General features: G+C 39.8%; 40 protein-coding genes. 18 read left to right on the top strand and 22 right to left on the bottom strand.

Features of this window, described 5'->3' with window-relative positions:
- A partial coding sequence (locus ACTHN6_RS16130; RefSeq protein WP_440436805.1) for an acyltransferase family protein occupies positions 1-893 on the bottom strand: 893 nt, incomplete at its 3' end.
- Between the two features lie 102 nt (positions 894-995).
- On the opposite strand from ACTHN6_RS16130, the gene ACTHN6_RS16125 reads away from it, so the two are divergent.
- Positions 996-2,405 (top strand): sulfatase-like hydrolase/transferase, encoded by a 1,410-nt coding sequence (locus ACTHN6_RS16125; RefSeq protein ID WP_440436804.1) that lies wholly within the window; start codon positions 996-998, stop codon positions 2,403-2,405.
- A gap of 39 nt (positions 2,406-2,444) precedes the next feature.
- Positions 2,445-2,759 carry an MmcQ/YjbR family DNA-binding protein gene (locus tag ACTHN6_RS16120; RefSeq protein ID WP_440436803.1) on the top strand — a complete coding sequence of 105 codons (315 nt, stop codon included), beginning with the start codon at positions 2,445-2,447 and terminating at the stop codon, positions 2,757-2,759.
- A gap of 1 nt (position 2,760) precedes the next feature.
- On the opposite strand, the gene ACTHN6_RS16115 is transcribed toward ACTHN6_RS16120, so the two are convergent.
- From ACTHN6_RS16115 to ACTHN6_RS16085, 7 genes are all read right to left on the bottom strand, one after another.
- A complete protein-coding gene (locus ACTHN6_RS16115; protein WP_440436802.1) occupies positions 2,761-3,681 on the bottom strand; it encodes a DUF72 domain-containing protein in 921 nt (306 codons plus the stop codon).
- A 27-nt stretch (positions 3,682-3,708) separates the two neighbouring features.
- A complete protein-coding gene (locus ACTHN6_RS16110; RefSeq protein WP_440436801.1) occupies positions 3,709-3,936 on the bottom strand; it encodes a hypothetical protein in 228 nt (75 codons plus the stop codon).
- 43 nt (positions 3,937-3,979) lie between these two features.
- Entirely contained in the window at positions 3,980-4,231 is a 252-nt protein-coding gene (locus ACTHN6_RS16105) for a hypothetical protein (protein WP_440436800.1), read from the bottom strand.
- A gap of 25 nt (positions 4,232-4,256) precedes the next feature.
- The gene (locus ACTHN6_RS16100) at positions 4,257-4,910 is read right to left on the bottom strand and encodes a hypothetical protein (RefSeq protein ID WP_440436799.1); all 654 of its coding nucleotides are present in this window, start codon (positions 4,908-4,910) and stop codon (positions 4,257-4,259) included.
- A 106-nt stretch (positions 4,911-5,016) separates the two neighbouring features.
- Positions 5,017-7,377 (bottom strand): TonB-dependent receptor, encoded by a 2,361-nt coding sequence (locus ACTHN6_RS16095; protein WP_440436798.1) that lies wholly within the window; start codon positions 7,375-7,377, stop codon positions 5,017-5,019.
- A 146-nt stretch (positions 7,378-7,523) separates the two neighbouring features.
- On the bottom strand, positions 7,524-8,240 hold the full coding sequence (locus ACTHN6_RS16090) for a LytR/AlgR family response regulator transcription factor (RefSeq protein ID WP_440436797.1): 717 nt from the start codon (positions 8,238-8,240) through the stop codon (positions 7,524-7,526).
- A complete protein-coding gene (locus tag ACTHN6_RS16085; protein ID WP_440436796.1) occupies positions 8,237-9,253 on the bottom strand; it encodes a sensor histidine kinase in 1,017 nt (338 codons plus the stop codon). Before ACTHN6_RS16085 ends, ACTHN6_RS16090 begins: the two co-directional genes overlap by 4 nt.
- A gap of 225 nt (positions 9,254-9,478) precedes the next feature.
- Between ACTHN6_RS16085 and dcd the strand changes: the two genes are divergently transcribed.
- Positions 9,479-10,015, top strand: coding sequence for a dCTP deaminase (dcd, locus tag ACTHN6_RS16080; RefSeq protein WP_440436795.1), 537 nt, complete (start codon positions 9,479-9,481; stop codon positions 10,013-10,015).
- On the opposite strand, the gene ACTHN6_RS16075 is transcribed toward dcd, so the two are convergent.
- Positions 10,012-10,494 (bottom strand): low affinity iron permease family protein, encoded by a 483-nt coding sequence (locus ACTHN6_RS16075; RefSeq protein WP_440436794.1) that lies wholly within the window; start codon positions 10,492-10,494, stop codon positions 10,012-10,014. The two genes, dcd and ACTHN6_RS16075, sit on opposite strands and share 4 nt — an antisense overlap.
- A 155-nt stretch (positions 10,495-10,649) precedes the next feature.
- Between ACTHN6_RS16075 and ACTHN6_RS16070 the strand changes: the two genes are divergently transcribed.
- From ACTHN6_RS16070 to ACTHN6_RS16060, 3 genes are all read left to right on the top strand, one after another.
- The gene (locus tag ACTHN6_RS16070; protein WP_440436793.1) at positions 10,650-11,249 is read left to right on the top strand and encodes a DUF1684 domain-containing protein; all 600 of its coding nucleotides are present in this window, start codon (positions 10,650-10,652) and stop codon (positions 11,247-11,249) included.
- Between the two features lie 90 nt (positions 11,250-11,339).
- On the top strand, positions 11,340-12,830 hold the full coding sequence (glpK, locus tag ACTHN6_RS16065) for a glycerol kinase GlpK (RefSeq protein WP_440436792.1): 1,491 nt from the start codon (positions 11,340-11,342) through the stop codon (positions 12,828-12,830).
- A 240-nt stretch (positions 12,831-13,070) separates the two neighbouring features.
- Entirely contained in the window at positions 13,071-14,294 is a 1,224-nt protein-coding gene (locus tag ACTHN6_RS16060; RefSeq protein ID WP_440436791.1) for a hypothetical protein, read from the top strand.
- Between the two features lie 107 nt (positions 14,295-14,401).
- Here ACTHN6_RS16060 and ACTHN6_RS16055 read toward each other — a convergent pair whose 3' ends face one another.
- On the bottom strand, positions 14,402-16,117 hold the full coding sequence (locus tag ACTHN6_RS16055) for a M3 family oligoendopeptidase (protein WP_440436790.1): 1,716 nt from the start codon (positions 16,115-16,117) through the stop codon (positions 14,402-14,404).
- 191 nt (positions 16,118-16,308) lie between these two features.
- On the bottom strand, positions 16,309-16,914 hold the full coding sequence (locus ACTHN6_RS16050) for a DUF5606 family protein (RefSeq protein WP_440436789.1): 606 nt from the start codon (positions 16,912-16,914) through the stop codon (positions 16,309-16,311).
- Between the two features lie 177 nt (positions 16,915-17,091).
- Between ACTHN6_RS16050 and ACTHN6_RS16045 the strand changes: the two genes are divergently transcribed.
- Positions 17,092-17,811 (top strand): 2-phosphosulfolactate phosphatase, encoded by a 720-nt coding sequence (locus ACTHN6_RS16045; protein WP_440436788.1) that lies wholly within the window; start codon positions 17,092-17,094, stop codon positions 17,809-17,811.
- Positions 17,812-17,823: 12 nt separating this feature from the next.
- On the opposite strand, the gene ACTHN6_RS16040 is transcribed toward ACTHN6_RS16045, so the two are convergent.
- Positions 17,824-21,288 (bottom strand): TraB/GumN family protein, encoded by a 3,465-nt coding sequence (locus tag ACTHN6_RS16040; protein ID WP_440436787.1) that lies wholly within the window; start codon positions 21,286-21,288, stop codon positions 17,824-17,826.
- A 162-nt stretch (positions 21,289-21,450) separates the two neighbouring features.
- Here ACTHN6_RS16040 and ACTHN6_RS16035 point away from each other — a divergent pair, with 162 nt between their 5' ends.
- A complete protein-coding gene (locus ACTHN6_RS16035) occupies positions 21,451-25,215 on the top strand; it encodes a DEAD/DEAH box helicase (protein WP_440436786.1) in 3,765 nt (1,254 codons plus the stop codon).
- Positions 25,216-25,311: 96 nt separating this feature from the next.
- On the opposite strand, the gene ACTHN6_RS16030 is transcribed toward ACTHN6_RS16035, so the two are convergent.
- Positions 25,312-26,067: a TIGR00730 family Rossman fold protein gene (locus tag ACTHN6_RS16030; protein ID WP_440436785.1), complete on the bottom strand. Its 756-nt coding sequence runs from the start codon at positions 26,065-26,067 to the stop codon at positions 25,312-25,314.
- Positions 26,068-26,132: 65 nt separating this feature from the next.
- On the opposite strand from ACTHN6_RS16030, the gene ACTHN6_RS16025 reads away from it, so the two are divergent.
- A complete protein-coding gene (locus ACTHN6_RS16025) occupies positions 26,133-26,741 on the top strand; it encodes an L-threonylcarbamoyladenylate synthase (RefSeq protein WP_440436806.1) in 609 nt (202 codons plus the stop codon).
- 35 nt (positions 26,742-26,776) lie between these two features.
- On the opposite strand, the gene gcvT is transcribed toward ACTHN6_RS16025, so the two are convergent.
- On the bottom strand, positions 26,777-27,889 hold the full coding sequence (gene gcvT, locus ACTHN6_RS16020; protein WP_440436784.1) for a glycine cleavage system aminomethyltransferase GcvT: 1,113 nt from the start codon (positions 27,887-27,889) through the stop codon (positions 26,777-26,779).
- 273 nt (positions 27,890-28,162) lie between these two features.
- On the opposite strand from gcvT, the gene ACTHN6_RS16015 reads away from it, so the two are divergent.
- From ACTHN6_RS16015 to ACTHN6_RS16000, 4 genes are all read left to right on the top strand, one after another.
- Positions 28,163-28,867: an orotidine 5'-phosphate decarboxylase / HUMPS family protein gene (locus ACTHN6_RS16015; protein ID WP_440436783.1), complete on the top strand. Its 705-nt coding sequence runs from the start codon at positions 28,163-28,165 to the stop codon at positions 28,865-28,867.
- A gap of 78 nt (positions 28,868-28,945) precedes the next feature.
- On the top strand, positions 28,946-29,974 hold the full coding sequence (locus ACTHN6_RS16010) for a zinc-binding dehydrogenase (protein WP_440436782.1): 1,029 nt from the start codon (positions 28,946-28,948) through the stop codon (positions 29,972-29,974).
- 9 nt (positions 29,975-29,983) lie between these two features.
- A complete protein-coding gene (locus ACTHN6_RS16005) occupies positions 29,984-30,784 on the top strand; it encodes an SDR family NAD(P)-dependent oxidoreductase (protein WP_440436781.1) in 801 nt (266 codons plus the stop codon).
- Between the two features lie 15 nt (positions 30,785-30,799).
- Complete coding sequence (locus ACTHN6_RS16000; RefSeq protein WP_440436780.1) at positions 30,800-31,681, top strand: sugar phosphate isomerase/epimerase family protein; 882 nt, start codon at positions 30,800-30,802, stop codon at positions 31,679-31,681.
- 151 nt (positions 31,682-31,832) lie between these two features.
- On the opposite strand, the gene ACTHN6_RS15995 is transcribed toward ACTHN6_RS16000, so the two are convergent.
- A complete protein-coding gene (locus tag ACTHN6_RS15995) occupies positions 31,833-32,678 on the bottom strand; it encodes an AraC family transcriptional regulator (RefSeq protein WP_440436779.1) in 846 nt (281 codons plus the stop codon).
- Between the two features lie 154 nt (positions 32,679-32,832).
- On the opposite strand from ACTHN6_RS15995, the gene ACTHN6_RS15990 reads away from it, so the two are divergent.
- Complete coding sequence (locus tag ACTHN6_RS15990) at positions 32,833-33,183, top strand: 5-carboxymethyl-2-hydroxymuconate Delta-isomerase (RefSeq protein ID WP_440436778.1); 351 nt, start codon at positions 32,833-32,835, stop codon at positions 33,181-33,183.
- A 31-nt stretch (positions 33,184-33,214) separates the two neighbouring features.
- Positions 33,215-33,718 carry a lipocalin-like domain-containing protein gene (locus ACTHN6_RS15985; protein WP_440436777.1) on the top strand — a complete coding sequence of 168 codons (504 nt, stop codon included), beginning with the start codon at positions 33,215-33,217 and terminating at the stop codon, positions 33,716-33,718.
- 81 nt (positions 33,719-33,799) lie between these two features.
- On the opposite strand, the gene ACTHN6_RS15980 is transcribed toward ACTHN6_RS15985, so the two are convergent.
- The 6 genes from ACTHN6_RS15980 to recQ all read right to left on the bottom strand — a co-directional run bounded on the left by ACTHN6_RS15980 (position 33,800) and on the right by recQ (position 41,818).
- Positions 33,800-34,582, bottom strand: a complete 783-nt coding sequence (locus ACTHN6_RS15980) for a class I SAM-dependent methyltransferase (RefSeq protein WP_440436776.1) — start codon at positions 34,580-34,582, stop codon at positions 33,800-33,802.
- A gap of 246 nt (positions 34,583-34,828) precedes the next feature.
- Entirely contained in the window at positions 34,829-35,158 is a 330-nt protein-coding gene (locus tag ACTHN6_RS15975) for an antibiotic biosynthesis monooxygenase family protein (RefSeq protein ID WP_440436775.1), read from the bottom strand.
- Between the two features lie 503 nt (positions 35,159-35,661).
- Positions 35,662-35,958: a hypothetical protein gene (locus ACTHN6_RS15970; RefSeq protein ID WP_440436774.1), complete on the bottom strand. Its 297-nt coding sequence runs from the start codon at positions 35,956-35,958 to the stop codon at positions 35,662-35,664.
- Positions 35,939-37,957, bottom strand: a complete 2,019-nt coding sequence (locus ACTHN6_RS15965) for a hypothetical protein (RefSeq protein ID WP_440436773.1) — start codon at positions 37,955-37,957, stop codon at positions 35,939-35,941. Before ACTHN6_RS15965 ends, ACTHN6_RS15970 begins: the two co-directional genes overlap by 20 nt.
- A 222-nt stretch (positions 37,958-38,179) precedes the next feature.
- Positions 38,180-39,079, bottom strand: coding sequence for a hypothetical protein (locus tag ACTHN6_RS15960; protein ID WP_440436772.1), 900 nt, complete (start codon positions 39,077-39,079; stop codon positions 38,180-38,182).
- Between the two features lie 441 nt (positions 39,080-39,520).
- The gene (gene recQ / locus ACTHN6_RS15955) at positions 39,521-41,818 is read right to left on the bottom strand and encodes a DNA helicase RecQ (RefSeq protein WP_440436771.1); all 2,298 of its coding nucleotides are present in this window, start codon (positions 41,816-41,818) and stop codon (positions 39,521-39,523) included.
- Positions 41,819-42,053: 235 nt separating this feature from the next.
- Between recQ and ACTHN6_RS15950 the strand changes: the two genes are divergently transcribed.
- Together ACTHN6_RS15950 and ACTHN6_RS15945 are read left to right on the top strand one after the other, a co-directional pair.
- Positions 42,054-43,019, top strand: coding sequence for a KpsF/GutQ family sugar-phosphate isomerase (locus ACTHN6_RS15950; RefSeq protein WP_440436770.1), 966 nt, complete (start codon positions 42,054-42,056; stop codon positions 43,017-43,019).
- Between the two features lie 15 nt (positions 43,020-43,034).
- Positions 43,035-44,120: a mannose-1-phosphate guanylyltransferase gene (locus ACTHN6_RS15945; protein WP_440436769.1), complete on the top strand. Its 1,086-nt coding sequence runs from the start codon at positions 43,035-43,037 to the stop codon at positions 44,118-44,120.
- A 67-nt stretch (positions 44,121-44,187) separates the two neighbouring features.
- Here ACTHN6_RS15945 and nadA read toward each other — a convergent pair whose 3' ends face one another.
- Complete coding sequence (gene nadA, locus ACTHN6_RS15940) at positions 44,188-45,198, bottom strand: quinolinate synthase NadA (RefSeq protein ID WP_440436768.1); 1,011 nt, start codon at positions 45,196-45,198, stop codon at positions 44,188-44,190.
- 509 nt (positions 45,199-45,707) lie between these two features.
- On the opposite strand from nadA, the gene ACTHN6_RS15935 reads away from it, so the two are divergent.
- Positions 45,708-47,222, top strand: a 1,515-nt coding sequence (locus tag ACTHN6_RS15935) for a peptidylprolyl isomerase (protein WP_440436767.1), incomplete at its 3' end; no start/stop codon positions are given.

Below are 47,222 nucleotides of genomic sequence, written 5' to 3'. Positions count from 1 at the left end.
GCAAGCAAAGCCATAATAATGGCAATACCGGTAAGCTGTTCCCACATTGCATTTAATAATGAGTTGATTGTTCCGTTTCCCTGGAAGCTTTCAAGCGGGCTGTTTGTAACAATTTTTATTACATACAATAAAGGAAATGCTATGATGCAGGTTAAAGCCAGCCTTCGCCAGTGTTTACCGTTTGTTGCATTAATATTATTTAACCAGTTATTGCGGCCTGCATAAATCCCGGCAATAAATAACGCTATGTATTGCGTGAAATGCGCAAACTGAAATCCAAGCGGGTGCAGCACCCAGCCAATAGGAAAAAATATTCTTACGATATAACTCATCAGCCCTAATAACAGGGCGAATAGTATTATTGTGTTATTACCAGGCAGATGACGAACGGTTTTATTGCGCGGCATAAAAATTTTCATGTATAAAACATACAGCAGGGTGAAAATTAATAATGCGGCAACAAACCACATAACACCCGGATCAATCCAGTTGTCGTAGCCTTTAAGATATTGCAGAAGCGTTGCGGATTTTTTATAACCAAACTTGTAAATAAGGAAATTCAGTAAGGGCGAGAATATAAATGAATAAAACAATAAAGGCAGGCCAAGCCGTTTTAAACGGTCTAATGTAAATTTTACGCCGCCCTTTTTTAAATAAGATGGCGTTATAAACAAAGCTGAAAGAAAGAAGAAAAACCCCATGAAAAATGATTGGTTGGTAGCAACGAACCACGTCATAAAAATCTGTGCCATTTCGTTTGTGGTTTTATCATAAAAATACCAGCCCCCGGGTGCGCCATACGTAATACAGGTATGATGGAGGATTACCAATACAGTTAATAAAACACGGAGATTGTTGATGTAATTTATTTTGGTTGACGGGGAACCCTTCATGCGCAGTATTTTGCTTACAACGAAATTCAATAAAATAAGTTACACTATAATGAAGCGAAATATTATACTAACCTGGTAATTAAAAAATTGAAACCATTATATTTGAACTTCAATCGTACCACCATGAAACCTTTTAATCCAAAACTTGCATTAACAATTGCTTTTTTTCTTGCATTATTTACTTCATGTAAAAAAACTTTTAATGATACGCTTCCTGTATCTGCCCAGGCTTCGGATGATCTGAGATTAAGATCCGGCAAACCTAACATTATACTTATTATAGGTGATGATATAGGATACGAAGTTCCGCAATACACAGGTGGTGAATCTTACAACACACCCAACCTGAATTTTATGGCGGCAAACGGCATGCAGTTCACCAACTTTTTTTCACATCCTGATGGGCCTCCTTCCCGGCTGGCATTGGTAACCGGTAAATACAATTTCCGCAACTGGGTAAAGTTTGGATTGTTGCCGGATACATCTAAAACAATTGCCAATATGCTGCAGAATGCCGGTTACAAAACCTGCTATATAGGTAAATGGCAGTTTGATGGCGGCGATGCTTCCATAAAAAACCATGGCTTCGAAAATTACCGCGTATTCCAGCCATTTAATATAGTTGATAATAATGGCATGGATCAATACCATGGCAGATATAAATCTCCATATTTATACGAAAATGCTTCTTACCTGCCCGACAGCATTGTAAAAAATAAATATTCAGAAGACTTGTTTTATGATTATGCCAGTACGTTTATCGATAATAATAAAAGCAAGCCTTTCTTTATTGAATATTCGCTAAACCTTGCACAACATCCATGGTCACCTACTCCTGATGATCCGGATTATGCCAACTGGAATCCGGACATTGATGATAGCCTGCATGAAAACAAAAAATACTTTCCGGGCATGGTTGCATACATGGATAAAATGATTGGCAGGCTTATTCAAAAAATAGATTCGGGCGGGCTTGCTAATAAAACCATTATTTTATTTACATCAGATAATGCCACCAATAAAAATATTACATCCATGTACAAAGGCTCGCCAATTAAAGGCGGGAAGAATTACACGGATAGAAGAGGCATAAGTGTTCCGCTGGTGGTATATGGCCCGGGCATCGTAAAACAGGGAGCAGTTGATACTTCTTTAGTGGATATGACTGATTTTCTCCCAACCTTCGCAGGCATTGCAAATATATCCAGGCCATCAACCTGGGGACCGCTGGATGGCGTAACATTCTTTGATAATTTAAAAGGAACCAAAGGCAATCAAAGAACTTATGTTTACTGTTACTGGGATCGCGATTATATGAAAATTCCAATACCGGTAAGTTATTCTTTTGATTATAACTATAAACTTTATGATCATTGGAATGGCGGAAAGTTTTTTAATATATTTATTGATCCTTTAGAGAAGGATCGCCTATTGGATGCTGAGCTTACAATAAGCCAGAAAATGGAAAAGCAAAAATTAAAAAACATACTGAAGTCTTATGCCGGATATTAAAATATTACCTAGCAACTGCATCCTGTAAACGAAAGTTGTATGATAACACCCGAAGACGCAAAAGCAATGGCTTTATCATTGGAAGGCACGGAGGAAAAGCCGCATTTTCATCGCACTGCGTTTACAGTAAACAAAAAAATATTTGCCACATTACTGGCAGGCGATGCCAATTTGAATTTAATGTTTGATCCGCAAACTCAATTCATATTTTGTCCGCCAGGCAGCGCTATTATTTTTCCTGTTCCCAATAAATGGGGATTAAAAGGCGCAACCACCATCAATCTTAAAAAGGCAAATAAAAAATTAGTGATGAAAGCTTTGAAAGAGGCATATAACCTGCGGAAAGAAAAATAAATTATGTAAAGAGAGCAGATTGCTTACCGGTTTTTTCAACAAATGTTGGTTTAATCAAATTCAAGCCGCATGCAGCATTTAATTTATCAACCAGATAAACGGTAAGCTCAGGCGAGGTTGCTTCATTGTGCATGTGCATAAAAAAATAAATGTCTTCAATGCCTTTGTTTAACCAGTATTGCATGCGTTCAATCCAGGCATCAATCCGAACATAATCTGAAGGATGCAAACTGTTGCCTACATAGCGAATAAATGTTTTTGGAATAGTGAGGTGCATGTGCGCACAATCTCTGCGCCCGGCTGTATCGGTTATAACTGCGCCCATATTCAATTCATGCAATGTTTTGCATAAGGTTTCACTAATTGCTGGTTTGGTAAACCAATCTGTATGGCGCACTTCAACAAAAAAATGCAGGTCTGTTGGCAGCGATTTTAAGAAAGCAAACAATTCATCTTTGCGCTTGGTGGAAAATGCATCGCTTACCTGTATGAAGATCGGGCCAAGGTGTTCACCAAAAGCCAAAACACCTCTCAAAAATTCTGTTACGAGAAAAGGCTTATCTGTAAGCTTACCAAAATGTGTAACGCCTTTATACATTTTCGGGCAGAATAAAAAATCTTTACCAATAGCCTGTTCATTCCATTTGGCAATACCCCGTTCACCATAAATATTATAATGGGTTGCATTTAATTCAATGCAATTGTAATGCTGAACATAATGCTTCAGGAAATCTTTTTCTTTTGTTTTTTCAGGATAGATTTTCCCAACCCATTCCGGCCTGCCCCATTTGGCGCAACCAACATATACTTTGGCATTTTTATTTTTTTTACCAGGAAGAATAGTTTTATTGAAAGCAGGCTCCTTCGGCAAACTAAAATCAATGCTTTCTAATGTTTCTTCAGGAACGCGGCCAAACTCCATAAAAAATTTTTACTAAGATAACATTGATTAAACAGTATTGATTTTAGGTGTTATATGCTTTTTAAATAAACGTTTTATTATATGTCCTTTCCACATCCAGAAGCCAGACAATACAACCACAGGAAATAATATCCAGCGAACAGTTAAGGCCGCATAATGAATACCGGCCACCGGGCCATAAATGAAACCAACAATGGGTATGCTGAGAATAATGTGCAGCCACCGTATAATTTTTCTTTCAACAGATGCTTTCATAAAAAAGATTTATTAGCCCCGGTAATGCCGGGGCTAAGGTTAATTACTTAATTCTTGTTGAATCTGCATGATGCCATGCACAATAGGAACCAGTGTTATTATTATGATTCCAGGCACGAAAGCGAAAAAAGAAAGCATTAGATACAAGGAATAAAACAATAACCAGTATGGCTGCAACTTTGGTAATGGTTTTTAATACCGGCCTTGCCGAGAAATTGCCAAACACATAACCAATAATAAACACCATAGCTGCAATAAATAATACTCTTATTACAATCAAAATTCCAAAAAACATAATCTGCATTTTAATGGTTAAAAAATTATTTAAGTTGTTTTAAAAGTTCCTCTACTTCTTTCATTCCCCAATGCGGTTCAACGGTATTAGCTGATGCTGTGCTTAACTTTTCCTTTGCCTGAATAAGCAATTGCCTGGCTAACTTTTTATCGCCGCCATACATTTTAGGGGTTGCAAATTTTTGCCAGCCTTCCAGGTATAACATTCTTGGATTTTCGGCATTCGCCATCTTTGCTTTTTGTATATAACCAAAGGATGTTGGGCCGTATTTTGGTCCATATGTTTCAGGATTAATAAATACCCTTGCCTGGTTTAACATCATCTGCACACAATAAATTTCCGACAGCTCTTTTTTTTGTTTTGAAGTATCAATGAGTGATTGTGCTTTTGTTATTTCTTCATCAGCCTTATCAGCAAAGTCTTCAATGTTGTCAGGGTCTGCATTTTGTTTTAACCAGCCAATTTTTGCATTGCAGAAAGCCGCATAATAATAAGGCAGCCATTGATTTTTTTGTGCATTAGCAATGGTTAAAAATGCTGATGCAAGCTGCTCATAATCTTTAATCGTTTCTGCGTTATCCAGTTTCGTTACGTTTGTTTGTAATTGTGTATTTGCTGTCTGCGCATACAAACCGGTATACATAAAAATGGCTGTTGAAATAATGACTAACTTTTTCATGATTGATGTGTTTTATTGTTGAATAGAATTGCTGCAGCACAAGGGAGTGACACAACCGTGCTTCATACATGCACTGCAGCCGGTGATATAAAAAATATTTGCGTATTTATAAATTGTCGTTGATGAAATCGTCGCGGCGGTCTATGCCAAACGTCATGAACAACCCGAGATAGAAACTGCGCGTTGCCGGCATGGTTACAGGCGTTTTAAATGCGCCGTTATAACTGTAGTTGTAATTATATGTTTGCTTTGTTCCAAAAACATTGTTGATGCCAAAACCAATTCCTGAAAAATCTTTATGCTTCCAGTTTTTAAACATGGTAAAGAGATAAGCAAAACTCAGGTTCATCTGGCTATACATATTTGTTTTGCCTTCATCTGCAACAATGGTTTTGTTTTCTGAATGTTGAATATTATAATACGGGCGGCCTGTTGCCAGCGAGTAAGAAAGATTTGCATTGAAATTTATATCAGGGAAAAATCTTTTTATAGCAACAGATGCAGTATGCGGTGTGGCAAAATTTGGTTGCAATGCCCGCGGATAATTCAAAAACTTTCGCTTTGTATCAAGATAAGTGTAAGATATCCAGTAATCAAAGTTTTTGAAAGTGCGTTTGTCGCGAAAGAATAATTCAATGCCTTTTGCATAACCATTACCGTTTGTTGCTGTATCGGGGAATGTAGTTAGAAGATTTTTATATTGCTTGTAATAAGCCTCAATTCTTATCAAACGGTTATTGAATTTTCTTTGATAATTGAGTACATAATGTGTTGCTCTTGTATAATTCAGATTGTTGTTTTGCAAAAAGTAGATTACACCAGGTTTTTGAAAAAAAATGCCATAGGCCATATTAAACTGCCCGCCATTATGCAACCTGTAAGCAAGGCTTAACCGGGGTGCAAGGTTTGTTTTATTCAACAAGGTGGAATGCTCTGCCCGCATACCAATTTTTGCAGCTATATTTTTTGCGATATACACATCACCTTCTGCAAAGGCTGCGGTTAAATTATCATTGAACTGACTAAGCGCATTGTTATAATGATAAACATGATTCGTATAAAAATTTTCTGCACCAAAACGTAATGCCTGGTTGCGACGGAATGCCTTTGTAAACACAATTCTTGCCTGTGCAAAGTTTTGCCTGGTATTGATGTTATTATTCTTTGTATTGAATGGATAATAGCCTGCATCTACTGCCTTATCAATTGAATCAATAAGCCGGTTGGTTATTTTTTGATCGCTGAAATTATAGGCAATTGCTGCATCCAGTTTCCATTTGTTTTGCAAGGGCTGGCGATAAGATAAATTAGCATACAGGTTTGAACCTTTATTATTGAATAAAGAATTTAATGCTGCACTGTCAATATCCTGGCTGCGTACGCCGGTATGGTTATATCCATAGTTGGTATAAAATTTCAGCATGCCACCATTGTTAGTTTTGATACGGAGATTGGCATCACCCGAAATGTATTCCGGCGCATGCGTAAAATCGTAATGCTGTTTTACGATGTTGTTGTACAAACTATAGTTACCATAATTGCCATTAACACCCCAGCTGCTTTTTTTATTCTTTGCCAGTTTCTGGAAACCTGCGCCCTGGGCCATAGGAAAGAGATGCAGGCTTGCAGAACTTTCATCGGGCAAATCAACGCTTTCCAAAATCAAAGCGCTGCTTAATGCTTCGCCGTACAAAGCGGAGTAACCACCCGTGTTAAATAAAACGCCTTTGAATAAAAAAGGGTTAATACGGGCAGGCTGAATAATACCCGGTACACTGGCATAATTGGGCACAGGCATTAATGTGCCATCAATAAATTGTTTGGTTTCTTCATTAGTGCCACCGCGTACAAACAGGCCTTCTTTATCACCAATTTGCTGCGCACCCGGCAGTGACCGTAATGAGTTACTGATGTCGCCGCCATTACCCGCAACTGTCATGGCATCCATTGGTGTAAGTGATGCACCTTTTGCTTTATCGCTGGCTTCAAAACTGCCTGCGGAAACGATAACAGGTTTGAGATTTTTTTCTTCAACGCCCAATGAAATGTTTACAATAATAGTGCTGCCATTCACCGTAATTTGCTTTTCCGCCTTTTCAAAACCTATTGATGAAACAGTAATTACCTGGTTGCCTTTTGCATGCGTTATAAATGAAAAAATGCCCGTGCTGTCTGATATTGTAGCTTCAGCTGTATTTTTTATTTTGATGCTTGCATTTTCAACGGGTGCTTTCTTTTTATCTGTTACTGTTCCTTTAACAATAGTTTGCGCAGTAACCGCATTCATTATAAACATTGTTGTTATGGCCAGCACTGTATACTGCAGGTGCTTGAAATATTTTTTATTGCTCCAGGTTTTACAGCATAGGTAGAGCTTTAGTTGCGTTGTGCAGTTTTGCAGTTGATCCGTTGTTGAGCGGATTGTTGCAAGTGATTTTATCTGCTTGCTGTTATTGATGTTTTGCATACGCTTTGCTTTTGTTATCACAAAGCTGCAAAGCATAACGGCTTTAAATTTTGCAGTGTAGATTACATTGGTAATTGTTTCGACAAGATGGAAAGATGTGTATTAGTGAAAAGCATAGGCTGCAACTAGCATGAAGTGAAAATATGTTACCTGTTTGTTATACGGTTAAGATTTTCTTTATAGAAATCGCTTACGGCAATTTCGTGATTACCGATAACAATAAGGTCTCTTTTAATAACAGCAATTTTATCTGCATTTACAATAAAAGATTTGTGGGTGCGGATGAATTTATCGGCAGGTAATTTTTCTTCAACAGCTTTCATGGTCATGCGGGTAAGTACAGGTTTACTTACAGAAACGAGGTAAATTTTGATATAATCTTTCAGGCCTTCTATAAACAAAATATCGCTGAATACAATCTTTACAAGATTATATTCAACATGCACAAAAATATGATCTGGCGTTGCTTCTTTTGTTGAAGACGCAGGCGAAGAAGTTTTCTCATTACGCAGATCATACAATTCTTTTGCTTTGTTACAAGCCCTTAAAAACCTTTCAAACGATACGGGCTTCAGCAGGTAATCCACAATATTCAAATTATAGCCTTCCAGTGCATATTGCTCATAAGCAGTGATAAAAATAATCATAGGCGGTTGCTGCAATGTTTGAATGAACTGCAGGCCGCTAAGCCTCGGCATTTGTATATCAAGGAATATAAGATCAATCTTTTCTTTTTGTAAAACATCAATAGCTTCCATTGCATTTCTGCAGGCTTTAACCAAATTGAGATAGGGTACCTGCTTAATGTTATCAATCACTAAATCAAGCACTAATTTTTCATCATCAACAGCTATGCAATTCATACGCTTAAAGGAAGGTTTAAATGCACATGAAAAATATTGTTTTCCCTGTTAACAGTAAGCTGGTGTTTTTGCGGATACAATAACATTAATCTTGATTGTACATTTTCCAAACCAATCCCGGAGTTATTGTCTTTGCTATTATCATCTTCAATAAATTTATTCTTCACATCAAGTACCAAGCCATTATCATTGAAAAAAAGCTGGATGCTTATAAAAGGGTCATCTGCACCGGTACCGTGTTTAAATGCATTTTCAACAAAAGGGATCAGCAACATCGGTTCTATTTTTTGCTGCAGTATTTCCTGCGATAAATTTATATCAAGATCAATTTTTATATCATCTCCAAAGCGCAATTGCTGAAGGCTGATATAACTTTTTAAATACTCAATTTCATTAGCCAGCGATACTTTTTTTTCATCACTTTCATATAACATGTAGCGCATTAAATCGGATAACATCATTAGTGCTGGCTCTAATTGTTTGGATTGTTTCCGGGCGAGGGAAACAAGATTGGTGAGTACATTAAAAATAAAATGCGGGCTTATTTGTGAACGCAAAAATTTGAGTTTGATGGAAAGCTGTTCTGCCATAATTTCTTTTTGTTTTTTATCATGCGCAATTTTATTTACAATCAGTTTATAAATAATGCTTGCGATAAGAAATGGAATTACCGGGAAAAATAAAATGCGGTAAGCCCATACATCAAGCTGCACATTTGAATAAAAAATCTGTGTAAGCCATAGTTTGAGATAATACGAGATAAATAAAATGGCTGTAACAGCTATAAGATACAACCACCATTTTTTTGTATTGAGCAGTTTTGGCAATAATACAAATGCATTAAGATAAAAAATGCCGGCATTATATAGGTTTGTTATAACGAACCAACTCACCGGAAAGAAACCTGGTTGCGTGTTGCGGCTGTCAAAAAATAAGTGTGGCAGCGTGAACAATATCAGCCAAACTGTAAGGTGTATTACTACAGTTCTGTGCCTGGAAAAAAGAATTGCCATATAACGAAAATACTTATTGATAATAGCATATAAATGTAAATGACTTTGTTAGGGCAATATGTGTATACGAAGGAGCTTATTGTGCCGACAGAAATTACAGGATAGCAGTTTTGGTTAATAGTTTGTTGATAAAGGAAAAGGCGATTTTTGTTTAACTGTTTTCGTATCAGGATTTATAATTTATTTGCAAAGGTTTTATTTAGTTCATTATAAAAGGCAAACGAGATGATTCTTTCTGACACACGCATTTTGGAAGAAATAGAAAAGGGCACCATTAAACTTGAACCATACGACCGTGAATGCCTTGGCAGCAATAGTTACGATGTGCATTTAGGTAAATGGCTGGCCACGTACCGCGAACATATCCTGGATGCAAAAAAACATAACGAGATAGAATATTTTGAAATTCCGGAAGAAGGGTTTGTGTTATACCCGCATATTTTTTATTTGGGTGTTACAGCAGAATATACCGAAACGCATGCGCATGTACCTTTTTTGGAAGGCAAAAGTTCTACCGGCCGTTTGGGTATTGATATTCATGCAACAGCAGGTAAAGGCGATGTAGGTTTTTGTGGCAACTGGACGCTGGAAATTTCGGTGAAACAGCCGGTAAAAGTGTACAGAGGCATGCCGGTTGGCCAGTTGATTTATTTTCCTGTTGATGGCGAAATTGAGGTAAAATATAACCAAAAGAAAAATGCCAAGTACAGCCAGCAGCCTGATAAGCCGGTGGAAAGCATGATGTGGAAGAATAAGTTTTAATGCTTATCAATTGCCTTTAATTTGCTTTTATGTCTTTCTGCAGCTTCTTCAATAGAATGCATTTTTTTAAAGTCTGATTCTTTTTCTGCCAGGCTTGAAAGGTGTATATAAAACTTTTTCAGTATTTCCAGTTCTTCGGGCGTAAGGTCTTCCACGTCAATAAGCCGGTTACTGGCATCTTTACTTGATGCAATGAGTTCATTCAATTTTAATTGCAGCGCCATCGTGTCTTTGTTTTGCGACTGCTGAATTACAAATACCATTAAAAATGTAATAATAGTGGTACCGGTATTTATAACAAGCTGCCAGGTATCGGAATAATGAAAGACCGGGCCAGACACCGCCCACAGGATAATAATTACAAAAGCAATAATAAATGCAATGGGCTTTCCTGTAACCCTTGTTGTAACAGTTGAAAAACGGTCAAACATTTTGGCAACGCCGCCTTTGGCTTTTTTTTTCTGGTTTTTGGTACTCATATTTTTTGATTAAAATTTATTCACATTATCAGTGCAAATAATATGCAGTTAATTTTGCGGCTAATTATGAAACGTCCAGGCCAAATGTTTTTTTCGCACAGGGGTATGTACATCAGGGCGTTTCATGATACCATTGAAAAAACAAATATGTACGAATGAAGCGGTTTTTAATTGTTTGTAACCTTATTTTCTTGTCTGCCTGCTGCTTTGCACAGGCCGACACGGCTGCTGTTAATGAAACAAAACGTTTTCAGGGCGGACTGAGGATGGAATATGATAATCCGAACACTTCGCCCCTGAGTGCTGCAGCCAAAAAAAATTTTAAAGGCATTCACTTTTTCCCCTTTAATAAAAAGTATGTGGTGAATGCCCGCTTTGTAAGAACGCCAAAAGAAAAGCCTTTCCAGATGAGTACATCGGGCGGCATACGCAAAACCTATATAAAGTATGCTTCAGTATTTTTTGTGATTGATAAAAAGGAGTATAAGCTGAATGTGTATCAATCTCAGGATTTAATAAAATCCGCTGAGTATAAAGATTATTTATTCATTCCTTTTACGGATGCAACAAGTGGCGAAGAAACCTACGAAGGTGGCAGGTATATTGATTTGAATATTCCGCAAAGCGACCATATCATAATCAACTTCAACACAGCCTATCACCCTTATTGCGCTTACACGGATGGTTATAACTGCCCCATACCGCCTGCTGAAAACAGATTGCCGGTTAAGATTGAAGCCGGCGTTAAGTTTTAGTGATATGTTTTGATTTTATTCGTGCCCCGGTGGCCAAACAAGATTTATTCGCATTTAGTTTTATCTTGACGCGCAATAAACATTGCTTTAATGCTACAATACATTTTGTCTTTCGACCAGGGTACTACCAGTTCACGTTCAATCATCTTTAATAAAAACGGGAACATTGTTTCTGTTGCGCAAAAAGAATTCCAACAAATATTTCCGCAGCCCGGCTGGGTTGAGCATGATGCCACAGAAATATGGAGCACGCAACTTGGTACAGCAGCAGAAGCCATAAGCAAAGCCGGTTTAACGGTGAATGATATTGCAGCTATCGGCATTACCAATCAGAGAGAAACAACGGTGGTTTGGGACAGGAAAACCGGCAAGCCATTATACAATGCTATTGTGTGGCAGGACAGAAGAACTGCGGATTATTGTGATTCGCTGAAAGAAAAATATACATCATCCATTCAGCAAAAAACCGGTTTGATTATCGATGCTTATTTTTCTGCCACCAAGCTTAAATGGATATTGGATAATGTAAAAGATGCAAGAAGCAAAGCTGATAACAATGAACTATGCTTCGGTACAATTGATAGCTGGCTGTTATGGAACCTCACGCAGGGCAAAGTGCATGTAACCGATGTTACCAATGCTTCAAGAACCATGCTCTTCAATATTCATTCACTGCAATGGGATGAAGCGTTGCTGGCTTTATTCAACATACCAAAATCCATATTGCCGGATGTAAAAAGCAGCAGTGAAATCTATGGTTATACAGAAAATGTTTTATCCGCTAAAAACATCCCCGTTGCAGGCATTGCCGGCGATCAGCAGGCTGCTTTGTTTGGCCAGATGTGCACACAGCCAGGCATGATAAAAAACACGTATGGCACCGGCTGTTTTATGCTGATGAATACCGGCGAAAAACCTGTTATTTCAAACAATAATTTACTTACAACTATTGCCTGGCAGGTTAATGGCAAAACTTTATATGCGCTGGAAGGCAGCGTGTTTATTGCAGGGGCGGTAGTGCAATGGCTACGCGATGGTTTACACCTGATACAAAATTCTGCCGATGTTGAAAAGCTTGCCATGCAAACATCAACAAGCGATGGGGTTTATCTTGTTCCCGCTTTTGCAGGCCTGGGTGCACCTTACTGGAACCAGCACGCCAGGGGCACTATGGTTGGCATTACACGCGGCACAACATCTGCACATATTGCAAGGGCTGCTTTGGAAAGCATCGCTTATCAAACAATGGAAGTGATTAAAGCCATGCAGGCAGATGCCCATATTGAAGTGAAAGAACTGCGTGTTGATGGCGGCGCCACCGCCAATAATTTACTGATGCAGTTTCAGAGCGATATTCTCGGAACAAAAGTTATCAGGCCCGTTATCACGGAAACTACGGCGCTTGGTGCTGCATACCTGGCCGGGCTTGCTGTTGGTTATTGGAAAGATATGAATGAAATAAGCGGTCAATGGCAAATTGAAAAAACATTCGATCCGCAAATGCAGGCTTCGCAAAAAAATGATTTAATAAAAGGATGGGAGCGTGCCATTAAGGCTGTTACAGTTTGGAGTGAAGGGTGAGAATATCACATGCATCTATAGTTTCTAAAGTATCGCATTATCTGATATTAAACTCAGGTTTGCCAATGCGTTAATTACTGATGCAATTTTTATTAAGAAAGCACTACCTGAGAATTAATTTATTTTTAGGTTTTATATTCGTGTCAGATTAAACTGATTAATTAATCCTGGGTTAACCCCAAACCAGATAAACATACCTTTTAAGTTATTGCTGATTATTTGGCAACGAAAATTGTTTTAATGAGAAAAAAAATCATTTCCGCTGTGATATTGTATTTTATTTATTCAACAGCGATGTCACAGTCTTTTGCTGATTCCTTGAGTAATTGTCTTAAAGACGATTCATGCTTTACTTCTTCGCAGATATATAAAGTGGATTATGTTTTTTCCACGGTTAGAAATACTTATTTAGCTGCAAGGGGAAAAGTTGATTTGTATATGACTGTTTATTCAGCAACCCCCTTGCCCAAAAACATTAAGAAGAAAAACATTGTTGCAAATGGCAATTATAAACAGCCGTTTATATTATTAATACATGGAGGCGGTTTCAGGGCTGGCTGCAGAACATTAATTGCAAATGAATGTATGGAATTTGCCAAGAGAGGTTATGTAGTGGCAGCCATAGATTACAGGTTAGGCTGGGCTCCGGGGGATGACAAAAAATACTGCAAGGGCTTTTGTTTTGACGGGGCCTGCAATATCGTTTTAAACAGTCCCTGCCGTATAGGCCTTAGCGACTCGCTGGATTTTGCTGTATATCGTTCCATACAGGATGCTGATGCTGCCATGCGGTACATTGCCCATTATGCAGATAACTTTAATATTGATAAAAGATATTTATATGTGGGAGGCTACAGCGCCGGTGCTATTACTGCAGTAAACCTCTCTTACATGAACCAGAAAGAATTAAATGCAGTTATGCCAAAAGCAAAAGAAAAATTAGGATTGTACAACACGTATGGAAATTCATTTACGGATAAATATAAAATCGCAGGGCTGTTTAATAACTGGGGAGGAATTAAAGACACCACTTATATTAAAGCCACCGGCGATAGAGTGCCCATGATAGCTTTTCACGGCATTGATGATTCTATTGTTCCGCTTGAAAAAAGTTATCCCTTTAATTGCGCCAATGGTGCCTATGGCAGTTTTACAGGAAGTAAACTTATTTATGAACGGCTTATACATAAGTTTCCAGGCATTCCGGTGGAGTTATATGTTACTTATGGCAAACATGGCATATTCGAAGAAAACCCTTCAACAGACCAGAAAGCGCTTTACCGCATACAAAAAGCTATTTGCTTTTTTAACCGGGTGCGTAATGGTGATAAAAGCCAAAAATTTGTAGAAATTGATAAGAACGAAGATGATATAACGTATGATGAACTGATAAAAACATCGCCTGTTGAATGCGATAAGAAAGGTCTGCAGCAAAAACAGTATGTTCCTATTGCTTTAAATTAAGGAAAAGACTTATCAGGTTGAATTATTTTAGGCTTTAGCTTTACTTAGTATCAATAAAAAACCCGGAAGTTATATGCTTCCGGGTTTTTTCTTTAGCTGAAAAAAATTTACAGTTTATCCATTTCTTCTTTCACAAACTCCATCAATGTTTTTATATGCGCGGGTGAAAGATCAAACTTTAAACCAGCGGCTTCATATAATTCCGGAAGTGTTTTTGTACCGCCCAAACTCAATGCTTTAATATAGTTATTTAATGCCTGTTCCGGGTTCTTTTTGTATTGCATCCATAACCCAATAGCGCCTAACTGGGCAATACCGTATTCAATGTAATAAAACGGTACTTCAAATAAATGCAATTGGCGCTGCCAGCTTATTTTCCTGTATTCTTCCAGGCCTGAAAAATCAACAGTACTGGTAGAAAACTCGTTGAGAATATCCATCCATGCTTCTGTTCTTTCTTCAACCGTATGCTGCGGATGTTCATATATCCAGTGCTGGAATTTATCAATTGTTGCAATCCATGGAAAGATGGTTATCACCCTTTCAAGCTGGTGTTCCTTGGCACGTTTCAGTTCTTCTGCATTATCAAAAAATACATCCCATTTATCCATGGTAAAAAGTTCCATTGCCATGCTGGCAACTTCTGCAATTTCCATCGGGTATTCTTTGAACGCACTCAATTCCAAAGGATGCGCAAGAAATGAATGCACAGCATGGCCGCCTTCGTGCACCATGGTTGTTACATCATCCATTTGCCCCGCAGCATTCATAAAAATGAATGGCGCGCCGCTTTCTGCCAGCGGGCAGTTATAACCGCCCGGCGCTTTGCCTTTGCGGCTTTCCAAATCAAGGTGGCCGAGCTGGTCCATCTTCTTCAAACAATCAGCAAAGAAGGGATTCAATGCTGAAAAACATTTTTCAGATTTTTCCAGCAGCTCTTTGCCCGTATTAAAAGGATGTAATGGTTTTATATTTTCTGGTTCGGCTTCCGTGTCCCAGGGCCTTAAAACATCAAGCCCTAATTTTTCCTTTTTATGCTGATTGATAGTTGCTACCAACGGCAGCACGTGCAGCTTCACTGCTTCGTGAAAATTAAAGCAGTCTTCTTTTGTATAATCAAAGCGGCCCAAATCAACAAACTTATAATCGCGGTAATTGGCAAACCCGGCATTCCTGGCCACCTGGTCGCGCTTTTCAACAAGCTTTGTATAAAGATCATTCAAAGTATCTTTATCCTGCTTTCTGCGTTCCTGTATTTTTCGATACACTTCTTCACGCAAATCCCGGTCGTGTTCCAGTAAAAATTTTGACGCTTGTTGTAACGTATATTCCTGGCCTTTTACTTCCACCGTCATAGCGCCGGTAATAACGCCAAACTGTTGCTGCATCACGCTTAACTCAGCCTGCAACGGAATATTTTCTTCGCGAAACAACTCAATGTTTTTGCGCACATTACGCAGGTAAGTAAAATATTTGCCTTTGTCCAGTTCTTGTGTAAACGGCGAATTAATAAGCTTTTTATTCAGTGCATCTGCGTAAGGTTGCAGCTTCGGCTGAATTTCCATGCAGAAATAAGTAAATGCTTCCTCCAGCGATTTATCGGTTGTATCACAGGTCATTTTGATCTGCCGCCAGCATGCATCTTCACTCACAACAGCCTCCAGTTCACTCATATCCTTCAGCCATTGTTCCAGCACTTCTTTCGAATCAATATCCCTGTTCAGCAAATCCTTAAAATAAGGTTCCAGCGCATCCCACGTAGTTACCTTAAAATCTCCAGGAACAAAATGACGTTTGGTTTTTTGTATATCTGCGGTTAACATTCAAATTAAAAATTTAAAAATCAAAAAATCAAAGCGGCGGTGCAATTATGTAAGTACTTATATATTTTTGTTGACCCGGCCGCAATACAGATGCATCACGGTTGTGTCATCTATCCCTGTTTTTAATCACAACCTCTCTGCAACTATAATATTTCAATCAACATTCCTGACGCTGTTGAAGCCTGGCCGGGTTACTTCTTCGCAGCCTTCTTTTTTGCAGCCTTCGGCTTGCTTTCCGCTGCTGCATCTTCAGCCGCAGGTTCTTCTTTTTTGGCCTTAGCTGCTTTTGCTTTTTTGGGCTTTGCTTCCACAGCAGGCGTTGCAACAGGCTCTTCTACCTTTGGCTTCTCTTCCGGCTGTTTATTGGGCTCTGGTTTTTCTTCTGTTTCCTCTTCCTCTCCTTCCGGTGTTTCTTCGCTCACCTTTATTTCAATGTCATTCTTGTTTAGCACATCAAACCATTTCACCATCTTCTTCATATCACTTGCATACACACGCTCAAAATCCATGGTTGGATAAACCTTTTCAAAATATTTTTTTACAGCAGGCGCTTCTTTTTCATTAGGCAGCGCTTCACCGCTATTTTTCATAGCAAGAAAAACATCAGCAAGGTTTACATTATCACCTTCGGTATAAACTTCAATACTTTCCAGGTGCGAAAAATTATGTATGCGTGATGAAACAAATCTGGTGGTTTTGTCATCCAGTGACCGCACAATAGCACCGTCATTTTTGCTGGCAACCAATTCAAACAATCCCGGCAAACCCGTAACAGAAATAAGCTTACTGTATTCCATATAAAATTTTTGAGTGGTGCAAGATAAATTAAAGAAAGTCTATCCCCAACCCCTTTCCCAGAGAAAGGGGTTTTATGGCAAGTTCTTACACTTAACTTAACAATTTTAATTTTTCAGGAAAACAAAAGGCCTTCCCTTCGGGAAGGATTTAGGATGGGCTGCTTTACCTTTGCGCCCATGCAAAAACCCGTATTGCACACATTGCTTTCTCCGCGCCTGCTTGATTTATATGATGTAGACAACAGTATTGTAGTAATTATAGATGTTTTTCGTGCCACATCAACCATTGCAACGGCTTTATATAACGGCGCAGAAAAAGTGGTGCCGGTGGCCGGTGTGGAAGATTGTATTGCAATCGGCAAAAAATTAGAGGCCGTTACTGCCGGCGAGCGGGATGGTAAAATAATTAAAGGCCTGCAGCATGGCAATTCCCCCGCAGAATATTTTCGTGAATTTATTGAAGGCAAAACGCTGGTGCTTACAACTACCAACGGCACCAGGCTGCTGCACATGGCGCTGGACAAAGGTGCATCGGAAGTTGTAACGGGTTCCTTTCCTAATTTATCTGCGGTGAGTGAACATCTTATTGCATCCAAAAAAAATGTAATCCTCGGCTGTTCTGCCTGGAAAGACCGCTTTAACCTGGAAGACACTTTATTTGCAGGCGCTGTTATCAGCAGGATAAAAGAGCATTTCACTATTCATTGCGACAGCAGTTTAATGGCTGAAGACATGTATAACCTTCATGGAAATAATATGTATGCTTTTATAAGAAAACTCACGCACTGGCACCGGCTTTCTGCATTCGGCCTGGAAAAAGACCTTGAATATTGTGTTACCCCAAATGTGGCCAATGTGCTGCCCGTGTATAAGGACGGGGCGCTGGTGGCGGGATAAAAGCTGTGTTAATTACTTTTCATCAGCCTTATACCAGTCTTCCATTTGCGCTATGAGTGCCTCCGCAAGTTCATCTTTTGTATCCTCATCATATTCGTCGTCATAATAAACATCAGCTTCTGCATTCTTAACAGTTACATCTTTTTCATTCACATTAAAAGGTCCCGCACAGGCAAGGTAGTCGGTTGTATCTCCATCTTCCCCAAAGCCAACTTTATAAAAATAAAACCTGGCCTGTTTGCCCTGGAACTTCAAAACCTTGTTAGAAAGATAAACCATTGTATCCGGGTATTCATCGTCGGAAGATGCAACATACACAAGGCTTTCAGCAAAAGCTTTCTGAGAAAGATATTGTGCGGGAAAAAGTTTTTCCTTTTTATAAGATTTTAATGCATCATATAAGTCAGTACGCTGGGATTTATCTGCCGCCAGCGCTTTAACGGCCCTGCTGTCAACGGGCTGGTTATTTTCCAGCAGTTTTTCAAGAGCGCTAAGCTGCAGATAATTATTGTTTAGCAGGCTCCATTGTTGCAGTATTGCATTGCTTTCCACATTATTCATTTTACCAAGCAGGTTTATCAAGGCATAATTTGCTGCGCTGTAACTATCCTCATCGCTTTGAGCAAGCAGGTATTGTTGCGTTGCAAACTTCAAAATATCCTGGCGGTAATTTTCCAGGAAAGACTTATCCGCCAGGCTGCTGTCTAAAAGTTTATTTGCCACTCTCACAATAACCGGCGCCATTGCTGTGTCTTTTATAAGCGGCTGCAAATCCTTAAATAGGGGTGCCGTGAGCTGTAAGGTATCAAGCAGTATATTGGTAAAGGTGTAAGAAGGCGTGATATGCGGCGGATTTTGAAGCAGCAATGTTTTTATCTCATCAAAATGCACTGCCGTTTCAAACGTAACCATTATATCGAGCAATACATTTTTAGTTTCATCGTCTGCTTCGTTGTAATGTGTTTTTGCAAACAGATAAGAAGAAGAATCTTTTAACCTGGTAATAATGCGCCGTATATCCTCCCGCGCTACATCATAATCATCCTCATCATTGTTATCAATATAGGTTTTTAATACAGCCTGGTGCAGCAAAGGCAAATCATTTTTTGTGAATGGCGCTTCCTCTAAATAATTAGCCGCCGATGCTTTTGTGGCCGAATCTTCTGAAACAAGGTCATTCAATAAAACCCTGGCTTTGGAAACAAATAAGCCATCGCTTGGTAAGACCTTATTAAACCGGAATGATTCAAAAAACTTATTGGTGTTGGCATTATTAATTTCTGCCGAATCCTGTATGGTTACCAATGAATATATTTTTCCATCATTCAATAATTTTCTCAGCCTTTTTATATTGTGCGAACCCGGTGACCGGAAAGCAAACTCATATCCGCTTACCTTATCGTTGCTTATTGGTTTTACATACAAAGCGCTATCGCCATCCTGCAAATCTTTATAGTTTTCAATAATGTTTTTCCAGAAAGCAGAATCGCTTTCCTGCCAGTAATAATTATTGAAATGCTGAATATAAATACTGTAGCTGTCCGCTCTCGAAGAGTCATAACTTTCATAACTGAATGTTGTATCGCCATCGTCGGGATTCATAACATACCTGAAGTTTTCCGGCGACCATGTTGAAAATAAACCATCGTCTGAAGCATTGGTTTTCCAGTTACCATTTATATAGTTTATAGGCTGAAAAGAATTCATGAATTTTTGGGCTGCTGCTTTTCCTTTTGCGGAATCGTATATGGCAACCAATACATACCACCTGTTGCCCCTGAATTCATAATGTGCATCAAGCATAAGCTGTGCATCTTTCATCTTGCCGCCAATTTCCAGTGCGCGGTGGCCATTTTTAAAATACATGCTATCAACACTAAGCCTGGTAAAACGGCTTCTTTGGGATGCTCTTATGTTTGCCAGCGTTACACTGTCATTCGTTATGTAAAAGCCGCTGGCGGCTTCATTTGTTCCAAAAAAATAGTACGAACCATTTACAGGGTCTGTTGAAATATTCAGCTCCATGTTTACCGAAGTGTCTTTATCGCTGTCAAGCATTTCGCCACCCGATTTAGGCGAGCCGGGAACATTTAATTTATAAGCCTTCATATTATTTACATAACTAAACTCCTCATTACTGGTGCTGGCTGTAGGTATGGTAAATGAATGCAGGAATTTATTGATGAATGCTACACCCGAAGTATCTTTTTTCATGCTTACGGCAATTGCCATATACATCATTCCATCTTTAAACAAAAAATAACCATGGCTATAATTGTTTTTGGATGAAACAAATTCGCGGCCGGGTATATTATTAATTGTGATGGGCTTTCCGTCAGAATATTCATTGGTATTGAAATAATAGGAAATGATGCCATTGAAAACACTGTCGGCCATTTTTTGTGTGTAGGGCGTTTGCATTGCCGTTGTCATGTATAGGGTGCTTTTAAAAACATCAAAATACATTTTCATGTTCAATATGGCGTACAGGTTCAGGTTACCAGCCTTACCGGGCATTTGCACTGTATAATAACCCGACTCATCCTTTATATCATACCAGGGTTGTTCAACTTCGGCAACCTTATAATCAGCCGCTTTTATTTTGCGGGAGGAAAAAACGGGTTCAACCGTAAATCCTTTTTCTTTTAACAGGGCAATCAACCCTTCTTCACCGGGCAAATGGGCGGCGCCTACGGCAAATACCATGCTGCGCTCTTTACCAAGGCTATCCATGCGCAGCGCCATTTTTTTATTGCGTTTAACAAGCAAGGCGTCTTTAAACGTACTGTCGCCGGCATTGGAAAAACTGTCAATAGCATTCAGGTTATTATCAATATATGTTTTGATTAAAAATGCCGTCATCGATTTTGTTGCCGCTGCGTTCTGCGCATCATCACTCATAGCTACATCCTGTATGTCGGATTTATCCACGAGGTCAAAGAGGTTTTCCTGGTCTTCCAGATCTTCAACACCGCCCGTCCATTTTCCCTGGCGGCGGGCTATATCAAAAAGATAAACGTCGAGAAAGCTTTGCATTCTACCGGTGCTGTAGCTTTCCTGTATCCACTTATTTTTCTCATGCAGTATATCAGCCGTGGTAATTTCATCTGCGTTTTTACCAAGCTTTTTCGCCAGTATTCTACCATATTTTTTATACTCATCCTTTTGCATCATATCCTTCAGGCGAATGGTTTCCATCGCCTTTTTCTTTGCTTCATCAATTACAAAAGGCGTGAATTGTTCGGGGTCAATCTCCATGGCAAAACCATCTGCTTTTTCAATAGCATGATAAACAGAGTCGCCAAGGTTAAAAATACGCTCATCCGTAAGGTGCAGCGTGCCAAACAGGTAAGAAGGTTTCTGAAAACCATTGCCGCTTATTCTCCACAAAAGGGTTGATGGCAGTTTTTGTGCTGACAGCATTTGCAGGCAGGCAAATAACAAAGCCAGCGTGCAACCAAACAATTTTTTACTCATAAACAGTTATATTAAGTTTAAGGCTGGTGCAAAATTACTAAAGGAATGCAATATTCATTATTAACGTTTCAATAGCCTTCATTTACTGCCAATAATGATTTATTTTTGCAGTTGCTTTTTTTTGAAGCATACATCCGAAATCTTAAAATTTATACATCAGCTTTGGCTTTACCACAGTTAATTAAGTACATATACAATAACGGAACAGATGAAGTAATTCGCCGCGGAAAAAAAATTTTTTCCCTCGGTTATGTTGAACTGATTGAAAACGATGAGTTGCTTAACTCAGTTGTTTTCCGCATGCGCGACGATACTTACAATACTTTTTATAAAGTTTACCTGAACCGTTATAATAACATTCAAACCCTTTCGCTGCGCTGCACCTGCCCATATAATCTTGGCGATATTTGCCGTCACGAAGCAGCCGCATTATTCCGCCTGCAGGAAATGATTGATAACAACCAGCTTGGCGAAACAGAAACCGAATATAAACAGCAGCATACCGTTGTAAAACTGAAACAGCTTGAGCTGCGTTCCATAAAACTACTCGCTGCACCGGATATATTAACGGTTGCAGAAGATTTTCTCCGCACCTATAAAGCTAATATTACCGAAGCGGCAAACGATATTGTAAAAGCAGAATTAAATTATGAAGGCGAAACATATAACCTGCAATTCCGCCGTAACGATGAACGCAATCTTGATACAAGCTGCAACTGCAATACAGAAACGCATTACCCGCTGTGTGTGCACAAAGTAATTGTGCTGCTGCAGCTTATGCATAATCACGGGCCGAATTTCTTTGACAGCATCAGCAACCGCGACCGCGAAAAAAATAAGTTACTGGCCTTATATGGTTATACAGTTGATGACAACCTGAAGGGCAAATTTGAATTTACATTCCGCGATGGCAAACCTTTTTTGCGTGTGCTTGACCCTAGCATAAAACGTGTGGCGGCGCCTGCACAACCGGAGCGCAAGCCTTTTCAAATGCCGGTGCAGAAAGAAAAGGAAGTATTGGTTGAAGAAAAGCCGGCAGCCACTATTCAATACCGCAAATTAGGGGTAGTATTAAGGCAGGACGCGCAACAATATCCGTTTATACAGGCGGAAGCCGTTAAAGGCGAAACCGATGAAGAACAAAAATATTTTACAGGAAAGATAGAGAAACTCGACCTTACAAAATTTGTAAATACAGAAGATGTAAGCGAAGATGATAAAATGCTGCTGCAGCATTTACGCAAGCTGCTGCCATCTGAAGTTACACGGTACCTTAACCGCAACTCTCCTTTCAGTGGTATATGGGAAAATATTATTCAGCAGCATAATGATGAACTGCCTGAAGAAACCCGCTATCTCATTACTGAATATCTTTTACCCAAATACAAGAAATTATTTTCCGAAACAAGTGAAGGCAATTTTGCTTTTTCATTACCGCAGCAAAAGCAATTTGTAACTGCGAACATTGAACCTGCAGTTCTTTCCAATCAGTACATACAGCCGCAGTTTATTATTTCGCATAAAGACAATACTTATGAAGTAAAATGTTTTGTAAAGCTGCTGAGCTCTGTTGTGCCGCTTGAAGAAAATACAATGGCTTCGCCCCTGGTTTTCCAGCATGAGAACACCTTTTATTTATGGCAAACCACGGAAGATGTTTTGCTGGCCGAACGTTTTTTAACTGAAGGAAAAATAGTTATTACGGAAGAAAGCTGGAGCAAACAACTTGCTGAATTTATTCTCCCGCTCACCAAGCAATACGATGTTCAGTTTAGCGGCATACAAAAAGAAGAGCTTAAAAATATAAAGCCCGAAATGCGGCTGATGATCAAAGAAAAAAGTGATTATCTTTTGTTTCAGCCTTTCTTTAATTATAATGGTTTTGATGTAAAACCCGAAGATAAAGACCGCATAATTGTTCCGTCTGCAGGCAAACTTGTTATTATTCACCGCAATGAAGAAGTGGAAAAATCGCTGATTAAAAAAATCGAGAACCTGCATTCATCTTTCATTCATACGGATGATAATTCACTTGCACTTAAAGGTGCCGATGTTTTGAAGAATAACTGGTTCTTTTTATTTGCAGATGCGGTGAAGGATATGAATATTCCTGTGTATGGCTTTGATGCGCTGAAGAAATACCGCTTTAATACAGCGAAACCTTCAACAAAAATATTTATCAGCAGCAATACAGACTGGTTTGATGCAAGGATTGATATTCATTTCGGCGAACAAAAAGTTACCGTGGCCGATGTAAAAAAAGCATTGGCCAATAAACAACAATTTGTGCCTTTACAGGATGGCACATTAGGCATTTTACCGGAAGACTGGATTCGCCGTTACTCGATGCTGTTTGCTGTGGGTGAAGGAAAGGCTGCCAATATTAAACTAAGCAAGTATCATTTTGGCGTAATTGAAGAACTGTATGCACAGCGCAACGAAGAAGAGATTTTCTTTAAGCTTGAAGAAAAATATGAACGCTTAAAAGAACATCATTCTGTAAAACAAATTGATCCGCCGGAACATTTATCGCATGTGTTAAGGCCATACCAGGTTTCAGGTTTTCAATGGCTCAATTATTTAAGCGAAGTAAACTGGGGCGGCATTCTTGCAGATGATATGGGTTTGGGTAAAACGGTGCAGGCTTTATCATTTCTGCATCACTATAAAACGGAACATAGCAAATTAAGGGCGCTGGTTGTGTGCCCTACATCGCTTATGTTCAACTGGGAAAATGAAATAAAAAAATTCACGCCGTTGCTTAGCTGGTATATCCATCATGGCAGCACCCGTTCACAGCAATTGGATGCTTTTTATAAATCGGATATTGTAATTACAACGTATGGCACTTTGCGCAGCGATATTCAATTGTTTACAGAAGCAGAGTTTGATTATGTTATTTTAGACGAAAGCCAGGCCATTAAAAATCCGCACAGTAAAGTAACAAAAGCTGCCAGTTTGTTGAATGCAAAGAACCGTTTGTGCATGAGTGGTACGCCTTTGCAGAACAATACATTTGATATGTATGCGCAGATGAATTTCTTAAATCCCGGCATGCTGGGCAGTATGGAATTTTTCCGCCAGGAGTTTGCTATTCCGATTGATAAATTTGGTGAGAAAGAACAAAAAGAACATTTACGCAAACTGTTATACCCATTCATTTTAAGAAGAACAAAAGAACAGGTTGCAAAAGATTTGCCTGAAAAGAGTGAAATGATTTTGTTCTGCGAACTGGGTGATGAACAGCGTAAAATTTATGATGCTTACCGAAATGATTACCGCGATAAAATTTTAGGCACGGTTGAAGATAAAGGTGTTGGTAAATCGCAGCTTACCATATTGCAGGGCTTAATGAAGCTGCGCCAGATTTGCGACAGCCCATCCATTATAAATGATGAAGAAAAATACCCCAATGTTTCCGTTAAGCTGGATGAACTTGGCAGGGAAATTTCTGAAAACATCGGCAATCACAAGGCGCTCGTTTTCTCACAATTCCTCGGTATGCTGGCTTTGATAAAAGATAAAATGAAAGAGCTTGGAATTGAGTATGCTTATTTTGATGGCAGCACTTCAGCAGTAGACCGCGAAAAAGCCATTCAACGTTTTCAGACAGATGAAAACTGCCGCGTATTTCTTATCTCTTTAAAAGCCGGCGGCGTAGGCTTGAACTTAACCGCAGCCGATTATGTTTATATAGTTGACCCCTGGTGGAACCCCGCTGTGGAGCAACAGGCCATAGACAGAACGCACCGTATTGGCCAGACAAAAAATATTTTTGCTTACCGTATGATTTGTAAAGACACGGTTGAAGATAAAATATTAAAGCTGCAGGAACGCAAACGTGCACTGGCTGCTGAATTAATAACGGATGACACAAGCTTTGTGAAGAGCCTTACAAAAGAAGATGTGGAATATTTATTCAGTTAAGTCATAGCAAAAACAAATACCAACCGGAACTTCAATTTCATTTAAAACAATCAGGCTTAGCAAAAGAAGATTTAGAAAAATGAAGCCTGAATTTGTTTAGCTCTTCTCCAGCAGCCACCACATCTTTTTCCGGGGCCTTATTTTATAGTTGCTGGTTATATAAGTGCGTATATGGTCCATGGCTTCATCAACGCTATCGGTAATTAAAACAAGTTCCAGGTCTTCCGGGCTTATCGTTTGTTCTTCCACCATTTGCCCCATAAGCTCTGCAAGGTCTTTATAATATTCTTTTCCAAATAAAATAATAGGAAACTCTGTTACGCTTTTTGTTTGAATTAAAGTAAGCGTTTCAAAAAATTCATCCATCGTGCCAAAACCACCCGGCATACAAATAAATGCATAAGAATATTTCATCAGCAGTTCTTTACGCACAAAAAAGTAATCGATGGTTATGCTTGTATTAAGATAAGGGTTTTCATGCTGCTCAAAAGGCAGCCTGATGTTACAGCCAACAGATACGCCGCCATTTTCAAAAGCGCCACGGTTAGCAGCTTCCATTATACCGGGGCCACCACCTGTCATGGTGGTAAATCCCATTTCAGCAATACGCTTACCAAACGCTCTTGCTTTTTCATAATAATGATGGCCCTCCTTAAACCTGGCAGAGCCAAATACTGTTATGCAGGGGCCCACAAAATGCAGGGTTCGAAAGGCTTTTATAAACTGCCACCATACTTTTAAACTGAAAAGTAATTCGTAACCACGGTTTTTAGGTCCCTCCAGGAAAACTTCTTCTGAGGGCAAAAGTCTTGTGGTTTCCTCTTTTGTTCCGCTTGTTTGTTTCTCAGGCATGCGTAAAAATAAAATGGTTTTAGTCTAACTTGGTCATAATTGTTTACAAATAAAAAGCCTTGAATATGTTGTTGCACGTGCATGCCGATAATCCAAATGAACGCCACATTAAAACCATCAGGGAGTGTTTGCTCGACGGTGGAGTGATTATTTATCCTACTGATACTATTTATGGACTGGGTTGCGATATTTTTCAGCATAAGGCGATAGAAAAAATTTGCCGGATAAAACATATTGACCCGCATAAAGCACAGCTAAGTTTTGTTTGTTATGACCTGAGCGATTTAAGCAAATACACCAAGGGCATTTCAACGCCGCTGTATCGCTTGCTGAAAGAATATTTGCCCGGCCCTTACACTTTTATTTTGCCTGCCAGCAAAGAAGTGCCGAAGATTTTGCAAAGCAAGAAAAGCACGATTGGTTTACGTGTGCCCGATAATAACATTGCAAGAACGATTGTACAGGAACTTGAACATCCTATTCTCTCGGCTTCGCTGCCCGGCGAAATGGTGGAAGAATATACCGATCCGGAATTAATTTATGAGAACTTCAAAAACCTTGTTGATATCGTGGTGGACGGTGGCGCCGGCGGCATGATTCCTTCAACCATCGTTGATTGCACCAAAGATGAATATGAAGTGCTGCGAATGGGCGCCGGACAGTGGAATGAATAAAAACTGGTTCAGTTTTTTAAACTGAACCAGTTTCGTTAACTAAATGGCATCTTCACAATCTTTGCTTTAATAAGCCTGCCGCGTATGTCAATAAAAATTTCATTATCCAAACCGGCATTATCAATGGCAACATAACCCATGCCTATAGCCTTTCCCAGCGATGGTGATTGCGTACCGCTGGTTACTTTACCTATCGTATTACCTCCGGCATCTTTAATTATATAATCATGGCGCGGAATACCGCGGTCTATCATTTCAAAACCGATGAGCTTTCTTTTAATGCCTTCCGCTTTTTGTTTTTCTATAATCTCTTTCGCAGTAAAAGCTGTTGTCTTATTCAGTTTTGTTATCCAGCCCAGGCCTGCTTCAAGCGGCGATGTGGTATCATCAATATCGTTGCCGTATAAACAAAAACCCATTTCCAAACGAAGCGTATCCCTTGCGCCAAGGCCGATAGGTTTTATACCTTCCGCTTTGCCCGCTTCAAAAATGGCGTTCCATATTGTATCAGCGTTGTTGTCTTTATCTTCCCTGTCTGACGACGAGGCAGGAAAATATATTTCTACGCCTCCCGCGCCTGTATATCCTGTTGCACTTATCAAAACATTATCAACGCCGGCAAATTTTCCTTTTACGAATGTGTAATATTTTAAGTTAAGGATATCAATATCGGTTAACGGCTGCAGCATTTTTGTTGCGTTAGGGCCCTGTATGGCAAGCAGGCAGGTTTTATCGCTTATGTTATGGAGTTCAACATTGTTGGAATTGTGTTGTTCAATCCAGCGCCAGTCTTTTGCAATATTGCCGGCATTTACCACCAGCATGTACACATTGTTTTCTTCAATGCAATAGACCAAAAGATCATCCACTATGCCGCCTTCATTATTGGTAAAGCAACTGTATTGCGCCTTGCCATTGGTAAGCTTCGATGCATCGTTGGTGGTTACCCGCTGGATAAGTTCTAAAGCATTTTCGCCTTTCAGAATAATTTCGCCCATGTGGCTCACATCAAACACACCGGCATTATTGCGTACGGCAGCGTGTTCGTCGTTAATGCCCGTGTAACTTATCGGCATATTGTATCCTGCAAATTCAGCCATTTTAGCGCCGAGCGCAATATGCTTTTGTGTGAAAGGTGTGTGCTTCATACCCTAACCCAAAAAGGGATTTTTTAAAATGATTTAATTAATTGCGGCAAAAATAAATGAAGCCGGGGGTGAAGTGAAATAATTGTTGCGGAGGCAGAAAAGCATACTTGCACCGAATAGTGCTGCAAAGGCCGCAATATCCTTTCCTTACTTATGGCTTTGCGAAAGAAACATTGCAGGAAAGGTAGCCACATTGAAGCTTAAGTACTTAACTTTAGTGCTGCAAGCCATTTTCTATTTCTATCACCATATACTTTTAAATAGTAATTATTCATGAAGCCGATAGTTCAGATATCGTTGGACCTTACAAATATTGATGAGGCGCTGGAAACCGCCGCTATGGCTATGCGGGCCGGTGTAGATTGGCTGGAGGCCGGTACGCCTTTAATATTAGCGGAAGGATTGCATGGGGTTAAAAAATTAAGGGCGGCTTTTCCCGGTGTGCCCATTGTTGCCGATTTAAAAACAATGGACGGCGGCTACCTGGAAGCGGAAATGATGGCCAGAGCGGGTGCCACACATGTGGTGGTAATGGCAAGGGCACACGAAGAAACAATAAAATGCGTGGTAAAAGCCGGAAAGGACTTCGGCGTAAAAGTAATGGGTGATAATCTCGGTTGCGATGATATGGTGGCGGCGGCCAAATGGCTTGAAGACCTGGGTTGTGACTATATCGTTCATCATATTGGTTATGATGAACGCCGCGGTATTGCCGCACAGGGGAAAAGAATGCCAAGCCCGCTGGATCAGTTAGGCGCTGTGGTGGAAGCTGTAAATATTCCCGTACAGGCAGTAGGAGGATTATCGCTTCAGCAGGCGATCGAGTGCCCCGCGTATGGCGCACCGTTAGTTGTATTAGGCGCCCCGCTTACAATTGATGCGGATGCTTTCAAAACGGCAGATGGTAACCTGGAAGAATCATTGCGGTTGATTTGTAAAAAGATTCACAGCTATGGTGATGTAACTAAGATGAAGTAAATAATGATTAGAGTTTAATACGGTAAAAGTGTTTAACCATCACGCAATACACAACATAAAAATTATTCTTTTTAAGTTATGATCAAATCAGCAGCAGTAGTAAACTATGCACCCGAAAAAGGTTCGGTGGAAATAAGAGAAATCAATAAGCCTGAAATAGGGGAAGATGATGTTCTGCTTGAAGTGGTGAATGTGGGCGTTTGCGGAAGCGACTTACATCAATGGACAGCCGATCATAGCTGGCCGGTAAATTACCCCGTGGTGCTTGGACATGAATTTGGCGGCCATATTGCAGCAACAGGAAGCCGTGTAAAAAACTGGAAGGAAGGAGACAGGGTTGTAAGTGAAACAGCGGCTATTATTAATCCCGATAGCCCGATGTCAAGAGCCGGCCTCTACAATCTTGATCCAGACCGGAAAGGATTTGGGTATGGCGTGGATGGTGCAATGACAAAATATGTAAGGGTGCCCGCCCGCTGCCTGCATCATGTGCCCGGCCAGCTTTCATTTGAGCAGGCTTGTTTAACAGAACCTTGTTGCGTTGCTTATAATGCAGTGGTTGAAAATTCAAGAATAAAACCCGGTGACCGGGTTATTGTTTTGGGGCCGGGTACCATCGGCATACTTTGCGCTGCTGTGGCAAAACTCTGCGGAGCGAATGTGGCAATTGTTGGTTTGGAAACAGACAGGCACCGCCTGGACATTGCAAGGCAATACGGCGTTGAACCAATAACCGGCGATGCAACGGAATGGGCTAAACGAAAAGATGGGTTAGGCGCTGATTTCATCATTGACGCAGCAGGGGCCAGCATTACTTTAAAAATTGCATTGCAATTGGTGAGGCCAAACGGACATATCACCAAAGTAGGCTGGGGACCGCAGCCACTGGGTTTTTCATTGGACCCACTGGTGCAAAAAAATGTTACACTCCAGGGAAGTTTTAGCCATAACTGGCCGGTATGGGAAAAAGTAATTTCCTTATTAGCTTCCGGAAGCCTGGATGTAAAACCAATTATAGGCGGTGTATGGCCCATTACAGAATGGCATGAAGCCTTCGAAAAAATGCATAAAGGAGAAGTAGTAAAAAGCGTTTTGAAACCAGTTTAATCATCAGCTATGCGATTGCAGCATAAAGTCATAATCGTTACCGGCAGCACTACCGGAATTGGTAAAGCAATTGCCAAACGGTGTGTGGAAGAAGGCGCAAAGGTGGTACTGCATGGATTGGAAGAAGAATGGGGCAAAGCGGTATTACATGAAACAGGCGGCGATAAGGCCGTTTTGCATATTGAAGATATAAGCAGGGAAGGCGCGGCAGAACGATTGGTGCAATTGGCCGTAAAAACATTTGGTAAACTGGATGCAGTTGTAAATAATGCAGCCATTGTTACTTCGTCCAGTATCCATACAACGGACCCAACCTTCCTGCGGAAAATACTGGAAGTAAATACAATTGCCCCTTTTAGTTTAATTAAAGCCGCGCTGCCTTATTTATCTCAGCAAAAAGGTTGTGTATTGAACATCGGTTCTGTTAATGCTTACAGTGGTGAACCTAACCTGTTCGCCTATAGCGTTAGTAAAGGAGCTTTGATGACGATGACAAGAAATCTTGGTGATACTCTATTCCGCGAAAATCATGTGCGGGTAAACCAAATTAACCCGGGATGGGTGCTGACAGAAACAGAAAAGCAACGGAAGAAAGATCATGGCCTTACGGAAGACTGGTATAAAGATTTGCCACCGGTATATGCACCGGCAGGCAGAATATTGTGGCCTTCAGAAATTGCCGCGGCTGCGGTTTACTGGCTGGCGGATGAAAGCGGTCCCATCAGCGGGCAGGTAGTAGATTTAGAACAGCATCCTTTTATCGGGCGCAACCCTCCTAAAGATGCTTCAACAATCAAGATATCCAAATAACTAACGGTAATCAATATGCCAAAATTAGCAGCGTTTCCCAAAGCATTTATGCAGGCTTTGTGTAAAGATGGAACAATGAAAGTAAGCGAATGGATTGATCTTGCTTCAAAGCTCGATATTGATGGCCTGGAATGGTACGCCGGTTTCCTGGAAATGCATGATAAAAGCAACTGGCCTTTATTCCGGCAAATGGTAAGCGATAAAGGCAAAGTAATTCCAATGATGTGCTGCTCGCCCGATTTCACGCATCCCGATAAGAAATTCCGCGATAGGGAAATGGAGAAGCAGAAGGTATGGATTGATATGACGCATACTCTGGGCGGATCTTATTGCCGCGTTTTATCAGGGCAAAGAAGGCCAGGGTTATCCGTTGAGGAAGGCGTGAAACTGGCAGCAGATTGTATTTATGAATGTTTGCCTTATGCGCAGGAAAGAAATATTACATTGATATTGGAGAATCATTATAAAGATGATTTCTGGGAATATCCCGAGTTTGCACAGAAAATGGATGTATTCTGCAAATTGGTTGACGCCGTTCAGCACCCTTTTTTTGGCGTGAATTATGACCCAAGTAACACCTACCTCGCAGGCGAAGATCCGGTTGAGTTATTGAAAAGGGTTTCGCACCGTGTAGTTACGATGCATGCCAGCGACCGTTATTTGAAATATGGAACGATAGAAGACCTTCGGAACGAAGAAGGCGGTGCAACAGGCTATGCAAAAAGGCTAAGCCATGGTGAAATAGGGAAAGGGTTGAATGACTATGATGCTATTTTCTCCGAATTAAAAAGGGTGGGCTTTAATGGCTGGATCAGTATTGAAGATGGTGTTGACGGCATGGACCAACTGGAAAGAAGTGTAACTTTTTTAAGAAAAAAAATAAAACAATACTGGTAATAAATATAATGGCGATTCTTGTTGAGACTAATGGTGCTTTATGTACTTGTGCGGGGTTCGCTTTGTTTTATGTTGCAAGGCACAAGTACACTGCCAGTAGTGCCCGGAACTCCTGGCAACCGGTAAATGTTATATAAATGGTTATCGGTATTTAGTTGACGGTATTTATTTTTCTGAACTCGGATGGATTTATCCCTTTATACTTTTTGAATGCCCGGTTCAGGTGGCTTTCATCGGTAAAATTAAATTCGTAAGCAATTTCATTAATCCGCATATCACTGTGCAATAACCTGGTTTCTACCAGCCGAAGCTTGTAATTGGCAATATAGCTTTGCAGGGTTTCGCCCGTTTGTTTCTTAAAATACCGGCCTAAATAATTGAGCGATATATTAAAATGCCCACTGATTTTTTCTGCCCTTAAATTTCGCGGTTCAAAAATATTTTGCTGAATATACTGCAGCATTTCCAGCACAGGTTCACCGGTGTTTTCCTTTATATTTTTAGGAAGTTTCAGCGCAATATTTCTTGCCACAATAGTAATCATGGTACTAATAATTTGTTCCGTAATACGGTTGTAATACAGTTGCTGATTGGATTGTTCGTGCAATATGCTTTCCACCAGCGAGGCAATTAAAGGCTTGTCGGTTTTATTCTTTAATATACAGCCCGGGCGATGGCTGGCATTTTGTAAAATATATTCCACCTGTTTTACCGCTTCTTTATCCTTTCCCATTTTTTCTTTTACATACATTTCATTAAACCGGATAAAGAAAAAGGTTGTTGGCGTACTAATATCAAATGAATACACATCCTGCGGCGTTAATAAAAACAAATTGCCCCTGCGGTAGTTAAACCGGTTCTTGTTTACCGTTTGTATGCCTGTGCCTTCTATAATATGTATCAGCTCAAAGAAATTATTCCGCTTTGTAACTTTTGGGAAGCGCTGCATTTCTTTCTTCTCAATCTCATACGGTTTGTATAAGGTTTCAACCTGCATAGCTGCAAAATACAAAAGAAGCGTAAAATAGTACAAATGCATAGGCGTATGCCCTGCATAGTTTTGCGTTTATCAACTTATAAAGCAAATGAAAATTTGCTGCCCGGTTAACGGAGAAATCATAAGAATCAGTAACAATTAAAAACAATAAATTATGCCACATTTTATTATTGATTGTTCGGCCGATGTTTTAACACAGGCGTCTGAACCCGACATGCTAAGTGCTGTATTGAATGCTGCTGAAGCCAGCGGCCTTTTTACAAAAGATGATATTAAAGTAAGGGTAAATCCTTATGTGCGCTATGAAGTGGGCGGTAAAAAAACCAGCTTCATTCATGTGTTTGGGTATATTCTTGAAGGAAGAACGGAAGCGCAGAAAGCCGGCTTGTCGCAGCGGATTGTAAAAGCACTGGCGGACCTGTTTCCCGGTATTGAATATATAGCTTCCAGTATAGATGAATTTACAAAAGCCGGTTATTGTAACAGGCATTTGTTGCCGGCTTAAATCAATTCAATTTTTTTAAAAAAACTATAAAATGATGAAATACTTAATGTGTGCTGCCTTTATGTTATTCACCACATTACAGGCACAAAATGTAAAACAGCCGGAAAAAACAAGCAAACAACTTGTGGGCACATGGGCATTGGTAAAGGTGGAAAACACAAATGCCGACGGAAGCAAAACATTGCCTTACGGCGAAAATCCCGTGGGGTTGCTCGTGTTCACCGATGGTGGTGATTATGCCATACAGATTTTAAAAGCCGTTCGGCCAAAAGTTGCAGCAGGCGATAAGAATAAGGCTACACCCGCTGAAAATGCTGCTTTGGTGCAGGGCAATAATTCACATTTTGGCACCTATACCATTAACCCGGATAAACATAGCATTGCTTTCAATGTGCAGCATGCTTTTTATCCTAACTGGGAAGGCCATGTGCAGGTACGCAGCTTCACGCTTGAGAATAATGTATTGAGTTATGTGGTTACCCATACCACCAACGGCGGGGCCGTTACTGCAACCGTGGTGTGGAAGAAGCAATAATGTTTATGCTTTCTTGATACCTGTAAAAGCTTGAATCCCTGCAACCCTTTACATAGGAAACTTTTATGAGGCTGTTCTGCTTTATATTTTTTGGGCAACGGTCAATGACATTGCAAAATGCTTATCTATTTTGCCGTTAAAATTTTCATTAATAAAATCTTCAATTTCCCGATAGAATAAATGCTGAATTTTTTTGTCAGCTTTAAGGTGACTTGAATACGTGTTCAGTAGCTTAACAAAATTCTTTGCCGTGTAGGTTATAATTACAGGAAAGAGCTGATAGTGCATTAATTTAAATAAATGTTCATCAATTTCATCGGGTTTAAGTTCTTTTTTGTTTGGCAGTTTTGGTTTAGGATTATCTAAAAAATTATACCGCTCATAAACAGGTTGTGATTCAATAAAAAAATTATCTCCTGCTTCATCCGATATATGATTTGTATGAATGACTGCCAGATAACCGCTATCCCGAAGCAAGCGATGTGTTTTTGTATATTTTACAGCAGGGTCTATCCAATGAAACGAAGTGGCTGCATATACTAAGTCGAATGTTTTGGGCAAAAAATCTGATTGTTCAAAAGAAGTATTTACTACCTGAACATTTTTATAGTCGTCCAATTCCCGCTTTGCTACTTCTGCTAATGATTGCCCTAATTCAACTGCAGTTATTTGAAACCCTTTTTGAGCTAATGGTTTTGTGGCTTGCCCGGTGCCGGCACCAATTTCAAGAAGTGTTGCATTTGCATCTAAATTAGTAATGTCAATCAACGTTGAAAATAATTCATCCGGATAGCGGGGCCTTACCTCGTTATATAACAGGGCTACTTCATCGAAAGTTTGCCTTAGTATGTTACTGTCGTTCATTAATAATGCCTGGATAATTAGGTTTTGACAGAATAGGCGCTAACATTAAACGGCTTGCGAAGCCAGGATAATAGCATTGCGCCTGCCTGCGCTTATGCCGAAGGTGAATAAAGATATATTATTTGACCTGATGTTTTTGATTGTTGTAATTCATAGAAGCCTGAATTAAGCATTACCGGCTTACAACGCAGGGTCTCATCCTGCACACCAGGCTTTGCAATGAAGACCCTGCTGCGACAGAAAAAATTAATTGACTGTTGGCAAAAAAGTTTCTACAACTTCATACATTCCTGGTTCAAATTTGGCTATTTTAAGAGCTTCTTCTAAATAAGGCGAAGCTGTTGAATTGCTCCTCATGTTTTGATAGTCCTCAATACTTTTCCATTGTGCGTACATTGTAACTTTTGTCCCGTCAATACTGCGGTGCAGACTTGAAGAAATAAAACCGGTTATTTGTCGAACGCTAATTTCAGTTGCCAAAGTCAACAAGTCAACAAGTTTTTGTTGATTAATTGGGTCAACCGTAAATACATTTATGAGAGTGAGAAAGTTTGCCTCTTTTGTTATTGTGATCATATTGTTTTATTAAAAATTTTAAACTGTAGGCTGTCACACTAAACTTGCGGCCAACGTTCCTGGCTTGCTGCTGTGCTGGTATTTTATGATTGTCAGCCTGGCAACTGAAGCCGATTAAAAAACCAAAGTACAAAATATATTTACGTCGCAGCAGGGTCTTCGTTAATGGCATTTATGCAAAGCCACGAGACCCTGCGTGTTATTTTAATTCTTTCTAATGAAAAGGGAGTAAATGTTTTGATTGTTGTAATTCATAGAAGTCTGAATGAAGCATTACCGGCTAACAATGCAGGGTCGCATCCTGCGCACCCGGCTTTGCAATGAAGACCCTGCTGCGACAGAATAATAGCAGCTAACGTTTTGCAGCTTGGCGAAGTAGCGGAAATCGAAGCCCAACTGTTCAGTTTTGCACTAAAGTCTAATCTAAGAACTGAACTTGAATTTAGCACTAAACCCGCCATTTTGCCAAACTGCTGTTGTGCGTTTGGCTTTCTTATCTGTCATTATAATTGGTATTTTTCAATTGCTTGTTTATAAGTTGATTCGGCACTGTCCTGAAACCTTGTCTTGTTTTTTAAAAAGTCATTAAACTTGCCATAGATATTTTTATAAATGATATTATGAGCAGGATTTTGAAGTAGTTCGTCTTTATACTCGTCCATTTCAAATTCACCTGTTGAAGCAAATTTTAGCAAATCCAATACATGTTCTTTATTGATCTGGTCAACGTCTGTCCAAATATCTTGGCTTGAATCAAGTCGATAAAAACCTTTATTGTTTTCAATCTTTAAGTATTTCATAAGTTTGAGTTTTACGTTCTGTGTAAGCATCTTCACCCGCTTCTAAGCAGTTAAGAATTGCTTCATAATTTTTAATTTTTGTTCCGTCAAAACAACTTAATTCTTTGTCCGATGGATAACCGGTAAATATGCGATATACAAATTTTCCGTCTTCTAGGTTTTTGTGAGTGATAGCAACAAAATTTGGTTTTATTGATGCACCAACAGTGCTATTATGAGTAACTACCACAACTGGCATTAGTTGTGCCATATCTTTTATTAGTGTATTTATTTCCTTTCTTAGAAATAAATTGTCAAAAGAAGATTCAGGCTCATCAATTAGTAGTATATCGTATTGGGTAGCATCTTTTATTTCGTGAATTAAGTTGAATTCAGATCGCTCACCACCTGAAACTTTAAATCCGTCTTTGTTTAGAGTAACGGATTCAATTTTTACGAAGAATTTATAAAGATTTGCGTCTTCAACTCCTGCCTCTCTAAGTTTTTGAACATAGTAATAAGGTTCATTATACTTACCTAGTGCTGTGCTGTAAGTTCTTTTGTCTCGCCCAATCTTTTGTAAATCCGAAGCACTTTCAATTGGCTTTGCGGTTGTAATAATTGAAAACTTGCCTAATTCTTCTCGGTTTATATTTCTCGGTTTTTTTAGTTCTGAAACTACTTGATTGAATTTCGTCACTTTCATTTCATCTGTTGCGATTTTATAAAAATCCACGTTTTCTATAAAAGTGCTAGTGGTTTTTACCCTTAATTCACGTTGAACATCGTTAATGATAGAATTCAACCATTTCTTTTGTTCATTCTCAACTTTTGAAACTATTGCTTTTTGGATTAGCTCATTTAGTAGCCCTTTCAGGTTTTCCTGAGATATGTATTTGGTTATTATGTCTTGATACTCGTTGTTTTCAATTAGTGTTGTTACAGATTCAATAAGCTTATCAAGATTTTTGAAATCTTCTAAAGAAAATAGTTCTTCACTAAATAACAAGCATTTCGAATACAAATCTTTTTTCTCACTTTCTGTTGCAAATTTTTTAAGTGACTCTAAATAGCTTTCTATACTTAGCAGGTTTTGTTTAAGGTCAACTTGAACAACATCTTCAACTACTGATTTAAATTCAGTTAAGTAATTGTTATTCACAATGCTTAGCCTAGTGTCGTTTGTCCTATTAAAAGTCTCTTCATCATTTTGAAGAAGCGAGAATTGCCTAACGTATTTAGCACTTCCCGAAGATGCAGCTATTTTATCAAGAGTAACTGTTTTACCTGATGAACGACCGCCCAAAATAATATTTAAACCAGTTGATAATTCTAAGCCTTCATCGGTCGCTTGAAAAAAATCATTACCACTTTCTTTTGTAAGTGAGATTTTTGATTTGTCTGCAAAGCACGATTTAATACCTGCTATCGAAATTTCTTTAAGGTCAACAAATGTGTGTCTTGTCGGAAAGTCAACTAAACTACTACTAAAACGCAAATCACTAAACAGGACGGGCGTTAGCCCGTTCTGTTCTTTCATCATTCGTTTAAATTTTGGGATACTAGCTACTTCACCTGATGTGATATGAGGTTGTAAATCTAATATTGTTGCTTTCTTTATTTCTGGACTTTTGTCGTAATGCGGTATTAGAATGTATTTGTGAAGATCAGTAAAAATGCTTTTGAATTGAGCAATAGTTAGCGTGTCCGTATTTGTTTTGATTAAGGCAGAAACTTGCTTACACTTTTCATCAAAGTTTGAAACTTCAAATTCGTCTGAATCAGTTATTACCAAAAGATGACCGCCTTCTAAGTCGACTTCAATGCCTGGAAAAACAGTAATTGTCAGACTGTTTTTAATCTGTAAATATTGTGCTAAATCAAAAACATTGTGATTCGTAATAGCTAAAGCATCTATTTTCAACTTGTCAACATACTCTTTAACCTTTGAAAGGTCAAAGTAAAAAGAATAGTCGCTTATTGTCGAAATTGTATGTGTATGAAGGTCTATTTTTTTCATTCAAAATCTTTCTGTAACGGTTGTCTTTAAGCTGACGCACGACACGCTGATTTATGTTACAAAATACGAAACTATTCAAAAAACCCGCTATTCAAAATCAACACTTTAATGTTATACAGAATCAATTGTCGTTAGAATAATCCACCCCTCACAAACCCAAAAACAAGGGCTGTGCGGCACGTGGCAACAGCCCTGTTTAAACCACAATAAAAAACCCATAGATCAACCTTCTTTTATCATCCGCACTTCCATTTCCAGCGTTTTGCCCTGTTCTATTTTTAATACCTGTGTTTGTGTAACATAACCGGCGGCGCTTATTATTACATGCCAGGTGCCGGCTTTCATGCTTTCAATAGCTGCCACGCCCAATATATTGCTGGCGGCTTGTTTGTTCAGCTCCTGCACCAGCATTACAGCGCCTTCAATGGCGGTGCCGCCGGCTGCATCGTTTATGGTGGCCATGAGGCCGGTATGGCGCGTGCCCATTTCTTTCACCTTGCGCACTTCGCGGTATTCATTCACCAGCCCGGGGTTATCATCCATACCGTTGATAATAAGATTATCCAGCAGCTTCAGGCTTTTATCAATAAGCAGCATAGTGGCCTCTATACCCTTGGTACCTGCCTCAGATGCCGCCTGTGCATTTTCCGGCGCACCGGTCACGGCTTTATAGGCCGCAATCGCATCGCCAATGGCGGTAATATCTGCCGCCGTAACGCGGTAATCGGCCAGCGCGCCGTTTAAAGACTGCAGGGCTGCATAAATATTCTGCACGGCAGCCAGTGTTTTGGCAGTGGTACTCTTTTCCAGTTCATACACCTGCACGTCAAAGAGGTGCTGCAGTTCATCGTTATTGTTGTCCACAGCATATACGAGCGCTTTGCGGCTGGTTTTTACGGTAAGGTCGGCCATATTTTCAAGCAGCGTTCTTTTCTGGGTGGTTATCCCCTTGCTGGTGCCGGCCTGTGCATTAATATAATTTTCAAGCTGCGTGTTTTGCTGGTTAAAAACGGTTATTTCGGTTTGCACCCTTGTAAACCCGGCGAAGGCAGCAGCATTGGTTTGAAAAAATGCAGCTACTGCATAATACATGTTTTGTTTGGCAGTTTGTGGTAGTGTCATAATGATTGGTTTAGTGATTAATAAAAGTGTTCAGCGGTTTTATTTTAAGGATTCACCGCTTTTTTGCTGTTGTGTAATGGTTGCCCGCCGTTGCGGGATGTCATTTCGTTGTTCCCGGATGCCATTCCGAAGCTGAGAGATGGCATTTCGCTAATCCCAGGTGCGGTTCCGAAGCTAAGAGATGGCATTTCGTTAATCTCAGATGCCATTCCGAAGTCAAGAGCTGCCATTCCGTTATTCCCGGATGCCATTCCGAAGTTAAGAGCTGCCATTCCGTTAATCCCACGTGTCATTCCGGGGTTACGAGATGCTATTCCGTTGTTCCCAGGTGTCATTTCCAAAAGAAAATTTTTTTAATACCTGGGCTACACCTGTATTATCATAAAAAGAAAAAGCCTGCGGTTTAAAACCACAGGCTTTTGTATAAGAAAAGAACAATTATCAGTTTCCAAATTCGCTTAAAAACTTAATGCGCATTATTTTAAGCTGCTCCCAATTATAGCCACTGTCGGATAATTCTTCCTGCGCCACCTGTAACGATGAATCCTGGCAATTCTTAAAATAATCTATTATCTCTTCTTTATCATCATCATCCAGGTTCATATCGTCAATGGCATAATCAAGGTTAAGCCTGGTGCCGCTTGCCACAATGGTTTCCATTTCTTCCAGCAAACCATCCAGCCTTAAATCTTTGTTGCGGGCAATAGTGGCCAGCGGTATCTTTTTATCTATGTTCTGAATAATATAAATTTTGTTGCTGTTTTTATTCACCACAGATTTCATTACAAAATCATCGGGCTTTTCCACATCATTTTCTTCCACATACCTGGCTATAAGGTCCACAAACGGCCTTCCAAATTTCAGCGCCTTGCCTTTACTCACACCCTGGCATTTTTCAAGCTCCGCCAAAGTAGTGGGATACATGGTGGCCATATCCTGCAGCGAACTTTCGAGGAATATAACAAACGGCGGAAGCTTCTTCTTCTTGCCTTCTTCATGGCGCAGTTCTTTCAGCATTTCAAACAGCCTGTCATCTGCTGCCGCACCGCCGCCGCTGCTTTCGCTTTCATCATCATCTTCATCCGCTTCTTCAAATAAATTGTTGAGCACAATTTTAAATGAAACGGGCTTTTTCATGAACTTAACGCCGGCTTCCGTAAACTTAAGCAGGCCGTATTCTTCAATATCTTTTCTTATAATATTGCCCAGCAGCATCTGCCGTAAAAGGCTGTTCCAGAAATGCTCGTCTTTTTCTTTACCCAGGCCAAATTCAGGAAACTTCTCATGGCGGAACATCATTACCTGCGGCGTAAGCTTGCCAATTAAAATATTCACCACATATTCTGCGGGGAATTTTTCATCAAGCGCCTTAATTACTTTCAGCGCTTTTACCACTTCATCTTTTGTTTCTATTTTTTCTTTTGGATGAAGACAGTTATCGCAGGCGCCGCAGTTTTCTTCTTCCCTTTCTTCACCAAAATAATGCAGCAGTATCTTTCTCCTGCACACGGAGCTTTCGGCGTAAGCAACAGATTCATTTATTAATTGCGCACCCACTTCGCGTTCACTTAATGGCTTATCGCGCATTAAATGTTCCAGCTTGCTCACATCTTTATGCGAATAATACAGGATACATTTTCCTTCCAGCCCGTCACGGCCGGCGCGGCCTGTTTCCTGGTAATAATTTTCTATCGATTTGGGTATGTTGAAATGAATAACAAACCGGATATCGGGTTTATCTATGCCCATGCCAAATGCAATGGTGGCTACAATTACCTGCACATCTTCATTCAAAAACTGGTCCTGCCTTTCGGCCCTTAGTTTGGAATCAAGACCGGCATGATAAGCAACGGCTTTAATGTTATTAGCCATCAAAACATCAGCAAGTTCTTCGGTGGTTTTGCGGTTAAGCGTATAAATGATGCCGCTTTTGCCCGCCATATTGGTGATGAAACGAACGATGGATTTTACCGTTTGTTCTTTCTTAACCTTCGGCTGAATTTCATAATAAAGATTGGGGCGGTTAAAAGACGATATAAAGATATTCGGATTGCGCAGGCCGAGGTTTTTTACAATATCACTCTGCACTTTAGGCGTTGCCGTGGCGGTTAATGCCACTACAGGTATTTCATCATTGATAGAATCCATCATTTCCCGCAGCCGCCTGTATTCGGGCCTGAAATCGTGCCCCCATTCCGAGATACAGTGCGCCTCATCCACCGCAAAAAAAGAAATCTTCAATGCCTTAAAGAAATCAAGGTTTTCCTGTTTGGTTAAAGTTTCGGGCGCCACGTAGAGCAGTTTTGTTTTGCCGGTTGTAAGGTCGTCCTTTACTTCCTTTATCTGCCCTTTATTAAGAGATGAATTTAAAAAGTGTGCAACCGTATCGTTTTCGTTATAACCCCTTACCAGGTCTACCTGGTTTTTCATTAAAGCGATAAGCGGGCTTACGACTATGGCACAGCCATCAAGCATCATGGCTGGTAACTGGTAACATAAACTTTTGCCGCCGCCTGTGGGCATTATTACGAATGTATCACGGCCGCTGAGCAGGCTGTTTATGGCTTCTTCCTGTGCCTGTTTAAATTGTTCAAACCCAAAATGATGTTGTAATGCAGCGAAAATGTCGTGGTTGCTGTTTGGATTTTTTTTGGTTTTTCCAGAAACTGTTTTTTTTGCAGTATTCTTTTTCTCAGTCAACACTTCAGTTGACTCTTTTGCAAGTGATTTTTTTGCCATTGTTCACAAATTTCCGTCTCTCTTTTTTTTAAACGGGAGCTCTATAAAAACTCTTAAGGTACAAATTCCATTCTATTTGCCAAAATCCGCCGGTTCAAAAACGGGCTGCTTTGGTAGTTCTTTCAGATGGTGGAAACAAAAATAAGTTATAATAAGTTTTTGTTAATGCTTAATTCGTTAAAGTTGTTTGCGTGTATTTATATCACTATAAAACAAGAATGTACTTTTGCCGGTTATGGAAACAAGCGCACAACGTTCTGCACTTTATACTATAGAACAGGAAGCGAATGCTATTGCCAATCTTAAAAACTTTATAGACGATTCTTTTGATAAGGCCGTGAATGCCATCCGCCAGGCAGGCGGCAGGGTGGTTATTACGGGTATAGGTAAAAGCGCCATCGTTGCCCAGAAAATTGTGGCCACATTAAACTCTACCGGCACGCCTTCTTTGTTCATGCATGCCGCAGATGCCATTCATGGCGACCTGGGTATGATACAGGAAAAAGATATTGTTATCATACTGAGTAAAAGCGGCGAGAGTGACGAAATAAAAGTGCTTGTTCCCTTAATTAAAAATTCAGGCAACATTATCATTGCCATTGCCGGCAATAATGTTTCTTTTCTTGCCAGGAATGCGGATATCTTTTTAAATACAACAGTGAGCAAGGAAGCTTGTCCCAACAATCTTGCGCCAACAAGCAGCACAACGGCGCAAATGGTTATGGGCGATGCCCTGGCTGTTTGCCTTATGCAGCTAAATGGTTTTGACAGTAATGATTTTGCAAAATTTCATCCGGGCGGCAATCTGGGCAAACGGCTTTATTTAAGGGTGAATGATATTTATACAATGAATGAAAGCCCTTCCGTTATGGAAGATGTTTTATTTAAAGATGTCATCTTTTCCATATCAGACGGCAGGCTGGGCGCAACGGCTGTTTTAAACGATAATAATAAAATAACAGGCATTATAACAGACGGCGATATAAGAAGGTTATTTGAGAAGACAGATAATGTAAAACATTTAAAAGCATCTGAAATTTCTAAGGCAAACCCCAGAACCATACTGAATACTGCGCTTGCAGTAGAAGCGCTTGAAAAAATGAACAGCAACAGCATCACGCAATTAATAGTGGTGGATGAAAATGATTCTTATCTCGGTTTTATACATTTGCACGACCTTATTCGTGAAGGAATAATTTAATACTTTAGCCCCGCAATGAACAAACATAACTACGTAGCTATTTTAGCTGGCGGTTTAGGTACAAGATTTTGGCCTAAAAGCCGTGCCTCTTTTCCAAAACAGTTTTTAGATATTCTTGGTACAGGTGAAACGCTTATACAATCTGCCTATAAGCGATATGCATCTTTTATCAAACCTGAAAATATCTACATAATAACTTCAGACGAATATGTGGATATAGTTAAAGAACAATTGCCGCAGTTAAACACGGAAAACATCCTGGCAGAACCCAGCCGGAAAAATACAGCTCCCTGTGTGGCTTATATTGCCTCTAAACTTTTACAGGAAGACCCGGAAGCTTCGCTGATTGTTGCGCCAAGTGATCACCTGGTTATTGATGTTAACATCTTTAAAAAACTAAGCCTGCAGGCCTTGGAGTTTGCCAAAAATAATAATGCACTTGTAACGCTGGGTATAAAGCCAACCTATCCAAATACAGGCTATGGTTATATACAATACGACCTGGGCACTGTGCAGGATGATAATGTGTATGAAGTAAAGACTTTTACTGAAAAGCCTGATCTTGAATTGGCCCAAACATTTTTAGCAAGTGGTGATTTTTTATGGAATGCCGGTATTTTTATATGGACCGCTAAAGATGTATTAGCTGCTTTTGAACAATTTCAGCCGGAGATGTATGAATTGTTTGCGGCAGAAAAGGAAAATTTTAATACGCCTGAAGAGAAGAATGCCCTTCAGCGCATTTATCCTTTATGTGTTAGCATTTCCATTGACTATGCCATTATGGAAAAAGCCGAGAATGTATATGTTATTCCTGCCGACTTTGGATGGAGCGACCTCGGTACCTGGAACAGCGCTTACACCAATCTTGAAAAAGATAAAAAAGGCAATGCCATAACCGGCGAACATGTTATAACTTTTGATGTGGAAAACACAATGATATCATCAGAAGAAAATAAATTACTGGTATTGCAGGGCCTGGAAGATTTTATAGTGGTGGATACCAAAGATGTATTATTAGTTTGCAAAAAAGATAAAGAGCAACAGGTAAAAGAATTTTTGGCAGAAGTAAAAAAGAAAAAAGGCGACAGGTATCTATAACGAACTTCTTACGCGTAAAAAAGGCGGATGCAAGTTTTGTATCCGCCTTTTTTATTAAAAGAAATATTTAACCGCCAAGCCCTGCCGCTTTGCTTATATCTAACATTCTTTGTATAGGTTTTAAAGCAGCCAGTCTAATTTGTTCATCCATTAAAATTTCGGGCTGTTCATATTCCATGCACAGGTATAGTTTTTCAAGCGTATTCAGCTTCATGTGCGGGCAATCGTTGCAGGCACACATATTATCAGGCGGCGCCGGTATAAAAGTTTTACCGGGCGCATCTTTCTGCATCTGATGCAGGATGCCGGTTTCTGTGGCCACAATAAATTTATTGGCTGCATCTGTTGCAGCAAATCTTAAGAGCTGCGTAGTACTGCCTATATAATCCGCATACTGCAATATGGCTTCTTCGCATTCAGGGTGTGCAATAAGCTTTGCATCGGGATGCTGCGCTTTAAGCTTTAATATTTTTTGCTGGCTGAAAATTTCATGCACCATGCAGGCGCCGTTCCACAACACCATATTCCTTCCTGTTTTTTTAATAAGATAAGCGCCGAGGTTTTTATCAGGCGCAAAAATAATAGGCTGATGAGCGGGAACACTTTCAATAATCTTTTGTGCATTGCTGCTCGTGCAGATAATATCGCTCATAGCCTTTATATCGGCCGTACAATTTATATAAGAGATTACCACGTGGCCGGGATGCTGCTCTTTAAAAGCTTTAAACGCGGCGGCAGGGGCGCTATCTGCAAGGGAGCAGCCGGCCTTTAAATCGGGCAGCACAACTTTTTTTGACGGATTAAGGATTTTAGCTGTCTCAGCCATAAAATGTACGCCGGCAAATACAATCATATCAGCGCTGGTTTTAGCGGCTTGCTGGGCAAGCCCCAGGCTATCACCGATATAATCGGCCACATCCTGTATATCAGGCTCCTGGTAATAATGCGCCAGCACCACGGCATTCTTCTCTTTTTTCAAACGTTCTATTTCATGAAAAAGATCGAGCGTGGGGTTAATGTCCACATCAACAAAACCTTTCAATTCTATATCCGCTTCATTAATGTTGATATCTGCCATAATATATTTATATTAATATTTTAATAAAAGAACCTATTACTATTACAAGTGTGAATATGGTTAAAACTTATTTGTTCACACTATGCAAAGTTAAACTCGGGCAGCTTATCCATAGTTATTCCACATTAATTTCACAATTAGAATATATAACCGGCCTGTATTGTGAATAGATTTTAACATGTGTTGATATAAGCGGTGTGAGAATTAGCCTGAAGCAATTCACAATTTATAAATGTTAGAAGCAATTTGAAAAATTGTGTTGAGAATGCCTAAAAAGCAGCCGCTGGTGAAAATGCCTGTTTTTATTCTCCATTTATGCAGGCCCGGAAAAATTAAAAATGAGGTTTCCCCACATAAAATCAATGAAATAAACAGGGTGATGTGAATTTACGTTTCACAGAAAATGTTTGGGATGTTTGAAAGTATGAATAATATATAAGGAAGCTTTGTTTTCCACAATTTGTTCAAAACTTCAATTCCCCTATTTTTGCCATCCTTTAAAAATCACTATGTCACTCATTCAACAAATCAGGGAGAGAGCAGCCTGGATACTTTTTGGTGCGATTGCAATATCTCTGCTCGCTTTTATTCTGCAGGATTATTTCTTTAATAAAGGTCATGCATCTGCAGGTTCGGGAACCACTATTGGTAAAATTAACGGGCAGTCAATTGAGCACGAAGAATTTGAACATAAAGTAGCGTTTTATGAGCAAATGAATAACGGCCAGTATTCCCGCAGCATGTTAATTCCGCAGGTATGGGATTATATGATCAATCAAACTTTGATGGACCAGGAATCCGAAAAGCTTGGTATAACTGTTACCGGTAATGAAAAATCTGATTTGTTGTTTGGCAGCAATCCCCCGCAGTTCATGCAGCAGTTCTTTACTGATCCTAAAACGGGCATGTATGATGTGAATACGGCAAAGAAACAAATAGGGGAATTAAAGAACCGTTCCGCCGATCCCAATGTTGCCAGCTTTAACGAAGCATATATTGATCCGCTGGTTATGCAAACAAAAGCACAGAAGTATGAGTCGCTTATAACCGGCGCCATTTATATACCCAAGTGGATGACGGAGAAAATGAATGCTGATAACAATTCAATTGCAAAAGCATCATATGTATATGTTCCGTACAGCTCAATTGCAGACAGTGCAGTTAAGGTTTCTACCGCAGACATGGAAGCTTATATTAAAAAGCATTCCTCCCAGTTTGAAAGGGATGAAGAAACACGTACTATTTCTTATGTTTCCTTCAATGCAAATCCAAGTTCGGCAGATTCATCTGCGGTTCGGCACGAGCTGGAGCAGCTTAAACCTGAGCTTGCATCCACCAATGATGAAAAATCATTTTTGAGTACAAAATCATCCGGCAATAATAATTATTACAATAGTGTAATTGGCGGTAAAGAAATAAAACAAACTATAAAAGATTCATTGTTCAGACTGGCGCCGGGCCAGGTGTATGGGCCTTATCTTGACGGCAACAGTTATGCCATTGCCAAAATGGTTGCTAAACAGCAAATACCAGATTCGGCATCTGTTCGTCACATCCTGGTAGCAACGCACCAGCAAGATCCAAACAGCGGAACGCTTATTCGCGTGAGGGATGACAGTGCGGCTTTAAAGAGACTGGATAGCGCTATCGCTTTGGTTAAATCAGGCGTTCCCTTCGATTCTGTTGTGGCTAGATATACAGATGATCCGGGCAGTAAAGCAAGCGGTGGCAGGTACGAAAATTTCCCTTCAGGCCAAATGGACGAAAACTTTAATGATTTTGCTTTTACCGGGCATGTGGGTCAAACAAAAACTATTCACACAGCTTATGGTTATCATTACGTTGAAATACTCGGCCAGAAAGGAAGTGAAACCGGTTATAAGATTGCTTATTTAACAAAACCAATTGAAACCAGCGCTGAAACAGATAATGCGGCAAGTAACGCAGCATCCCAGTTTGCAGCATCAAGCCGCACGCCGCAGGCTTTCCAGGACAATGCAAAAAAGGATAAATTGATGGTAATG

The sequence above is a fragment of the Parafilimonas sp. genome (genome assembly GCF_051953455.1).
Classification (GTDB): domain Bacteria; phylum Bacteroidota; class Bacteroidia; order Chitinophagales; family Chitinophagaceae; genus Parafilimonas.
Note: the sequence above shows the minus strand (reverse complement) of the source record. Positions and strands in the feature narration are given on the sequence as shown.

Excerpts from the sequence above, each read along its gene's own strand:
- ACTHN6_RS16120 (WP_440436803.1), top strand. The coding sequence starts at position 2,445 with ATGATAACACCCGAAGACGCAAAAGCAATGGCTTTATCATTGGAAGGC.
- ACTHN6_RS16115 (WP_440436802.1), bottom strand. The coding sequence starts at position 3,681 with ATGGAGTTTGGCCGCGTTCCTGAAGAAACATTAGAAAGCATTGATTTT.
- ACTHN6_RS16110 (WP_440436801.1), bottom strand. The coding sequence starts at position 3,936 with ATGAAAGCATCTGTTGAAAGAAAAATTATACGGTGGCTGCACATTATT.
- ACTHN6_RS16105 (WP_440436800.1), bottom strand. The coding sequence starts at position 4,231 with ATGTTTTTTGGAATTTTGATTGTAATAAGAGTATTATTTATTGCAGCT.
- ACTHN6_RS16100 (WP_440436799.1), bottom strand. The coding sequence starts at position 4,910 with ATGAAAAAGTTAGTCATTATTTCAACAGCCATTTTTATGTATACCGGT.
- ACTHN6_RS16095 (WP_440436798.1), bottom strand. The coding sequence starts at position 7,377 with ATGCAAAACATCAATAACAGCAAGCAGATAAAATCACTTGCAACAATC.
- ACTHN6_RS16090 (WP_440436797.1), bottom strand. The coding sequence starts at position 8,240 with ATGAATTGCATAGCTGTTGATGATGAAAAATTAGTGCTTGATTTAGTG.
- ACTHN6_RS16085 (WP_440436796.1), bottom strand. The coding sequence starts at position 9,253 with ATGGCAATTCTTTTTTCCAGGCACAGAACTGTAGTAATACACCTTACA.
- dcd (WP_440436795.1), top strand. The coding sequence starts at position 9,479 with ATGATTCTTTCTGACACACGCATTTTGGAAGAAATAGAAAAGGGCACC.
- ACTHN6_RS16075 (WP_440436794.1), bottom strand. The coding sequence starts at position 10,494 with ATGAGTACCAAAAACCAGAAAAAAAAAGCCAAAGGCGGCGTTGCCAAA.
- ACTHN6_RS16070 (WP_440436793.1), top strand. The coding sequence starts at position 10,650 with ATGAAGCGGTTTTTAATTGTTTGTAACCTTATTTTCTTGTCTGCCTGC.
- glpK (WP_440436792.1), top strand. The coding sequence starts at position 11,340 with ATGCTACAATACATTTTGTCTTTCGACCAGGGTACTACCAGTTCACGT.
- ACTHN6_RS16060 (WP_440436791.1), top strand. The coding sequence starts at position 13,071 with ATGAGAAAAAAAATCATTTCCGCTGTGATATTGTATTTTATTTATTCA.
- ACTHN6_RS16055 (WP_440436790.1), bottom strand. The coding sequence starts at position 16,117 with ATGTTAACCGCAGATATACAAAAAACCAAACGTCATTTTGTTCCTGGA.
- ACTHN6_RS16050 (WP_440436789.1), bottom strand. The coding sequence starts at position 16,914 with ATGGAATACAGTAAGCTTATTTCTGTTACGGGTTTGCCGGGATTGTTT.
- ACTHN6_RS16045 (WP_440436788.1), top strand. The coding sequence starts at position 17,092 with ATGCAAAAACCCGTATTGCACACATTGCTTTCTCCGCGCCTGCTTGAT.
- ACTHN6_RS16040 (WP_440436787.1), bottom strand. The coding sequence starts at position 21,288 with ATGAGTAAAAAATTGTTTGGTTGCACGCTGGCTTTGTTATTTGCCTGC.
- ACTHN6_RS16030 (WP_440436785.1), bottom strand. The coding sequence starts at position 26,067 with ATGCCTGAGAAACAAACAAGCGGAACAAAAGAGGAAACCACAAGACTT.
- ACTHN6_RS16025 (WP_440436806.1), top strand. The coding sequence starts at position 26,133 with ATGTTGTTGCACGTGCATGCCGATAATCCAAATGAACGCCACATTAAA.
- gcvT (WP_440436784.1), bottom strand. The coding sequence starts at position 27,889 with ATGAAGCACACACCTTTCACACAAAAGCATATTGCGCTCGGCGCTAAA.
- ACTHN6_RS16015 (WP_440436783.1), top strand. The coding sequence starts at position 28,163 with ATGAAGCCGATAGTTCAGATATCGTTGGACCTTACAAATATTGATGAG.
- ACTHN6_RS16010 (WP_440436782.1), top strand. The coding sequence starts at position 28,946 with ATGATCAAATCAGCAGCAGTAGTAAACTATGCACCCGAAAAAGGTTCG.
- ACTHN6_RS16005 (WP_440436781.1), top strand. The coding sequence starts at position 29,984 with ATGCGATTGCAGCATAAAGTCATAATCGTTACCGGCAGCACTACCGGA.
- ACTHN6_RS16000 (WP_440436780.1), top strand. The coding sequence starts at position 30,800 with ATGCCAAAATTAGCAGCGTTTCCCAAAGCATTTATGCAGGCTTTGTGT.
- ACTHN6_RS15995 (WP_440436779.1), bottom strand. The coding sequence starts at position 32,678 with ATGCAGGTTGAAACCTTATACAAACCGTATGAGATTGAGAAGAAAGAA.
- ACTHN6_RS15990 (WP_440436778.1), top strand. The coding sequence starts at position 32,833 with ATGCCACATTTTATTATTGATTGTTCGGCCGATGTTTTAACACAGGCG.
- ACTHN6_RS15985 (WP_440436777.1), top strand. The coding sequence starts at position 33,215 with ATGATGAAATACTTAATGTGTGCTGCCTTTATGTTATTCACCACATTA.
- ACTHN6_RS15980 (WP_440436776.1), bottom strand. The coding sequence starts at position 34,582 with ATGAACGACAGTAACATACTAAGGCAAACTTTCGATGAAGTAGCCCTG.
- ACTHN6_RS15975 (WP_440436775.1), bottom strand. The coding sequence starts at position 35,158 with ATGATCACAATAACAAAAGAGGCAAACTTTCTCACTCTCATAAATGTA.
- ACTHN6_RS15970 (WP_440436774.1), bottom strand. The coding sequence starts at position 35,958 with ATGAAATACTTAAAGATTGAAAACAATAAAGGTTTTTATCGACTTGAT.
- ACTHN6_RS15965 (WP_440436773.1), bottom strand. The coding sequence starts at position 37,957 with ATGAAAAAAATAGACCTTCATACACATACAATTTCGACAATAAGCGAC.
- ACTHN6_RS15960 (WP_440436772.1), bottom strand. The coding sequence starts at position 39,079 with ATGACACTACCACAAACTGCCAAACAAAACATGTATTATGCAGTAGCT.
- recQ (WP_440436771.1), bottom strand. The coding sequence starts at position 41,818 with ATGGCAAAAAAATCACTTGCAAAAGAGTCAACTGAAGTGTTGACTGAG.
- ACTHN6_RS15950 (WP_440436770.1), top strand. The coding sequence starts at position 42,054 with ATGGAAACAAGCGCACAACGTTCTGCACTTTATACTATAGAACAGGAA.
- ACTHN6_RS15945 (WP_440436769.1), top strand. The coding sequence starts at position 43,035 with ATGAACAAACATAACTACGTAGCTATTTTAGCTGGCGGTTTAGGTACA.
- nadA (WP_440436768.1), bottom strand. The coding sequence starts at position 45,198 with ATGGCAGATATCAACATTAATGAAGCGGATATAGAATTGAAAGGTTTT.